The organism is Bacillus cereus group sp. MYBK220-1 (assembly GCF_051916445.1).
Lineage (GTDB): Bacteria > Bacillota > Bacilli > Bacillales > Bacillaceae_G > Bacillus_A > Bacillus_A cereus.
In genome coordinates this window covers 288,358-346,028 of record NZ_JBQAGQ010000001.1, presented here as the reverse complement: position 1 = coordinate 346,028, position 57,671 = coordinate 288,358, and the positions used below count along the sequence as shown (strand labels likewise).

Here is a 57,671-nt window from a genome sequence, read left to right as displayed (position 1 = left end):
AAAACATATCATTATCTAAAGAACACTTTAATTATAAATGGTTATGCTTTGAGGAAGCAGTAACGCTTTTGAAATGGGATAGCAACAAAACAGCATTGTGGGAATTAAACAAAAGACTATTAAAACAATAAAAGTTTTTGCTAACAAAAATAGTTGTGGAAGAAGAATTGAACCATTAACAAACCCTTGCTACACTTCTAAACAATGTTTTATAGATTTGGCATGGGTAATGAACGAACAGAACTTGTACTAAGAAAAGCCCTATACACTTGCCTCTGAAAAAATGAAAATAGTTAGAAATATTTTTATATCGTACGGTTTTTGGCTATGAATAACGGAATAAATATTAAGTATTCAACAGTTCAAATAAAACGAGTTAGCTTTTTATTTTAGGAAGAAAGATGACTCGTTTTATGCTAAAATTCGCTTAGTGTATATTTTCGTTAAAATGTGGGTGGGCCCCCTTTTAGCAAAACCGGAGTGGGAATGATGAGTATAAATAGTTTTGTGGGATTGATAAATAACGAATTATTAAAAGAGGTAAGTATCAGAAGTGAGGATGAATTCGAGCCTGTAGTAGTTAAAGATATTCCTAGACTTTGGAAGTGTTTAGGAACAGGTAATTATGCCGCAGTATTCATGCACAAAGAATACAAAGATTGGGTAGTGAAAGTTTACGTGCGAGAAGGAGAAGGAATTGAAAAAGAGTCAGAAGTATACCGAAGAATCGGAAATCATCCTTCTTATTCAAAGCTTATATATAAAGGAGAAAATTTCATAGTATTGAAACGTTTAAAAGAAATTACCTTATACGATGCTATTCATAAGGGGATTAAAATTCCTAAGCAGGTAATACTTGATATCAATAAGGCTTTAGAGTATGCGAGGGAACAGGGATTAACTCCTTGTGATGTTCACGGGAAAAATGTGATGATGGAAAAAGGAAGGGGATATGTAGTCGATGTATCTGATTTCTTAAAAACAAAAGAAGATAGTAAGTGGAGAGACCTAGAAAAGGCATATTTCACCTTTTATTTTCCTTTCATATATAAATTGCCTTTCCCTATTAAAGTACCGTATTTTATGTTAAACATTGTTAGACGTTCGTATAGAAAATATAAGAAGCTTAAAAAGAAATTCAAATTGTAAAAGGATCACATATGTTCCTGAAAACGAGTTAAATTCACATAAATAACTTTAGAAAAATTTCAAATTTTGTTTAGGGGCTACTCCAAGACCTTAGCTTGCTGGGCATGTGGTGTTACCTCAAAAAATAAAAAGATTAGGAGTGAATCCTAATCTTTTTATTTATACATATTTTTGTTAGTTATATCACTATCAATTCCAAAACGGGATATTTTGAATAAATGAAACCGTCAAAATAAGTGTTGATGCGGAACCAGCAGTTACTAAAGTTACTATTTTTCGTCCATTCTGTTCTTTTGAAGGTTTTATAAGTTCTGTAATTAACACAATCCATATTATGATAGATACTATTGAAATAATATTTATAGACATATGTAACACATCTCTTCGTGTTTTTACATAAATATTTCTTCTTTTATAAAATAAAAGCAATTTAACAAGAAAATATGTAACGCATTAAAAATCAATATTTTCCTGTTAAACCACTTTTTTTAAATAGAAATACGACTGATAAAACGATAACAACAGCCTTCAAACTGCCCCAATATGGATAAATAGCATGATCTGTTAGACTAGCATATTGAAAGATATTCTCTAAACCGAAAATTCCTATCATGACTGCTAAAATGAATGAAGCTGATCCATACATCCCTTTACGATAGAGGGTAAATAAATAGACTGCGAAAATTAGTGGTAAGATGATTTGTAGTACGATTATCATAGTTCGTCCCCCAGATTATTTATAATTATATTATATACAAAATTGTAATAAAAAGGAATACGACTTATTTGATACTAACAGAACTACTCTAATCATATTCTTCTATAAAAAGAAGAAAAAGGGGTGTACAGTTAATTGACAAAAGTTAAAGTTAGTTTACGACCCATTGTTCATAATATAAATTTACCAACCGTATTGAAAACAACAATACTTCCAGGTGAATCGACCGAAAGACTATTTATCGCAACTCAATTAGGGGAGATTTTTTACATAGGGGACGGAGTTATAAAGACATTTTTAGATATTCGTCACCTAATTATTAAATTAGGTACATTTGAAGAAGGTGTTTCTAGTAGCGGTTATGATGAACGAGGATTGCTTGGACTTGCGTTCCATCCACAATTTTATCAAAACGGTTTATTTTATCTTCATTATTCCGTCGCTGGAACTCAAGGGCCAGGTGCACTTTCTGAACAATTTAAACCGAATCCTTGTGACCCGAAAACTTTAAATTTAAAATGGCTAAATAGAGATACGCAATATGATCATATCGATACAATTGAAGAATGGATTTTACAATCAAACGGGCACCCTCAAAAACGTAGAACATTACTTAATATAAAACGCCCATTTTTTAATCATAATGGAGTAAATACTTTAAACTTTTCTCCAGAGACGGGGAAACTTGTTTTTACAAATGGAGATGGTGGCTCGGGTTATGATCCGTTCAATTTAAGCCAAGATGATTTAGAAATAGCAGGTAAAATTATTGAAATCGATGTAAGTAAAAATACATTCATAAATAATCCTCCATTCGTTACACGCTTTAATGAACTTCCTCTATCTATACAAGAAACACTTACAGTAATTGCGAAAGGTGTTCGTAATATAACCGGTATTTCATTTCAAAGGTTTTATAATCAATATATCAAATACGCCGGAAATGTCGGACAAGATATTGTAGAGTCTATTTTTTCATTTATTCAATATAAACCTATACCGGTTACAGAACTTGTTCAAATGCATTTTATGAGGTTAACTCCCAATCAAGATGGGGTTATCAATTTTGGGTGGCGAGGATGGGAAGGGGATTTACCTACTTCTTTTATACGACATTGTTCTGAGAATCAGACTTTGGATGAGAGAACAATGGTTTATTATGATGAAACAATACAAACTTCAGTCAAGCGTATTCTGCCTCTACTTAGTTATTTTCATAAAGATTCTAGAACAGATAAGTTTGGAGGAACTTCACTTACAGGAGTTCAGCCATATATGGGAAATGCAATTCCAAATTTAACAGGTAGCGTTGTTTTTACTGATCTTGCCAAGAAAGGAGAATCTCAGTCTCCAATTAAGGGTGTTTTAACCTATACTAGAGCAGGTACAGATGGTAAACATGCTGACTTTCATGCTATTGAAACCAATTATGATTTTGGTACGCAACCAGCTTATTATATGAGTTTAGGAACAAATTCAGATCAAACTAAATTATATTTAGGAGTTTACAGTTCTATGAAAGTAACTGATTTTAACAAAGGTACCATTTTTGAAATTATTCCCTGATACGATACACACTCGTAGTTTAATAATCCAAGGAATTTATTTTGTTTCAAAACGCACAATTTATCCCCCTAAAAGTCTTTTATTATATAGTAATTCATAACAAGTAGAAAGCAGCTCATAAACCACTAGTGTATGAATAATATAGAAAGTAATGAATGAGGCATCTTTAGGGGGAGATATTGATGAATTGGTTTGTACGTTATTGGTATCAACTGATGATAGAACATGATACGAGCTTTGTTCATAAAAGAAAATTGTCCCTTGCGAATGAGTTAGTACTTACAGCTTTGATGAGTGCATTGGCCACCATGTTTCAAGCAGCTGGGAACTTAGTTCCTGGTATAGGTTTGCTCATTAGTCCATTTTCGACATTACCGATTTTTTTTGCTATTTTCTATTCTATTCGTGAGGGAATACTTTCTTATATTCTTACTATTTTTCTATTATTTATTATTGAGCCCAGTGAACTAATTGTCTTTCCTTTTACTACAGGCTTATTAGGTCTAGCCTTAGGAGTATCTTTTTTAAAATTAAAGAGGAGAATTTGGATTGTTTCCTTTTCAGCAACTTGTCTACTTATTGGTATTATGATCGTTCTCGATGTTTTCCGTTTTCCGGTACTTGGTCCTGCTGTTCATACAACTATGGATATAAAAATTATTTTATCAATATTTATAATGAGCTTTCTATACTGTTGGATTTATGCAGGTTTTTGCAGAATAATGATGAATAGATTATATAAAGTGTTGTATTGACAATGGCATAATGAGGATTGGAGATTGAATTCATGACTAACGTTGCAGTTAGAAGACCGAATTTGAATGATATAGATGAACTATATTTATTTTTCCGTATAGTTATTACGAATACATACAAAAATGAAGGATTGTCACAATTATTAGATGACATAGAAAATGAAATTAACTCAAAAAAGCAGTATTTGAAAAGTGATTTTGATAGTAACGGAGAAAGTCGTTACTTTTTATTAGCAATTGATACAAGTAACGATAAAATCATTGGAACAATCGAAATCGGTCCAGCAAGTACATTGATTAATAGTTGTACAGGTGGTGTACTTAAAAATTTGTATGAAATAGGAACTGTATTCATACTTCCGGAGTATCAGAGAAAGGGAATAGGGAGTTTATTACTACATACAATGTTTCTTACATTACTTAGCAGAGGGATAACAGAATATTGTTTAGATAGTGGATATAAAAATGCGCAAAGTATATGGATAAAAAAGTTTGGAAAACCTAGCTATGTATTGAAAGATTACTGGGGAGAATCCAGTGATCATATGATTTGGAAGAAAAGTTTACATGATACACCTATAATATTTGAATTATAAAATGAAATATGCCTCTGAACATAGCTTTTCTTACTTATGTATGCTATTATTTATCTTTATAATAAAAGAGGACGTGAATGAACTTGATTAAAATTAATATTCCTGAAGCTGATGTTTCAATTACTGAACGTAAACAAGTTATTAAAGGAGACGAGCCAATCATTACTCCAATTAATGGATTTATCGATTTCCACTTGTTCCCTAGAGATAAAGGCGGCATTTTTATGTTTTACAATATTAATGACGAACTTCTTTTCGTAGGTAAAGCTCGTAAAATTAGACAACGTATTAAGAAGCATTTTGAAGATAATGTTTCACCAATTAAAAATCACCGTGATGAAGTATACCGCATTGATGCATGTATCGTAGAAGATCCAACAGAAAGAGAAATTTACGAAACATATATCATTAATGAATACAAAGCGAAATATAACGTTGATAAAGTATTCTACAAATAATCAACATTAATAAAAAGCAATCCTAGCTAATATGCCAGGATTGTTTTTTATTTAGATTTATTCTTCATATCTTTCTCCTTTTTTCAAATGATTAGCAGCAACAAAACAGATTACACCTATAAATATAAGTACAATACCAACCGTTTTATGTTTTCCCTCAAAGAAAGGAATATCTGAAATAACATTTGTCATACATAGTCCTAAAAATACAAGGATAGGGCCCACCCAAAGTAATACATTACCGAATTTTGTGTGCTTCCACATAATAACCCTCCTTAACCCTCTTTACATATATATCCATAAATGAAAAGTAAATTCATAGAGAAATATAGTTTTTTTCATATCGAAAATTTAACCCTCATATATTGGTACAAGCAAAAGAGAAAGGAGACCATCATGAATTGGTTAGAAGCTTTCATGCTAGGTATAATTCAAGGTTTAACAGAATTTTTACCAATCAGTAGTACCGGACATCTTTATTTAGGAAGGCATTTGTTCCGATTAGATGAGGCTGGCTTATTTTTAGATACGATGCTGCATATTGGGACTTTACTTGCGGTTTTTATTTATTACAAAAAAGAATTTATATATTTAATTAAAAACCCATTTTCAAAGCTCATGTTATTACTTATCGTTGGGACAATACCCGCAGTTGTAATTGGTTTATTGTTTAAAGATTTCTTTGAAGATATTTCAAAAACAGGAATCACGATCGGTTGGGAGTTTTTAGTGACCGGATTCTTTCTCTACACGGCAGATAAACAAAAGAATGGTCGTAAAAAAATGGATGACATAACATATAAAGACGCATTAATTATCGGTTCATTTCAAGCTGCTGCTATTTTTCCAGCCATTTCCCGTTCTGGAATGACAATTGTCGCTGCATTATGGAGAAAATTAGACCGTGAAACTGCTGCTTACTTTTCTTTTTTACTATCGACACCAGCCATTGTTGGAGCTATCATTTTGCAATTTATAGACGTTTTTCAAGGGAAAGCAGAATCTATTTCTAGTACATCTTTAATTGTCGGAACGTTATCAGCAGCGTTTTTTGGATACATAGCTGTTTCATGGATGATTCAATATTTAAAACGTCACTCCTTAAAAGTATTCGCGTATTACGTATGGGGATTAGGTATTTTAATTTTAATGTTGCAATTTACTGATGTATTTTAAGTATAATGATAAAGAAGTTAATTAGTTTAAGATCCTGTTTCATTCATACAAGGCAGGATCTCTTTTTATTAAGGGGGAAAATATGTTTAATAAGGCTATCGTTATTGGTGGAAGTATGGCAGGAAAGTTTGCAGCAAAAGCATTATCAACTTCTTTTAAAGAAGTAATCATTATAGAAGCTGGTGAAAGATGGGATGGAAAGTCTTCGAGAAAAAGAGTTCCACAAAGTAATCATCCTCACGTGTTATTAAAAGGTGGAGAAAACGCAATTGAAGAATTGTTTCCTAATATTACGAACGAATTAATAGAAGCGGGTAGTATTATAAACAACTTTACGCGTGATTTGAAATGGCATCAATTCGGTCTATGGAAACAGCCATTCATAGGGGAAGTACATATGATTCAACAAAGTCGTCCTTTGCTAGAATGGCATATTCAAAAACGAATACATCAAATTTCAAATATTACTATTAAATATGAAACATTGGTTAAAGGGTTATTGGTAGATGCAAAGCTTAACAAAGTGTGTGGAGTAAAAGTTAAATATCTAGAGACAAACACACAAGAAGAAGTTCATGCGGATCTTGTAGTTGATGCGAGTGGATTTGGCTCAAAAAGTATAGAGTGGCTACGAGAATACGAAATTGAAGTACAAGAAGAGAAAGTTCGTATTGATTTATTTTACGCAACGAAAATGTTCAAACTTAAAGAAAATGAGAAATTAGACTGTTGCAATGTGCTAATGTCTCCGAGTTTCCCTGATAACCCTTATGGCGTTCTTATTCAAACGATAGAAGATAATCGTTATTTTGTTACTTTCAGTGGATACGCAAACGAGAAAGCACCACAAACAGATGATGAGTTTTATGATTTTGCTGAAAACCTATCAATTTCTAATGTTACAGATTTCTTAAACAAGGCCGAGGGAATTACTGATATAAAGACATACAAAATTCCTTATCAAGTACGCCGGCGATTTGATTTAGTGAATAATGTACCAGAAGGATTATTAGTTGTTGGAGATGCGCAATGTCGTTTTGATCCCGTTTTCGGCCAAGGCGTATCAGTTGCTGCTATGGAGGCTCACCAATTGCAATTACTTTTGCAAGATAGAAAACAACTTGATAAAACATTTACACAACAATTTTATAAAAAGGCAGCTACTATAATAGAAACCCCTTGGGATATGACAACAACAGAAATATCACGTCACCCGCAACTAAAGAGAGAATTAACTACAAAACAAAAATTTCAGCTATGGTATACGAAACAAATATATCGACTATCTGCAAGTAATTCTGATGTTTATATTCGGTTAGTACGAGTGATGAACTTAATTCGTAATCCATTTCATCTTTTTCATCCGAAAGTGTTACTATCTATATTACTTAATCGAAAGAAATAGCAGGAATATAATTGATTAAAAAAGAATGTATAACAGTTAGTAAATCAAGAAGGAGAATACGGGATGGAAATATACATAGAGCAACTAAAGGAACAAGATGCTAAGGATTTATTTATGTTTGAACTTACGAATAAATCTTTTTTTGAAACAATGGTACCAAATCGTGGCTCAAAATATTTTGAATTTGAATATTTCCAAAAACTACTAGACGATTTATTAATAGAACAAGCGGATGGAGATTCTTATTTTTATTTAATTCGTAATGAAGAAAAAGAAATTGTAGGGCGAATTAATTTAGTAGATATAGATACGGAAACTCGAATTAGTTCCCTCGGGTATCGGGTCGGAGAAAAATTTACTAAAAAAGGAGTTGCAACAGCAGCCGTAAAATTAATTTTAGATGTAGCGAAAAATAATGAAATTACTGAAGTTCATGCTAAAACAACGACTAATAATCTCGCATCACAAATTGTACTAGAAAAAAGCGGATTTTCTTCTTATCAAAATGAATCAGATATAACATCTGTAGAATTACATGGAGAACATGTGAAGTTTGTACACTATATTTGGAGAAATACTTCGCGCTTATAATAAGGAGGACTTATTCATGAATGATTTACGTTATCCAATTGGCCAATTTACATACAAACGTCCTATAACTGAAGAAATGATTGATACATGGATTCAAGAAATTGAAGATTTACCTAATGAACTAACAAAGGCAATTAAAGATTTAGATCAGAAGCAGTTAGATACACCATATCGCGTTGGAGGGTGGACTGTCCGTCAAGTTGTTCATCACGTTGTTGATAGCCATATGAATAGCTACATACGCTTCAAATTAGCACTTACAGAAAAGAATCCAACTATTAAACCGTATAAAGAAGAGAAGTGGGCAGAGTTACCCGATTCAAAATTACCGGTAGATGTTTCACTAGTAATGCTAGATTCATTACATAAAAGATGGGTTAACCTTTTATATTCTCTAGAAATTGAAGATTTAGAAAAGACATTTAACCATCCTGAAACTGGTGAAACAGAACTTGCTGTTGCAATAGGACTATATGCATGGCATGGTCGTCACCATACCGCTCATATTACCTCGTTAAGAAAGCGACTTAATTGGTAACATGGAGATTACATTAGAGAAGGCGACAGAAAGTGATGCAACAGATTTATTTCAAATGCAAATAGACTCATTTAGCCCTTTATTACATAAATATAAAGACTACGAAACAAACCCAGCAAATGAAACTATCGAAAAAACTATTTGTAGAATAAATCATGTAGACGGTGGCTTCTATAAAATAATAGTGGCAATGAATCTTGTTGGAGCGATATGCATTTCACAAAAAGAAACACCCTGTAAATTTTGGATCAGTCCAATGTTTATTCACCCGAGTTATCAAGGAAAAGGAATTGCCCAAAAGGTACTTACATTAATTGAGGAAATGTTTCCTGAAGCAACGAGCTGGGAACTTGCTACTATTTTAGAAGAAGAGAAAAATTGTTTTTTGTATGAAAAGATGGAGTATAAAAGAACAGAAGTTATAAAGAAATTAAATGATGAAACTACACTTATTTATTACAAAAAAGAAAGGTAAAGCATATAAAATACGCTTTACCTTTTTATGTCATTTCTGATTAAATATACAAAAATAATGTATGTTCTTCCAGAATAATCGGGTTATTAATTTTAAAAATGAATAAAAATACAAAAACCACTACTTTGTCGTAAAGGTTACTAGCGCTTTTTGAATGCTTAAAATACTATCGTCACCTTTAAATTCTTTCGTAATTGGATCCTCCATACTAGACACCCAAATTTTAAGTTCTGCATCTAAATCAAAATGCCCAGCCGTTTCGATGCTATATTGTGTAATACTTTTATAAGGAATAGAATGGTATTCTGTTTTTTTGCCAGTTACTCCTTGTTTATCTACTAAAATAAGACGACGATTTGTAAATACGATTAGATCACGAATTAATTTATAAGCATGCTCTACTTTTTCATCGTCTAGCATAATCTTCTCTAAATCACGTTCTACACTTTCAGAACTTGTATTTGATGCATTTCCTAAAATACCGCTAAATAAACCCATATTAAATTCCTCCTTTAATATTAATATATGTGGAATGAATTACTTATATTGTAACATGTTACTCACAAAGATATTATGACATTACTTTAGTAGTTTCTGGTTATTGTTGTAATTAGTTTATATAACCTCATCTTAAAATCTTATGCTAATATGAAATTAAGAAAAAAGAAGCAGAGGGATATAGCATGAAGAATATTGGTTTAGTATTAGAGGGCGGAGGAATGAAAGGTTTATATACTGCAGGTGTACTCGAATATTTCATGGAAAAGAACTTATTCTTTCCATATGTAGTCGGCGTATCAGCTGGAGCCTGTATGGGAGCAACCTATTTGTCACGTCAAAAAGGTAGAAATAAGAAAGTAAATACAGAGCTAGTATCAGATTACAGGTATATATCTTATCGAAACTTAATTCGAAAACGTGAATTATTCGGAATGGATTTTTTATTTGATGAAGTACCTAATAAAATTGTACCATTTGATTTTCAAACTTTCTTAAACTGTAATGAACAGTTTGTTATAGGGACAACTGATTGCGAATCAGGACAAGCCATTTATTATAATAAAGCAGAACACGGAAATGATATTTTAAAAATCATTCGCGCCTCAAGCTCTGTACCGTTTATAGCACCTGCTGTAGAATATAATAATCGAAAATTATTAGATGGAGGGATTATAGACCCTATACCAGTTTTGAAAGCCCAAAAGGATGGTTATGAAAAGAACGTTGTCATTATGACAAAGCCAGAAGGATATGAGAAGCAGCGAAATAAATTTTCAGGCCTGGCTAAAATTTTATATAGAAAATATCCGAAAATCGCAGAGAATTTAGTAGACCATTATCGTTTTTATAATGAGACGATATCTTATATGAATCGAGAAGAACAAAAAGATAATTTTTATGTAATTCAACCAAGTGTACAGCTTCCTATAAGCGGAATAGAAAGAAATAAGGAAAAGCTCGTTAATCTATATAATCTTGGGTATATAGATGCTCAATATCATTATGAAAACTTATTAAATTGGATAGGGAAATAAAGGGGTGGAAAGTTGAAGTTAGGAAAACGAATTATTTTTAAGGAATTGCAGAAAATGCATAGTCCACTTCATAAACCGTTTCCTTATCGTGCTACAGCAAAATTGCAGCGAGATTTAAAAAGTAAATTTACCGAAGATGACTGTATAAACGCTGATTTTAATCATTATTGGATGCATACAGCAGCTACTTTAAATTCTGTACTAAATGGAAACGAACAGAACATTACGTTTCAACAAATAAAGTGGTTAAGAAAATCGTTTTTCGAGTGGTTTCCGCAATATCGTTTTCTAGAAACAGAAATTGTGAATTATCCGATTTTGTATAGAGATTTCATAAGTTATGAGAAGACCAGAAAGCTATTACTTTATTACCTTACTGAATAAAAGCGAAAACGTACAGGTTACATTACTTGTACGTTTTTTTGTTCATAAAACATTCAATATTAACAACTAGTTTATATAGGAATTCTAATGAGAAGAAAGAAGTACATATAATAGAATGATACAGGGGAGGAGAGAGGAATAGCTGTTTTACTTTAAGTTATTGTCCAACTCGAATACAGTTAGTTATTTATGTTAAAATATTTCGAGTGAAATCAAGCTTTTAAGGATTTCATTAAACATTAAACAAAACAAGTTAGCAACATAGAAGGGATAACATTAACATGAAAAACGTATCAAATATAGATAAAGTAGAATCAATAAAATCTTTACAGTCAACAATTAGTAAACTTGAAAATGCCTTATCACAGATGACTCAAAAAGGATCAAATACTACTTTAGTGAAAAAAAGACTCAAAGCAGCTAGTATCGGCTTAGCTATGTTAGAAAGTGTTTGGAAGCAAGAAACTCATCATTATACTCAGGAAGATTTAGCAGAAGCTCGTAATGTTCTAATTGGTTTGCTTCCATCAATTGAAAAGATTTACGTTAAGTCAAAGCTTGGGAGTCCTCAAAGAACGCTTTTAGAAAGAAGAATAAAATCATTAGAACTTTCTATTCAGGCAATTGATTATTTTTCTAATAAATAACTTCGCTAAACAAATAACTTACGACTACTTTTATATAGGGATTCTAATGAAAAAAACTACATATAGAATAAATACTACAAAGGAGAAAGAGAGGTGACTACAATAATCAGTCCTAAGTTAGAGAAGCTTAAAAATCAATTAAAGAATGGAAACAAAAAAGCTCTTTATACTTTTTTGCATGAAATCAAGTCAAATCACACGCCACTAATAGAACAATGCCCTGCAGATAATCAGTATAAACTTATAACGTATATATGGTTAGGCGATCAAAATACTGAAAATGTTTATGTATTCGGTAGTTTTCCTGGTTGGGATCTGTCTGTAAATCAATTACAACGATTGTTACAGACAGATATTTGGTATGTAACGTTTAGGACAGATAAGAGTTTTATTTCAACGTACTATTTTTCAGTAAACGATGTTTTCGAAAATGATTGGATAAAGCGTAGTGAACAGTACGAAATAGACCAATTTAATCGAAATACATTTGGAGAAGGTACCAATAAAGCGTCTGTGTTAAACATAGGAATGGAGGTGCAATATAGCAGTCGTTTTCCTTCAAATGATTATCCATCCGGAAAGATTGAAACATATTCTTTTTATAGTTCGATTTTAAATAACACACGCAAAATTCATATTTATACGCCTCATGATTATTCTCACACTTCACATATTCAAGAACTTCTCATTGTATTTGATGGGAATTCATTCATTAATGACCTTTCAATCACAAAAACACTTAATTATTTAATTTACGAAAAAGAAATCCCATCGTGTATTACTGTTACTATAGATCCTGTTGATCGATTAGAAGAGCTAACTTATAACGATAAAATGAATACATTTTTAACAAAGGAATTACTTCCGTGGATTCAATCTAAGTATCACGTTTATCAAGAAAGGAATCATACAACAATTGCTGGTTTCAGTCTTGGTGGCTTAGCAGCTTTTTATGCAGCACTTCAAAATCCACATATTTTCGGAAATGTGTTGTCAATGTCTGGATCCGTACATTGGAAAAAGGACGATTATGAAAATGCAATTCCTTGGATTGAAAATCAAATTTCATTAATAGATTCTAATGCAACTCACCTCAATACTTACATAGCAGTAGGTGAACTTGAAAACGAACCTCTTTTAACGGCTAATAGACGACTATATAAAGCTTTAGAAGAAATGAAACACCAAAACCACTTACGAAGAGTTTCAAGGCGGACATGATAGCGTATGGTGGCGAGAAAAGCTATTCGATGGGTTAAGGGCATTAGAAAATAAAAAGGAGAGAGAATCTATGAATCAAGAAGAACTAGATAAAAAACTAAAAAAGCAAGAGATTTTAGTAAAAGATGAGAAAGTTTGGTCCTATACGTATGAAGATCATATTAGTTCTATCGTTAAAGAAGCAGAAAAGAAAGGGTCTTTTGATCATTTACCTGGTAAAGGGAAACCTCTTAATCTTGATAAAGATCTTTCGTACAATCCTGAAAAGCAACTTTATAGAACTTTAGCAAATAATCATGTTTTACCTAGGTGGATTGAGCTTTCAAAAGAAATTGACGATTTAAAAGAAAAGCTAAAAGAAAATACAAATACTGCAGAAACAGCGGATTTAATTCGAACTATTAATAAAAAGGTATTAGAACATAATCTACTTTGTCCACCAAGCGCGCAAAAAATGAGGGTGAAAATGGATTTTTAACGATTTTCAATTGAGCTATCGCTTACTATATAATTAAGTTAGGCATTTTCAATTCATTACTAAAGGGAGGCAAATGTAGTGAAGAATACGTATCAACTTCAAATTCCGAAAGAACTAGAACAGTATCGTAGTATTTTAGAAGAAAGTGTGAAACCGTATGTTAAAGTGTCTGGAACGCAAGCAGAGACAACGCTTTTTGAAAGTAAGTTTGGTGGATATCCGTATTTACCTATAGATCAAGAGCATCCTAAAGACTCAAACGGACAACCTATGATGCTACTTGCGCAGTTAAACCTTGAAGAAATACCAAATATTGAACATATGCCTCAACATGGAATGTTACAGTTTTTCATAAGTGCTGAAGAAGATCTTTTTGGAGCAGATTTTGATCATCCAACAGTCCAAAAAGACTTTCGAATTATTTATCATTCTACAATTATAGAAGATTTAAATAAGGTTATTACTGATTTTAGTTATTTAAACACTTTAGATTTAGAGAATTTTATCATACCCGAAGCAGCAAAACTAAAGTTTGAGTTGGCATATCAACCAGTAACACCAAGAGATTATCGATTTGAAATGATTTTTAGTGATAACATTGATTGGGAAGAAATTGTTGATGAAGAAAATAATACAGAATTAGGCGAACTGTATGATGATTTATGTAAGGATCAAGGACATAAAATTGGTGGTTATCCATTTTTCACACAGACAGATCCAAGGGAATGGGAAGAAAAATACCAGCAACATGACATATTATTGCTGCAAATCGATACAGACGATTCATTAAATATTATGTGGGGCGATTCTGGGGTTGCTAATTTCTTTATACGTAAGGAAGATTTGTTAAATCTAGATTTTTCCAATGTCATTTACAATTGGGATTGTTACTAGAAGATATAAATAAAATAATAGCAAACAAAAAATCTTCCTGAAGGTGAGGAGGATTTTTTTATGTTAAAAATAAGCGTTATGTTAACTAGGATAAAAAACAATGAGTGTAATGAAAGTCAAGTCTAAATAACAGAAATAACAACAAATAATGTAAAGTTGTAAAACATGTGCAAATAGCAATAAATTCATTAAGTAAAACATAAAATAAAATTACTAATTTATATTTTGTATAGAAATAATTTTTCTGTATAAAAATTTCTTGCCAATCAAAAATGTTTTTAATTCGTTAAATCTTAAGCGATTATTGATTAAGATTTGCTGTGATGAATTTATAACAAATAAAAACGATAAAAACTGAAGAAATTTGTTTAGATAAGATTTCATGTGAATCTCACTAAAAATCTCTGTTTCGTCTCATTAAGTATAGTTTACTTGGTTTTTGATATCTGATATTACTTTGTTTCTATAACTGCCTATAATATATATTATGTCTACTAGAAAAAAGTAATAAACTTATTATAGGTTAGTTTCATTTGGTATACTTCCCTTTTCTTTATTTATTAGTGAATAGTTCGTTGATGCAGGATTAGCGTAAATAATCATTAATAAAACATAATAAAAAGCAACTTGTTTAATTATTAAATTTAAACAAGTTGCTTTGAATTTGACTAAACTATATTTATAATTTGTTTGCTTTAGCAATTACTTTGATTTCAATTAATAATTCATCGTGAATTTTAATTTTATAATTGAACTTGTTTGTGAATTATTCGATTATCATTACAATTATTCTTTTTCTTGAAAAATATTGTATTTACGCTTTAAATGTAAACCTTTATCTTTATAAATCCACCGTGAAAATTTATTAACATTATTTTTACCACTTAGGTAAATACGATATTGTTTTTCTTTGTCAACAAAACTTAATTGGAATTTATTATTCTCAAGGATATCTTTAAAAGAATTCATAAAATTATATGATCCACCAACAAAACTAACAAAGTATTTGTGAGAGTTAACATGACCATCCCCATCAAAATACCCACGAACAAAATGATGCAAATATTCTTCTGGTACAAAAGGAAATTCGATGTTAAATGATTTACATGGCATAATTCCGTGTATGTTCATAAGGTCGTCTTTTATTGTTTTGCTATTAATATTTAGCATATATACGCCTGTTTTTTTGTTTTGATAAAGTGGCTGGTTTGTTTTTAGTTCTTTTTTTATATCTTCTAAAATATAACTTTCTTTTTGAGATATACTGACACATTGATTTTCTTTCTGTATAACACCATCTGCTGCTATAAACCCTAAAATATAAGCCATATTGTTTGACCACGTTTTAAAATAATCTTCTGTTATGTCATACTTTCTCTTCCAACTCCCTATAGCGCGTCTTGGTACGTTATTGTCTGATAAAACCATACGAATATACCTTGCAGACACATTAGCGAGCATGGCGATTTCTGAGGTGCTCTTCCCTTCAGTATACAAATGCATGATTTCAGATTTTGATAGTTTACATTTTGATTTCTTTTTTCGCTCTATGTGCACTTACATCCTCTCCTTCCTTTCTTTTATTAGAGACATATTTTCTTCTATAACATACAACAAAACGTATGTTCTTTGTTGCGTATAAGAAGGAATTTACTAAATAAAAACAATTTACATGTACTTAATATTTGTTTTAGCTGCCACTGTGCAATTTGTACTTTATAGATACAAATAATGAATTTGACGAATTTATGAAATACAAGGCAATTTAGATGAAAGGTAAAATAATATAGTTTAAACTACAAATAGCCACAATAACAACATACGTAAATTGTTAATCGTAAAAAGGAGAACGAATGAATAAGAAATATACAAATCAAATTCATACTGATATGAGTTTTAAACCGAAAGATATTATAAGTTTAATGACGGATTACTTTAAAATAAAATCAAAGCTGCGTCCTATAAAGGGTTTGCCTATCGTTTTATCAAATAAAGATAATGAATCGTTAGAGAGTGTTACATGGTTTGGCCATTCTGCTTCTCTTTTGAAAATAGAAGGTAAAAAACTATTAGTAGACCCTATGTTTGGAGATGCCTCTTCCCCATTTCCTTTGTTTAATAGTAAACGCTATAGTGGTACTTTTTCTTTAGAACGTGATGACCTTCAAGAAATTGATGCGATTATCATTTCTCATAATCACTATGATCATTTGAATTACAAAAGTATTATGCAGTTAAAAGATCGCGCAAAGCACTTTTATGTTCCAACTGGAGTTGCACAATATCTTATTAAATGGGGTGTTTCGCCTAGTAAAATTAGTGAACATAATTGGTGGGACGAAATTACATTTGATAATATTAAGTTAGTTTGTGCTCCTGCAAGGCATTTCTCTGGACGAAGTATGACAGATAGAGATTGTTCATTATGGTGTTCATGGCTTATCCTTGGTCAAAAGACTAAAATTTTCTTTAGTGGCGATAGCGGTTATGCCCCTCACTTTAAGGAAATTGGTGATAAATATGGTCCATTCGATCTTACATTGATGGAATGCGGACAATATGATCCGAGGTGGTCTGCGATTCATATGTTGCCTGAAGAAACTGTACAAGCTCATATTGATGTACAAGGAGAATTACTTCTTCCGATTCATTGGGGTGCTTTTACATTAGCATTACACGAATGGAGTGACCCGATAGAACGTGTTACGAAAGAAGCTAACCGTTTAGGAGTTAAAATTACAACGCCTCAAATTGGTGAATCTATTACGTTAAAATCTACAAATTATCCTTCATCCGCTTGGTGGAAGGAAATTTAATTTTAAAATATAAAAAGAGCGAATCCTCTTATAAAGAATTCGCTCTTTTTTCTGTATTTAAACTTATTTCACAATATTGGATTTCCCACTATCTAAAACTCTATTTGCTGGTACACTGGACATTTCAACCACTGTATTCATACTCTTATCAGTCAGTTCAATGAGTTCGTTTTCATGTTTTATTTTATTTAAATCCCACACCATCCCATGAAATTCATTATGTTGACCACTTACCTGTATAATGCTTTTTGTTTTATTTGAAGGCTGTATTTGAAGGTTTGTAAATTGATTCCCACTAATTTCATTTGGCGTAGTTACTTGACTATCCATATAAATCATATTTACACAGTCTTCTAAAGAAAAGTTCATAAAACGATTGGCATTTATCCAAGCTTGTCCGGTGCTCGGTTTTTTCGCTACTAATTTCAGTCCAGTTTCCATTCCTACAACTTTAATATTTTCGAAGTTAACAAACGAAATTTCATTTTCTTTTCCAGCAGAGTATAAAGAAATTCCGGTACCTTTATTCGTTTCCGTCCAATTGATAATATTTATATCTTTTATTTGTGTTTTGTTCCAAGTGTTATAATATTTATTTTTACCGTCTAAATAAATAACTTCAGAGTTAAATTTAGGATCGTCAATAGTTATATACGCTCCTTCAATGGATGCGTTTTTCTCTAGTTCTAAAACTCTAAAGTTTCCCTCAACTACAAATTGGGATCCGTAACCAAATAATAATTTCACACCTTTTTTAACAATGATTGGTGACGTGATTTTATACTTTTTATCATCAAGCAATACAGTTTTAATTTTACTAGACTCTGCTTTATTAATAGCAGATTGTATTTTTATTGAATCATTTTCCCCTTTAAAGTTTTCTACATACAAGTTAGTACTTTTAGCTGCATAGTCTTTTTTGTTGTATTGATAAAAAGCAAAAATAATTAAAACTATACCAATGAGTAAAACAATTATTTTCTTCATCGTACTCACCCCATATCGATTAATCTATGGCTTTTATATTCAGGTTATTATTATTTTGCTTTGTATTTCAGATTACCATTGCTGCTTTGTCTATTAATCCCTTCCTCTATCCTTAATAAGCTCTTACTGGCGATATAAGATGTACTGCTGCAGATTGCTCTCCTGCTTCAATCAATATCGGTCGCATAGAACCTCCAAAACTTAAAGTAATCGTTTCTTCTTTTATTGCTCTTAAAGCATCAACCATAAAACGCCCATCGAAAGATATATTTAATTGTTTTTCACCTTGAATCGCATCTATTTGTTGCGTTTCAGATATTTTCCCAATTTGAGAAGCGTTTGAAGAAATTTTAATTGTGGATTCGTTTATGATTTCTAAGTTAACATTGTTATTAGCCCATTCACTTGCTAATAAACTTGATCGGTCTACACCTTGTAATATCTTTTTTCTATCTACGTTAATAATCGTTTTAAAATCATTTGGAATAAGGTTAGAAATATTAGGATATTTCCCTTCAATTAGTCTTGAATATAATGTAGTTGTTCCGAGCGTAAATATAATATGACTCTCTGAAAGGTAGATATATACGAATTCCGAATTGCTGTTCATTAATTTTAGAAGTTCACTAATGGTTGCGCTTGGTACAATACAATTTGCTTTTACATCTGAGGAAAGTAATGTTTCGCGTATCGCTAGTCTATGTGAGTCAGTTGCAGCGCAAATTAACTTATTATTAGATAACTCTATATGCACCCCAGTAAGAACAGGTCTAGATTCATTTTTTGCTACCGCAAAGACTGTTTGTTTAAATACTTCAATCAATTGCTCTGTCTCTACCTTGATTTCTGCATGATTGTCTATAAGCGGTACATTCGGAAACTCATCTGCAGGAAATCCATTTAAACTTAATGTGATTTCTTCTGATTGTATCTTAATAGTTTGCTCATTCTTACTTTTTATTGCGATATCACTTGGCATTTTCTTTATTATTTCAATGAAATACTTTGCAGGTACAACAATAGTTCCTACCTTTAAAATAGTTGCAATCTTTTCGTCTTCAATTGAAACAGGAATGAATTTTTCAATAAAAATATTTGAGTTACTTGCAATTAAAGTAATTCCAGATTGATCTGCAGTTATTTTTATACCAGATAATATAGGAATTAAAGATTTTGTTGATATTGCTTTGTTGACTTCTGAAAGTGCTTGAGTAAATTGTTTGTGATTAACGATAAACTCCATGTTTCCCCCGCCTTACATGAGATAATATTTTTATGAAGATTGATGAACGATTGTTCCGTTAAAAAAATAAGGTACTGTTTCTTTCTTTTGTAATAAATATAGTAAATGTTCTGGTATGCGTAAATACGGTGCTGCTATATGTAATTCCATCCAAGTAATCTCTTCGATTTCTTTTGGCCTTGATATATATGTCTCCCCGCCGATTATTTCGCCTAGAAAATTAAAGAAAATTGCATGATGATCTCTTTCCTCGAAAAAGGCTTCACTGATAGAACAAATCCCGTTTACGTTTATATGTAACCCTGTTTCTTCTTTTACTTCTCGAATTACTGCTTCTTCTAATGTTTCTCCTAGTTTAACTGCGCCACCTGGTAATGTATAATAAGAACCATTTTCCCCTTTGTTTTTTACCATTAAGATCTTTTCATTTGTTTTATCGTACAAAATCGCGTATGTAACATTAACTTTTTTCATATGTACCTCCTCTATTTTAAATAAAAGGAATTTTCTGCCTTCTATTCATTCTACCATTAACTCCTTTTAATATATATAAGTTAGTTAAGTCTTGCCTTTACCGCTATTGTTGGAGTTAATAAGAATAGGCTACTGATATAAAAAAAGAACGTACCTTAGGAAGATTATCCAAAGTACGTTCTTGCAGTTTTAGTATAAAAATTGATTCAATTAATACTGAAATTAATAATAACCTTGCCCTTATTGCATTTGTATTTCAAATACTAACGTTAACAAATTCTATATACTTTTTAACCGTTTTTCTAAATAATAATGATTATGTCCTTTCGGATGATCTTCACTTACTCCAATTACTTTATATCCATGTTTCTTATAAAAATCAGGTGCTTGGAAACTAAAAGTATCTAAATTAATTAACCTACACCCTTTTTCAATTGCAAATTCTTCAATAAGCTTTATTAACTTGCTTCCGTAACCTTCATGCCTATATTCTTCAGAAACCCATAGAAAGTCAACGTGTACATGGTGCCAAAAAGTTATTGCTGTTACCCCACCTACTATTTCTTCTTTTTCATTTCTTACTATGAAACTAACCTTTTCTGAAGGTGTTTTTTCTTCATCTGCAAGATATTTTTGATTGTATTCAATTACTTTCTCTCTTATGTAATCACTATCTTCTTGTACCCACTGCTGTACTATTTTCATTTTAAGTGTCACGCTCCTTTTTACTTATCTATTCAATTTTATAATGAAATTGTCCTGTCTTTAATAAGTTCGTAAAGAAGCAAAGTTAATGGAATAAAAAAGAGCCCTAACATGAGGACTCTTTTTAAAATTAAGCTACTTTCCGATGTAAATGTTTTAGTTCCTTTTTCTTTTCTACATTTGGTGGACGGATTAATATTGAAATAATGAAGGAAATAACACTTAAAATACCGATTATAATGAAAGTTGGTTGAAATCCCCCAAGTATCGCTCCAATAAATGATCCTGCAAGCGCACCAAATCCAAAACCTTGGTAGACAATCCCGTAATTTGTACTATGGTTTTTTAATCCAAAAAAATCTCCGACAATAGCTGGGAATATAGTTATATTACCGCCGAAGCAAAAGGCGACACTTGCTACACAAGCAAAATAGATTCCGTAATTTAGCGGAATAAAACTTAAAGTAAAGACTGACAAACCTATAATAATAAACGTTGCAGAGACAATTTTCATTCGGCCGATTTTATCTGATAACGTCCCAAGAATGATTCTACCTACTGTATTAAAGATCGCAATCATAGCAACGGCGTTTGCAGCGGTTGCTGCGCTAAGTCCAACAAGTTGTACGCCGATATCTTTTACCATACTGATTAAATACAAACCACCCATACACGAGGTGAATAACATAAAAAATAGCAGATATACTTGTTTCGTTCGCATCATTTCACGCGGAGTATAGTCATTGTGTAATGTTTCAGTTACAGCATTACTTACAATTGCCTCACGTAAGAAGAACGATCCGATTAACACTAAAAGTAACACGATAATACCCCAATATAAAAATGCTTGTGATACACCAAGGTTATCGATAAGATTTCCGTTTATATATCTAAAGATTAAGCTGCCCATTCCATACGCTGATACAGATATACCTGAAATAAGCCCTTTCCGATTTGGAAACCATTTAATTAAATTAGATAGTGATGTAATATAAGCTGTTCCATCCGCATAACCAACAACGACACCAGCTAATAAATATAATAGTGGTAAAGAAGAAACTTGTGAACTAAGTATTAAGCCGAGTCCTAAAACAATTCCTGCAGTAGCAATAAGTTTTCGAAGTCCTAATTTTTTCTGCAACTTGGCTGCAAATAAAGTTGAGAATGATAAAGAAAAACTTGTTATGGAGAAAGTTATCGCTACTGAATTAAGATTCCATCCAAACTTACTTACAAGGGGTTGATTAAATAAACTCCATGTATAAATTGTTCCAAGGCCAATTTGAACAATGATTGTACCTAGAACAATTAGTAACGGATTTATAGAAGTTTGTTTCATATTAACTGTCCCCTTCTTTTATCTTGACATGAATTTTCACAGTTAGTATATCCATCATAAATTGCAAGATACTGTACGGAAAATGGTAATTAAGTTCATATACACAAAAAGACACTTCATAAAGAAGTGCCTTTTGCAGGTTATATCAGATGTTTCTAAAGAAAGCTTTGTTAAGATAAGCCATTTTCAAATGCTTATGTATATATGTTATCAAATAATTTCTTATATGTGATGAGACTTAAGACGTATTTTTCATTCATCATATAGTCGGATGAAAAATTAATATTCGATTTCATCAAAATCTTTCGGCTGCGGTACAGTTTGCATATTAGCTGCATCTTTAGGATCGCTATAAATCGCATTTTGCTCTGTATTTACATCTTTTATATTTTGTTTTTTATTTTTGTTCACTTTATCTTTCACTTTCAATCACTCCTTTTTGTTATAGGAGTAATTATGCCCTATTACCGTTACTAAATGTATCAGCGACTAAATTACTAAATTCACGTAAATAATATAAGTAATTATCACCGCCGTAGTTATATCTTTTGTTATACATTTTTGCAACAACTACATTATATTCAGGTATTACTAAAATGGTCGGTCCAGTAATCCCTAATATTTGATACGACCCTTTTGGAACACGTTCACCAAGTTCGCTTAATTGCGCAGGCTCATTTTGGATGAACCAAAACAATCCATTTTGTGGTAGCTCTTTGTTTATATATGTTGGACTCTGCAAACTCGTAGCGATTTTTATAACTTCTTTTGGAACAATTTGTTTACCATCTATCCCACCTTGATTTAAATGAAGATTGCCCCACTGCGCAAATTCTCTAGCTGAGACAAACAAATTTTTTTCAGTACCGTCATCTACCGTACCAATTTCACTAATTGCGTCTTCATTTGGATTATTAACAACGTCAACTAAATTTTCATCTCGCTGAACTCTCCAACCTGTTTCTTGAAAATTAGCAGGTTTAAACACACGCTCCTTTAACAATTCAGGAAAACTTTTGTTATATAGCTGATAAATAAGACGTGTCATCATTCTTACATTAATATCTCTATACGCCCATGATTGTCCCGGTGCAAATTCACGAAAAATTGTCCTGTCATTCGTTTCTTCTAATCCGTGCGAATGTGTTACTAAATGTCTTATCGTCGTTTTACTAAGCAATGCAGGATCAAAGTCTTTAAAATATTTTATCGCTTCATCATCAATAGAGTTTATTTTCCCCTCATAAAGCGCATACGCTATCATTAATCCTAAATAACTTTTTCTAGCAGAAGCAACGTTAAATTGTGAAGATGCTGTTACTCTCTTGGTTGTAGATGTATTTGAGTGATAACCACTATAATGCTCTAGTACGATTTTATTATCTTTTATAATACAAAGTGCTGTAGCAGAACTATGATTTTTTTCTTTTATATCCTCTACCCAAGAAATCAACTTATCATATGTATACAAATAAATCCCCCTTAATACACATCAAAATTACAGCATGAAAGAAAAGTGCAAAATAGTTTTTACACCTTTCTTTCATATAAAATAACTTGGATTTTCTATACTTAAATAATCCACCAGTTCCAGCAATTAAAGCAACTGAAACATCCTGCGCATCCTATACATCCGCCGCAACGACCTGCACAACCACCACATCTACCGCCACATCCACCGCAACGTCCACCACAACCGCCACATCCGCCGCAACGACGTGCATCGTCTTGAATGTAATAGTATGGATATTGACTTTGTTGTTGATCCCAATACACAACATTGCCAGTTTGATAATCATTAAGGTTTAATGATTGTAGTTCTTGTTGAAACTGATTCATTATGAAACCCTCCATTTATAAATGTAAATTCCGTCCAAATATTAAAGTTAATAAATTCTTTTAAACAAAGTAGAAACAAGACTATAGACTAAATGCGTACATCAACAAAATATGAACTTACACTAGGTGATGTACCTTGTTTTTCAGCCTATTTTCTTTATATTCATTCGATGGACGTATTTACTATAAATAAAGTGATTTAAAAATTACTAATCCAACAATTTAGGAGTTCATCATTTAACTTACTTTCTAGTAATTCCTTTACTAAAGGCATTGGCATGATTTCATAATGATTTAAGGCTTCTTTATTATAAGCTATCCAGTGAAATGCTAAATGAGACTCGCTAGATTTCGGTGTTAAGTCCGTATGTAAATCTTGTGACTCTACTTCAAAAATGTGGTTAATTTCATGATGAAGAACTTCTTTATCTTGCCATTGATTTTCCATGACACCTAAAAATTGTTGTATACTACAGTTTACTCCAAGTTCTTCTCTTAACTCTCTTTTTAATGCATTCTCTGCTGATTCTCCAATTTCAACATGGCCACCAGGTAAAAAATAATGATGGCCGATATATTCAGCAACTAATAATTTTTCATCTTTTATCATGACTGCTCGTACAATATGATGAAATTTACTTTTCAATTGATATTCCTCCTAGTTATTTAATGTATAGTTTCTCAAAATAGTCATTTAGTATTGGTATAATATAAATCATAGGTGTTTCATACGGATGAATATCATTAATAACTTCAAGAGCATCTTTTACAAGTTCTCGTTTACACTTTATTTCAACTTTACATTCTTGTCCTTCGCATATTTGACCAATTTCTCCATTAAAAGGAGATGCCTCTTCTAAAGGTCTCCAATATCCTTTCACTGAACTATAGGAAAGACAATGGTCATATTCGCCAGTTTTACATGCTCCAATTTTATTTAATTCATCCCTTAATGTTTCAATATATTCTTCAGGAATGAACACTTCAATTTTCACTTCAGTAAATTGCATATTTCATTTCACACCTTTACTTCTTAATAGTTAAACAAATAAACGGTATACTTGCTCACCATCATACTCCTGTCCTAATGATATGAAACCATATCGTTCATATAATTTCTTTGCAGAGAGATTATCTTTATGTACGGTTAATCTTATTTCTTTACACGATTTAAAAGTATTTTTTATTATATCAATACTTTCTTGTAATGCTGCTTTTCCATAACCATTACCTTGTTGCGATTGATCAATAATAAATCCGTTAATCCAATACATATCCGATGTCTCTATTACAACAGCATGCATAACAAAACCAACCATAAGGTCACCATCGTATATAGCGAATGGTATGTACTCTACATTGTCACCATCTGGTTTTATATATACTTTAGCAAGTGAAACTGCTACAGCGGGGACAAATTTTCTTTGATCTTCTTTAACTTGTAGCTTTAATGCTTCTTCCCAATTTTCTCTCGTAACAACCTTTAACTGGACATTCAATATTGTAAGCTCCCTTATATAGAGGATGTATGTTTATATTCAACGTAGTGAAATAATTCCCTTTTTCGACAACAACTTATAACATGATTTTTATAAAATCTTGAATGAATTTTTGTTCATCTATTTCTAGTGCTATACGGGCTCCTTCAGATATAGAGCTATGGCGAAAATCAGCAAATGTTTGTCCTTTCGTATCTCCGTATGTCTCTACATTTACTGTACGATGCACAAATTCAAAAAAACTTGGATTTACTAATCCACTTATTGCAACCACATCATGTAGCAAAGGTCCTTCCATAGATGGATTAAGTTTTTGGTATGCGGATAGATAGTAGTCATACATTGGTTTCATTATCATATGAAATGGATTCTTTGCATTAGCTTGAATATAGTTAAATACATTTGGTGTTAACACAGCTTTGTTTGTTACATTTAAAGGGAATATGAATAAATTTTTTGCTTGATGGAAAACAATTTTACTTGCTATAGGATCTCCATACACGTTTGCCTCCGCTAATGGTGTTACATTTCCTACTTCTAAAAAGACGCCACCCATGAAATAGATTCCTTTTACATTTAGCATTAAGTCACTCCATAAATTAAAAGCAATTGCTAACGAGGTAGATCTTCCTACATCAACAATCGTTAAATCTTTTCCGTACTTTACAAGAATCGCAGCGATACTACCAAAATTGTATATTGGAATAGATAATACGCTTTCTGGAACATGGATGGGCCCTAATCCTTCTGCTCCGTGAATTTCAGGATAGTACGTAGTGATTTCTTCTGTCAGTGGTTTTGTTGCACCACTAATGACAGGAATGTCTTGTCTATTTGCTAACTGTAAAATATACGCTGCATTATGTGCAGCATGTATATGCTCAACATTTCTGTATCCGGTTACAATACCGACAATTTCAATTTCGGGATGCAGTAAACCATACATAATGGCAAATGAGTCATCAATACCTGGGTCTCCGAAAAATAATACTTTTTCCAAGAAATACTCTCCCTTCATAAAAACATAGAGTCATCAATAACTATGTATATGAAAAAAGCAAGTATATCTATGCGAATTTTAGAATGGATAATGTTTTACAAAACATTAAAAAGGAACTAGCGAATGCTAATTCCTTTCTTCAGTAACCATTCTCAAATTTAATTAATTATCGTATCCTTCATAAATTGCATCATTTATTAGATTTTGTGTTTTTTTATCATCAGGTACAGGCTTCCACCAATTTCCTGTAATAAATAACATAGTTAATAAATTATAACTATCACTAAAATAACTTTCTCTCTTATTCTTCATCCAATCCCAACCACTATTTACCCACTTTTGATTATTGCTACTCGTTATACTTGCAGCAATAAACGGTGAAACAAATACAGCAGTTGGATAACTACCAATATTGGATCCATTTAATTGATAACCATCCACAATTTTAGAAGGATTTCCATTCGTTTTATTTTGAATCCATGAAGAGACTTTATCAGAAATGACTTTACTTCGCTTCTCGCCGTACATCGCATAGTCCATTACAATTCTTAAAGGTACTCGACTAGCATTATAATAATATGCATTTGTATATTCTGACTCATCTAAGAAGTCTTTAGGTGCGGGTTGTGGTGGGTTTTTTACAACGAAATCTGAAATAAGTCCTGTATTTGGAGAGTACTTATTACTAAATTGCGTATAAACATCGTACAAATTATTAATAACAGTAAGCCAAGTTTTATCACCTGTAAATTCATAAAATGCTCTAAGGTGTGACATCATCCAATCAGATGGTCTCGTATCAAGTGAACTTTTAGAATCCCAATCTCCTAAATTTAGTCGGTTATTATTTGTAACATTACTAGCTTTAATACCTTTTGTAATCATGTCTTGTGCTTCTTTCAAATAATTAACTGTTCCATTAGATCCCCACTGCTTATGAGCAAGAAGAAGAGAATACGCAATATCTAAATCTCCATCAGTAGCAGAATCAAAATGACCTTGTGCTTTTTTACTATCTGCGACAACCCATCCCATTAAATTAGGATTTTGAGAACTTTTAAAAGTTCTTGCTGTTTTAAATAAACCGTCATAGATTTTTTGAGCATTCGAATCATAACCAGCCATTAATACTGTAATTATCATCCCATACCCTTGACCTTCTGAAGTTCCAAGTGGCTTAAACCCATCAGCATCACCTGTAATCTCTCCTTTTACATAATAACCACCAGGTAAAGAAGATAAATCATTTTTCAAATATTTCTTTTTCCAATTATCGTAGTAACTTCTTACAGAAGCATTTAAACTTTCCTGTGTAACATGATTCGGTTTTATAACACCTGCATAATTAACTTGCTGGGGAAATGGTTTCATCTCCTTTGCAGCAGCTACTTGTTGATTAACTACGGGAATAGAATTTTGTATTGAATTGTCCGTTACACTTGCTGCGAAACTAGAATTAGAAAAACTAGCTAGTCCGATTCCTACAATAGAAATACATGTGAAAATTTTTCTTTTTCCATTCATTATGTTGTCAGCTCCTTTTAAAATGCTTACTACATAAAATGTAACATACAATATTTAACTGAAATACAAAATATTATATTTATCAACATAAGAAAGAAACTATATAAAAAAGTATCATAAAATTATTATTGAATTACATTATACGGATTGATTATTTGCTAAATTCCTATGTTTTTCTTTTCTTAATACCGGTATATGAGCAATCACAATTCCAAGTATAGTAATCCCTCCGCCAATTATCGAAACTAAAGTTGGCACTTCTCCTAACCATATCCAAGCAATGAAACACGCAGTTATTGGCGTTAAATATAGAGAACTTGTTGCTTCAGAAGCACCAGCACGAGATATAATATAGGCCAATGCAATATACGGGAGTACTGTTGGAAAGACACCTAAATATATAACGCTCAAGTTAACTTCAAGAGGAGCTGCTAGTATTTCTTGATAAACTCCGGGTAAGAAAATAAGCATACATACAGTACTAGACAAAATTGTATATATGGTAAATGGTAAGAAGCCGTATTTTTTTAAGTAAGATGTTTGGAAAACGAAAAATAGACTTTCTGAAATCGCCGCTAATAATATAAATAATCCCCCGCTATTCAATTGAATAGCATCGCCCTGGCTAAATGAAATTAAGGCAATTCCTGTAAAACTAATTACACCACCAAGCCAACCATTTAATTTCATTTTGTCATTCAAAAAAACAGAAGCAAGAATTGCCGTCACTATTGGGGTGACTGAAATAATTAAACTTGCAGATCCAGCATTTACTGTTTTTTCGCCGTAATTTAATGCGATGTGATAAATAGTAAACCCTAAAGCACCAAATATAAAAATTGCTGGGATATCCTTTAAATCCGGTAGTCGTAGTTTGTATATAAATGAAAATAACAAAAGTATAAATGAAGCGATTAATAAGCGTAGTAAAGTAAGGTGTTCAGGCGTATAAGATTCAAGCCCCATACGAATTGCTGGAAAAGCAGTTCCCCATATAAGAATTGTAAAAGCGTGAGCACATATAATGCGTAAATCCCATTTTTTATTATGCATATTTTCTCTCCTTCCCTAAAAAACCAACCATTTTTAAATTACCAATTATTTCTTTTCATCATATTTAATAGTTGATACAATGTCTTCAACCAGTTATTTATCGGAAAAACCAACCACTTTGAATCTTTTAAATAAACGAAGGAGTTTTTTATATGACAACCGATAAAAAAGTGCCCAAATATCGGCAGATAATAGACTATATGAAAGAAAAAATTGAAAACGGAGAATGGCCAATTGGAAGTAAAATCCCTAGTCAGCGGCAGTTAGCAAAATTATTTCATGTAAATCGAAGTACTGTAATAAATGCGCTAGATGAACTTATGGCAGATGGTTTAATTCAAGGACAAATCGGAGCAGGAACAATTGTAACAAATAATACATGGTCATTATTAGCAACTAATCCCCCGCCCGATTGGAGTGAATATGTAAAGGCCGGTATTCATAAACCAAGTAAGTTAATGGTGCGAGAAATAAATGAAGCAGAAGCAAATAAAACGCTTATCCATCTTAGTAAAGGTGAACTTGCACCTCACCTTTTCCCGCTCGAAACTATGCAATCTATAATTAAAAACGTCAGTGAGGAATTAGATTATTTCGGATACGAAGAACAAAAAGGTTTTTATCCGTTACGGGAAGCAATAAGCAAATACGTAAAATCATTTGGAATACATGCATCACCGGGTTCTATATTAATAGTCTCTGGTGCACTCCAAGCATTACAATTAATATCAATTGGTCTTTTACATAGAAAATCAACTGTTTTACTTGAACAACCTTCTTACTTATATTCACTTCATGTTTTTCAATCAGCAAATATAAATTTATCCGGTATATCAATGGATCATCACGGTATTTTACCTAACGACTTATTAAAACGAATTAAATATAGTCAAAAGAATAATATTTTATATTCAATCCCTTGTTTTCAAAATCCAACGGGGATATTGATGTCCAAAGAGCGAAGAAAAGAAATATTAAAAATATGTGAAAAAGAGCAATTGCCTATCATCGAGGATGATATTTACCGAGAGTTATGGCTTGATGAATCACCTCCAGCTCCTTTAAAGTCGATGGATAAACATGGACATGTATTATATATTGGTAGTCTCTCTAAAACACTTAGCCCAGGACTTAGAATTGGATGGATAATTGGACCAGAACCTGTTATTGATAGATTGTCAGATATAAAAATGCAAACAGACTATGGATCCAGCTCTTTATCTCAAAGAGTAGCTGCTGAATGGATAAATGAAGGTTTTTATGAAGCACATGTAGCAAACGTAAGAATGCACCTGAAAGAACGAAGACAAATAATGATACGAGCTTTAAATAAATATTGTGCAGATATTGCATCATGGGATATTCCTAGTGGTGGATTTTTTATATGGCTAAAGGTTATACATAACATTCCGATGAAAAAACTATTTTCAGAGGCACTATCAAAAGGAATTCTTTTAAATCCGGGACGTATTTATGAAGAAGAATCAGATCAGTACATTCGTTTATCATATGGATATGCTACTCCAGAACAAATGACTAACGGAATTAAATTGCTCAGTGAATTAATTCGGAAGTTACCGGCATAAAAAAAATCCTCTTTTGTTTTTGGAGGATTTTTTTATGTATCTTATTTACCACAATTTCATTTCCTGCCCTAATAAAATAAGCTCTTCATAAGGATCTCCGTCAATATTTAATACTTGAGCAAAAGCAGGTTCTGTTTTTAAACCTTGTTCCTTTAAGCGAATAACTTCTTCCCTTATATGGGGATGCTGCATTAATAGCATGTGTTCCACTATCATGTGTCTATATGCATTTTGATTACGCACTGGCTTCGGTTGAGCAAATAATTCAAATTCAAAACCTTCGAATTCAAAATTCACCTTTATCGATTCAGTACCTTTAATTTTTTTCTTTTTTATGTTGAACCCTCCATAAGAACCATATAAAGATCTCATTTCCTGCTCAAAAACATCAAAGTTATATACTTCCATTACAATATCTAAGTCAGATTGAGGAGTATCAATTCTTATAGGGATTGTCCCGCAAAGAACGGGATTATATAAAGCTAAATCCTCCATTATGTTTAGGCTATTCAAAACATCATATATTTTTTGTTGTTTCTCATTGCCCGATTGTAAATATGTAATAGATGTAAACATAGAAGTCTCTCCTTCATTTAACATAATAATCAGCTCACTAAATTTGAGAAAATAGTTCAATCATTGGATTTTGTTCTAGGAGTACCTTTATTTCAATATATTAAGCCGAACTAACTATATTTTTCAACTTTTCTCCTATACTGCAATACTATAAAAATAAAAAAGGAGGAATTATTATGAGCATTTTTAACATTCTTTTAACCGTACACATCCTATTTGGAACAATATGCTTAATCACTGGTATTGTAGCGATGGTTGCCCAAAAGAAGAAAGGAAAACATACCGAATGGGGCGAAATATATCATGCATCCTATGTTGTCATTACCCTTACGGCAATACTATTATCCATTATCAACTGGGATAAAATTGCATATTTATTTTATGTAGCAATCTTCTCTTATTCATTTGCGATTTATGGATACCTTGCACGAAAAAAACGTTGGAAAAATTGGCTCCATCACCACATTAGAGGTATGTTAGGTTCTTATATAGGGGCAGTCACCGCACTTTTAGTAAATGTCGGCATCCATATTCCTATTATAAATTTACTTCCGCCAATATGGTTTTGGTTTTTACCCACCTTAATTGGTATCCCCCTCGTAGCCAGTGTATCAAAAAAATATAAAAAGCGTAGTTGAAATTAATTACATTTTGATTACTTTCTGATTATTAGAATGAAAAATTATACTCTATGTATCACGAATGATATCATGAGTGCTCGCCCTATGAATATTTAAAATAAAATGCCGCCCAACAGGACGGCTCTTATTTTTACTTTACAAACGTAACATATTCACCAGAAACCCATTGATTTCCACCAACATTATACCAACCATCTTTATATCCAAATGATTGATATTTTTCACCTTGATACACGTTTTTCACAATGCCGTAATTTGTTCCTGGGCCGGTACGAACACGCAATACATCAGCGATTATAGTAACTACACCTACACCCTCGTTTGATGATTGTGAAGGTGTTGGTACATTTCCTCCCGTATAACGAATATATGATGGATCGTTATAAATCCACTGATCGCCACCGAGATTTAACCAGCCATTTGATTGTCCAAATACTTTGTAGGACTCTCCTTTCCCTAATTGACGAATAACGCCATATCCAGTACCAGGTCCTTTTCGTAAATTTACATTACTACCGTTAATATAAGCAATCCCTACACTATCATTCGACGGGGGAGGAGTCACTACGTTTTGAGCACCTTTTCCAAAAGTATCCGTTCCATATCCTTTGTAGTTATATTGCAAATGCGGGCTATCCACAAATCCTTTCCAGTCACCGCCCCATTCAAAGCCAATTTGTTTAGCATAACGAATTGCTGATGCCCACGGTTCTTTATTATAGCCATTCCAATCTTCTGTACCATTCGACTGAATTGGAACAAAATCTAATGCCTGTCCTACTAAGTGATATGAGCGCATCGTTTGTGATGCTCCTTTACGAACATATTCACGTTGTTGCTCGACCGTACGGATTGTTTCATAAATTAATACTTCAATTCCATTGTCGATACAGTACTGATACCACTTAAAAGCTGCAGCTTTCGTATTATCCGCTAATTTATTCAGATTACTTACATTTCTATTGTGGTATTTCAATATGCAACATCTCCTTTTCTATTATCCTATGCAAAACTCGTCTCATGGGTTGTACATATACCTAGAACGATCCGAAGTACAAATACATAAGAAGCCAATTCATCTAAATAGATTTACATTTCTAGCTTCAAACTTTGTAAACTGAAATCGAAGCAATAAAAAAACCGCAACCCAGGTCTTCTAGTTGCGGTTTTTGGTATTTTCTTTTTATATGCAACATGCCACCTTGCATTATTAATCCTAATATATAGGTTGTGTAAATTTTCCCTTTATGAATAACACTTCTTATTCATGACTTTTCAAATCCAATATTGAATGTAAACGATCCGGATAATTAGTAAACATCCCGTCGACTCCCCATGAAAGTAACTTTTTCATATCTTTTTCATTATCTACTGTAAATGGATGAACTTCTAATCCGTTTTTCTTTATTTTATTTACATAATCTGAATCAATATATTTGTAATTCATACCAAGACCTATGCAGTACGTTTTATACTTTTCTATCTCTAATTCTGTTAATTGAACTGCTTTTTTATAAGGTAATAATTGTACTAAAGATATATTACTATTTAAGCTATGAATCTTTTGCAGACTTTCTTCACTAAACGATTGAATAATAACTTTATCCTGTATTTCATAGTGATTAATAATCTCTAATAATTTTTCTTCCATTCCTGGATATTCATTAGGTGATTTTGTTTCAATATAATAGTTTGCGTTATGCCCAAACGTTTCAATAATTTCTGTTAATGTTGGGACTTTAGCATTTTCAAATTCTTTCTTTGCTAAGTTCGGATATTTTTCGTTGAAAAAAGAATCTGCATTTAGTTGCTTTATTTCTTCTAATGTATGCTCTTTCACTAGCCCAGTACCATTTGTTGTACGGTTTAAGGTTTCGTCATGCATTGCCACTAAATGCCCATCTTTTGTCATTTGGAGATCAATTTCTATATAATCTCCATTCATTTTTTGTCCTAATTTATATGCTGCTATTGTATGTTCAGGCGCATATGCAGAAGCACCTCTATGTGCGATATTTTTTATATGATTTGATTGATTAATAGCTTTAGTATACTTATGTTCATTTATTTTCTGAAAAACAAAGATACTTATTACTATAAATGCACAAATTATTGTAACGAGATATATCTTTTTCATAACGATTTATAAGCTCCTATATAAAGACGATTTAACTTGAATGATTTACTCAATTAAATGTCGATTTTCCAATACAGTCATTTTGCCGATATCTTGAAATCCCAATTTTTTATAAATATTGATTCCATCGGGTGAAGCTTGTAATACACAATACGTATTTTTAAATTTATGTGCTTCTTGCAGCAGGAAATTGAACATAGCAGATCCGAACCCTCGTCCTCTCATTCCTTCTTTCGTTGCGATGTCATAAATACCAATACTATCTTTTGAACATATCAATGAACCAACAGTTACGACTTCACCTTCATATAACCCTAAAAATAATTTCAGATTCTCACTGTTACATATATCAAGATTAGAAATTTGATTATAGAATGCTTGTACATGTATACCTTCTTCTGATGTACCGAATAGATCAGCTAACGTTTCTCCAAATTTATTTATTTGTCCAGGTGAAGATGCTTGTTGAATAGTAAAACTTACTGGCATGTTTATTGTTGGGGAAATTGTTTTTAAGTCTGCTACCATCGCAATATTCTGTTCCACTTCTTTTAAACCGATTTTAATTAACTCACTTTTTATATCCCGCTCTTGCTCCTCATCCCATAACCAAACACTCATTGGAAAATTTCTTTGATAATAGTATTCTACCTCTTTATATAATTTCTCGATCCCTTCCGTTAAATTATTGTTTAGTAGAGTGATGATATTAAATGTATCGGCAGGTAATCCACAATCAACAGCAATATAATCTTTCGTTTTTTTTATACTCATTCCGGGCACAAATTGTGCAACATATGAAGTTTTAAATGCAAAGTTTTCTAGTAGTAGTTGTTTATAATTCATCAATAGTTCTCCTTTTCATAAAAAGTAATACTCGAATCTCTCTATATTAAATATAACATATTAGAAATTTACCTTTTTTTATAAAAAGTACCTCTTTAAATTGTGCTCTATAGTTTAAAATAATTAAAAATGATATAACGTTGTCGGAATGAAAAAAGTGGTATATAATAAATATTAACATTACTAGTAATTATTTTAGGTATTCCTAGAATAAAGGAGCGATACATATGAAAATTACTATTTATTTCGGAAGTCATGAAGATCAAGATGTTCGTACTATGGACTGTCATTTAGATGTAGAAGATACAGAAGAGATTGTTTCTGTATCATAATATAAATAGTTAGGGTAAACCCTATCCCTTACAGCGTTTAAGGCACCTTTTATAAGGTGTCTTTTTTGTTATATTTTCATCAAAAACCCTTTACTTTATAGCGTTTTAATAGTAAAATGTAAATATACGAACAAACGTTCTTTTTATTTTAAACGTACATGAAGGGATGATTTTAACAATGGCTCCATTAAAGCGCAGAGGAAGAAAAAAGCAAGCACCTATTATTTCAAATACAGGCTTTATCGGCTCTGTCTTTATTGATACATTGGAGTTACAAAAGAAATCCTATTATTTCGCTCGTAAAAAACTTCAAATTGTTCATCACGTACTAGATGGTCTCTCTGGAGCAACAAGTGCTTTATTTAAAGAACATAACATTTCAGCATACATGTCATGTGTGTATTTACATAAACAAAAGAAAATTGGTTTTGTTCTTTCAACGAAACCATTTGAACAAAGTGATGGCGTTGCTTATTTTGTAAATTATTTAATCGAAAAGAATTTTTACGGCGGCCATGACGAAGATGTAGAATATCAAGAAGTATTTAATACAGGTTTTATCGGTGTAGTATTCGCTGATTTATCTAGTATAGATCGCTTTAATTTCGAGTTTGAAATGGGTATGCTAACGAAATTAATGAAAGATATGATTATTCCGGTTAAAGAACTCTTTTTACGCCATAATGTACCGGCTTACATCTCCACTTCTCACTTAGAAGAACAAAACAAATTAGGTTTCGTTCTCTCTGTAAAGCCATATGACGAACGCGCTGAAGCAGATTTATATTTTGAAGCATATTTAAAAGAGCGCGGGTTATTTATTGGTGATGAAGAAGATGATATTGATAAGATTGTTATTAGAAAAACAGCTGAATTACGATAGAAAAGCGCAGGATGCTAATCCTGCGCTTTTTCGATATTATTTAATTACGTTCAACACGTAGGATTAGTGTAGAAGGTTACATAGGGGGAGCGTCAGGAAAATGCCGATTTACAATGATAAGGGAATTCCAAATTAAAAAGCGCAATTTCTCTGCAAATCAAAACAGAGAAATTGCGCTTTTTAATTATTTCATTTTTTTATTGAATTCATTAACTGGAAGAAGTATTCAGGTTTATGAGTCTTATTTAGGTTATACCATGAATGTAATGCATCTGGTGTAAATACATCTATTTTTTTCAGTACCTCCCTTGCAAATTCCAGAGGAGCTATTCCTGATGCAGTAACTAAATTCGCATCAGATACCGCAGATCCCAACTCATAAAACTTTTCTCCTTTATAGTTAGGACATACCATTTTAGTATATTCTAAGTTATTACTTGTATGCTTTCTAGTATCCAAGTATCCCATATTCGCTAGGGCATCAGTTGCACCACAAATTGCAGCAACAATAGTGCCAATCTTTAGAGCTTGGCCAATTCTTTCCAAGATAGGTTGATGAATTTCTTCGCTCCAAGTAGTCCCTCCTGGTAAAATTAAAAGATCTTTACTCTCAAGAGTACATTCATCAAGGGAAATATCTGGTTTTATGCTCAGTCCTCCCATAGTAGTAATCATTTCTTTATTAGCTCCTACTGTAATTACTTTTAAAGGTGCTAAATCTTTTTTGAAATATCTTCCTGAGTTTAGTTCAGCAATTAAATATCCATATTCCCAGTCCGACATTGTATTAAATACATATAGAAAAACTTTTTTTGTTTGCATCCAATAACACTCCAATCACAATTTATATAGCTATTATAATATAACTTCCCTGACAGTTAACGTCAGGGAAGTTATCATACTTGATGAAATTTTATTAATTCCGACAGAACTTCAATAAGTCTTTTCTTAAGACTTATTGGCTCAATAACTTTAATAGATTTATTGTACGGTAAAAGTAAATAAGGTACATAGGTATGTATCATATCTTTTTCAAGAAGAAAAACAGCTTGATTTGAAGTCCGTTCTTGTAAATAATGTCCTAAAAACCAATGTTGGCAAATATCAGCTAATACATTTTTATCCCCATTAATAACCAAAGAAATAATATCTTTCTTATCTTCTATAGTTGGAAGAAGACTTTTTATAAAAAAGTCCCGTGCCGAAAAATTTTCTGGCCGGTTAAACTTATTTTCCGTTAACATTAAACTTTCAATTCGATCTACTCTAAAACTACGGATATCATTCCTAAGATGACAAAATCCAATCACATACCATTTATTATTCCAATAGATAATTCTGTATGGATCGACCAATCTATAATTTAATTTCTTTTCCCCATTTTTATGGTAAAGAATTTTTACTGAGTACCCGTCAGCTACGGCCTGCTCCAACTCCTTCAAAAAAGTTTCTATAGAGAGCGGACTTAATCGACTTATTACTTCAAGACTAGTTAAATGTTGATTTATCTTTGTTTCCTGCTCTTGATTTGAGTATTTACTTAGTTTTGAAATGGCCCTATTTAATGCTTCACCTCCATAATACCCGGCTTCTTCTGCAAAAACAGCAGCATGAAATAGTGAAGTTTGCTCCTCAAAATCAAAAAAAAGAGGGGCTTCAATAAAATTGTTCAATAAAGTGTATCCGCCGTTATGTCCTGGTTCTGAAATTATAGGTACTCCACTAGTTGAAATTGTATCAATATAACGATACACAGTCCTTATATTCATCTCTAACTTTTCTGAAATTTTTTTCGCAGTAATTTTTTCACCTGAACGAAGCATCCAAAGAATTGCTAACATATTGTCAATTTTAGGCATATAATTTCACCTCTATATGAAACTTATTTTCTATTATAAATTTCCGATTTTCGGTATAACTCATCAATTGTTCCTTAAACTTTTTCTTCAAAAATAATATCCATTCTGATTTCGTTCAGTTGCTGAAATTGCCTTGAAGAATTCTGGTTAATTGAACTGACACGTATAATAGCATAAATGGTACTGCAAGCGTAACTAGTTTCCTTACTTTTATATTAACCTTTCCCCTTGAAACTAAAGATATATCTTTTATATACTATTGGTTAAATTTGGATGGATGAATATTATTTTATATTGAAAAAATAAATACGTCAAAATTATTTTACGGAAATTATAAAAATCATATTATATATAGATTAGTAAACTACTGAAATAATGCCCCCTAAAAGCGAAAAACGTGTTTCTATCTGTGAGTTTATAAGAAAGGATGACGTTTTTATTTCTATTTGTATGTGTGATAAATTACACCTATTTCCTTGAGAATTTTAAAAATCCTCATCCCCAATACCATACGAGTTGTTGCTACGGGTCTTGGTTTTGTACAAAAAATCGATAGAAACCAAGAAAATGATTTTATATCTTTTTATGTTTAGAGGAATTAAAAAATCACTACCCCCCCTTCATATACGTGTAATATACAGGGATTTATAACTTGATATAGAACATAAAAAGGAGATGTTTATATTATAAATAAAATGATATATATAAGTGGAGGGTTAGAAAATGAAAATTGCAATAGTCTGCTTCGATAACTTTACTGATATAGATGTTTTTCTACCATGGGATTTATTAAATCGTGTACGTTTAGTCGGTGGTCTTTCTGATTGGGATGTACAGCTTTTAGGAACGGAAGAAACTCATATATCTATGTCTGGCTTGCGTATTCCCATGACAGGAAGCATATCTGATATCCCTTTTGCCGACGCTGTAATATTTGCAAGTGGTAAAGGTGTAAAGGATTTATATAAAAACCAACAATATATTAATAGCATTCATGTAGATCCTCAAAGACAATTAATAGGATCTATGTGCTCTGGTTCACTACTATTAGGAGCTAAAAAATTACTAACTGGTAAAAAAGCTACAACATATCCATCCGCAGTAGAACAGCTAAAACAATTTGATGTAGACGTTATTGAGCAAAGTTTCGTAAACGAAGGAAATATCTCGACTGCCGCGGGTTGTTTTGCTGCTCAAGAACTCTCAGCCTGGATTATAAGGACCCTACTTAATGAAGAAATGGTTGATATTGTACTAGAAACTGTTCAGCCAGTAGGAAAAGGTTTATATTTTTAATCTCAAATCAAGTCAAGGAATTGTGGTTGCTCCCCAAAACGATAAAATAAGATTTTTGTTTCAAGTTAACACAAATTTCGTTCTAGAGTGCTATAAAAATTCAACTTGATGATGGCGTGCACCATTTATAAATAAAAAACCCGTGAATAGTTCACGGGTTTTACTTTAATAACTAATTGCAATTGTACCTTCACCTGCATGAACCGCAAATGAAATTGGTAATGGATATAATTTGAAATCCATTTCAGGGAATGCTTGTCTAATATCTGCAATCCATTCTTCAGCTCCAGCTTTATCGTTAGCATGGAACATGTGAAGTACTTTTGGTAATTCTTTTTCAAGTTCATTTTTAATATATTCTCGACATTTTTGGATTTTACGAACTTTCTTTTCAAGTAAAAGCTCTCCACCTTTTACTTCTAATATTAAGTTGACACTTAATAAACTTCCAAGTAAAAATTGAACTCCCTTTACACGCCCACTTGCATAAAGGCCTTTTAAACTTTTCGGGAATACGTGGAAAGGTCTTCTTTTTTCCTCTACTAATGTTTTGTGTATATCTTGTAAAGTCATACCATCATTGTATAACGATTTCGCTTTTCTAATTAGTTCATCCATTGGATAACTTGTTGTTTCACTGTCTAATACCGTTAATGGAAAACCTGCCATTTCTGCAGCTAACTTCATATTTTGATAGGTTCCACTTACTTTTCCGCTAATAGCAACTGCAAATCCTTCTTCATATTCTTCTTTGCATTTCGAAAATAACTCTACCATTTCCCCTATGTTAGGCTGTGATGTAGTGACAGTTTTACCTTCGTTCAAAGCATTATAAACGCGCTCACGCACACCTTCTTCACAATCTTTGTACGACACACCATCAATAATAACTTCAATTGGGATAACAAAGTTATCTCCTTCTGTTTTAAAACTCGCAGTTGTACTATCAGTAATCCAAGCAACACGATTCATGTTGTTCCTCCCTTAATTCAATTCCTCTTTTCTAATTTTTCTATATATTTATGTTATGAAAAGAGAATATCCCTGTAATAGTAACAGGACTTTATTGTTTTGGCTATAGTAGATGCATATTAAATGTGACTATTTCTTGTCTATTTCACAAATAAAAAAGAAAATCAAGGAATTTGCTCGATTTTCTTCTTATCATATACTATTTAAAAGTTTCATTATCTAAAATTACTACATAATCATTCGTTAATCGTCCAGCTTCTTTTGTATAACTAACAAGCCTTTGTATATTATCACAGCAAATTTTTGCTCCCCATACGAGTAACGGTACGCCAATAAAATCAATATGGAACCTTCTAGAAAACAGCCCACCGAAAGTCATCGGTAAAGGCACTGTTGGTGATGTATTAGAAAATATAATCTTTTCATGGCTTTGATAATGTTTTTGCAAGATTTCTCCTAAATGCTTCATCGCAGGTACAACAACTTTTGATGCGCCGCATCCAATCGTATATACAGGATGACCATGTTCATCGATTCCATGAAAAATAATTTTTCCCATATCTTCTGTTTTCAATTTATTAAAGTAATCTACATTCAAAATTTCTTCTTTCGTTAACTTACGATCCGTTGGTAGTTTATTTAAATGATACGCTGCAGCTAGTGAGGTAGTATGTGTTCCACCAAAATCTGTGTAAATGTATATCATATTATCATCCCTTGTTGTAAAAGTTCAATGTTAATTAGTATTACCGTTCTTAGCAATGTTAAACAAGGGGTGTTACTTGTCCCATATGAATAATGGACTGGATTGTTACAAACCACAACAAAGCCGAAATGAGCCAAATACGGTTTATTTTCACTTTTCGTTCTTTACTTTGCATCAAAACAATAATAAGAACAACAAGTAAAATATCCATTTAGAATCCTCCTATAAACTTGTTTATCTTTAAAGCTTATATTCTCCCCTTCTCATCAGCCTTAAGCATTATTTATAAAAATAAAAAGACGTACTTTTTACTCGTACGCCTTTAATAACTCGTTTAAACTCCTATTTATCAACTAATTCCATACCTTTAGAATTAGTTTTACCCAACACTCGAATGTTAAATTTATTAATGGCTTTTAAAAAGATATTATAAATACAATATCCAAAAATAGAACCTAGAACATTACAGATCACATCATCAATATCAGTAATACGTCCCACTCCACTAAATAACGACTCAATTAATTGTAGCAATTCAATACTAGCTGATATAGAAAATCCTAATAAAATTGTATTTTTGAATTTCTTATATTTATCCCATAGGATAGGTGCTAAAAATCCTAAAGGCATTAATAATAAAATATTCCCGCCTACATTTCTTACAATTAGACCAATCATAAATAGGGCATCTCCATCATAAGCACTACCAATTTGATTGATGTCTTTAATAATTGATGCAAATGGTATTATATTGACCGAGCGATTCAGATTTTCAATATTAGAAGGAAAACCGATTGGTAAAGGGAATAAAGTTACTGCAACAACCATACAAATGTAGACCACGAATAAAAAACTTACTAGTTCTTTCCACCAAATCACATATTTTTTATTTTTGGTACCAATTAATATTCCACGTACAATTAAATAACAAATAACCCCTAAAATAATAAACAAACTACCGTTGATCATATACAAATTGTTAACACATCCTTTCATATGAAGTAATAATTAAAATTTACAACTATATAGTAATGTTTTTTTATTTAAAAATCCATATATTTATATATAATTGTGCGGAATTACAAAAAACCCTTATTAAATGAATATAGGGTTCCTCGTTAACTAAAATATTTTTCAAAACAGAAACAAGCATGAACCCGTTTAAATTATTTTCGCATCTCTTCTTTTATATCCATATAATTAAAAAGCTCTTTCTATTTCTGTCATTAATTTTTCGGGTCCTGCCCCTTTATTCGATGGAATAACTAAAGTGATTCCTAATTCTGGATATATGGCCGAGCGAAAACTGACGCCTGGATCATATCCCATTACATGATATTTGAATACCTTGTTTTCTCGTGTTTCAATCCATATTCCATATCCGTAAGACTGTTTATCATTTACATGAATGTGGGGAGTTAAAAGTAACTTTGTATATTCCTTTCCTAAAATTTCATTATTAAATAGTGCCGCCCAAAATTTCAACATGTCTGGTGCAGTAACATATGCACCTCCATCAGCTCCTCCTTTTATTGGTATAGAGTAGACGTTTGTTCTCCAATTTTGGTTGGTTTCGTCCTTTATATATCCTAGAGCTGTATGTCTTGGTAATCTATCTAACGAAAAATAGCCAGAATCATTCATACCAATCGAATTAAAAATGTTTGTTTCTATATACTCCGTGAATTTAAGTCCCGTCTGTTCTTCTATTATTAATCCAAGTATAATAAAACCTGCGTTGTTGTAGTGAAACTTATTTCCAGGTGCAAACATCATATTATTGTTTTGAAATAATGGTAAAAAGTCTTTTACGCTCTTTAATAGATACATAGGTGTTTGTTTCCAAAGGTCTTCGAAGTTATCCATAATACTTTCATCAAAATAATCTGGTATACCAGCACTATGCGTTAGTAGTTGATGTATTGTAATATCTTCATCGAAGTTTGGAAATTTTATCTCTAGACAATCTTTTAATTTTGTATGAAAAGAAATAACACCTTTTTCAACAAGTTGACAGATGCCAATTGCAGTGAAGATTTTACATCCTGAGGCAATGCCAAATCTTGTTTGTATCGTATTGTTTATACATTCACTTTGGTTTGCGTAACCCAATGCTGTTTCATAGACTAAATCTTTTTCTTTTTTTACTAAAACTACTCCAGAGAAATCTATTTTCTTTTGTATTTCTTTTACAATTTTATCAATTTCATCTTTTGTTTTTATCACGACAACCACCCTTATCTTTCGGTATTGTTCTTTCCTCTTATTAATTTTTCCATATAAAGAGGAAAGAACCCTCTTATTAAATACGATAAATTGTTAATGAGAACACAAAGTTCATTTCGAAGTTATCCCGCTATTTATGAGCAGTAAGACCCCCATCTCAAAATTCAGTAGAAGCAAAGAAATGAGGTGGGGGCCCTGCTGCCCGTAAAAGCCCGATTGGTGAGGGCTAATAATCAGCGGAGGATGCCCCCCTGATTAAAGTTTCACTTTATTGATTCAGTAGAATACAACTTAGATTGTGATGGGAATAAAGTAAACACACACAAGACGATAGTAATAAATAACATGATCAATGAACCTACAATAACTACAAGTTGTATAGAAATGAACTGAGTCGCAACACCAGATAATATTGTAATAAAGATTGTTACTAACGCAATAACAAGTCCATATATACTCCCGATCCGTCCCATTATATGAACGGGAACGTTATTTTGGTAAAATGTATAAAATCCTGTATTTGCATATGCCATAGAGAAAGATAAAATAAAGAATCCAATAGCAGCTATTAAAAATACATTTGAAAAAGCATAAATTAAATAACCAATTGCGATGAATAGTGATCCTATTCCAATTAGAAATGAAGGTGCTAATTTCTTTGATAAAATTGTATTTGTTATGGCACCTAAAATAAATCCTGCACCAGCTATACTAACTAGAAAACCGTATTCACTATCTGTTAGTAGTAATACCTCTTTCGCAAACGATAGTTCAAGTGAATCAGTAGCAGTTGCTAATACGAACATACTTTGAAATAAGAAATACACACATACGACATACACATGTTTTCTACTAAAATTTATAACAGTGTTCCAATCTTTTTTTAATACTGTAAGTGATAATGTATTACTAGTTGTATCCGAATCTTCTTTCTTATCAAGATTCGGTAAAAGTAATGTAATGAATCCTGATAAGAGAAATGCTATAGCATTCATATATATAGCAAACTCTGGTGTACCTGCAATTAATAATCCCCCCGCTACTGCTGGTCCAATTAATGATGCACCAGATCCTATTAAAGTACGTAATGAGTTGAAACGTTGTCTTTGCTCTACTGGAATTAATTTCGTCATATACGTCATAGCAGTTGGCTCATAAATTGCACTGGCCATACTTATAAAGAATACGAATACATAAACAATCCAAAGTGACGGAAGTAAAGGTAAAATAGCGATAAATAACGCACGATATATATCGAGGTGAATCATTAATTTCCGTTTATTTAAACGATCAATCATACTCCCAGACCAAGCGTTTGTAAATAAAGTGGCTAATGGTTTTATTACATATAAAGTAGCAACAGCTAAGGCTGAGCCACCCATATTATAGACAAGTACATTCAGTGCTATTAAGTAAATCCATGCCCCTAAATTCGCAATACCAACTCCGGACAATAGTAATAAAGGATATTTCCAATCTTTAAGTAAATTTTTCATTTTTGGCCCCCGCTTTCAAAATTGTTTTACAACAATAAAAAAATCCCACCCCCAAGACTTTTAATCTTAGGGACGAGATTTATCATCGCGGTGCCACCCTAGTTTGTTAATATGTCACCATACTAACCTTATCAGGTACTGCATTCTAATTCATGCTTATACCATAGCTCTATAACGGGAGCTCCCGTCACACCATCCCCTAATAATAGGTTCCGATGTGCTGCTCAGAGGCTTGGTTCAATAAAGAATTTTTACTCCTTTTCAGCTACATGGAGCTCTCTGTGAAAAATTCATTTTATTTACTCTTCTCTTCACTGCATTTATTTTTTCCATATTATCACATATAAATTTAACTGTAAATAAACAATAATCAGATATTTAATAACGTGTCACTGTTAGTTCTTTTATTTATTATTTTTTCTAAAAATTACGGTGCGTGAAATTACTCGCAACTCTAAAGAAAGAGCTATTTGCATATAGCTCTTTCCAAATGCCTGGATTAATTCGTATTCGCCTCTGTTAACGGTTGTAACGGCGGTTCTAATTCTAGTTCTAGTGTATCTCCTTCTTGTAAATCTTGTCCTTTTTCAATACTTTGACTCGTTACATAACCCGTACCAGAAGTTTTCAAATCTAATTTCAAAAGTTTAGAGAAATGCATAACATCACGCATGGACCACCCTTTTACATTTGGCATTTGTGCGTTATTCCCTAGTAAAAATATACGATCACCTTCACTCATTACCTCGCCAGACTGTGGATATTGTTTTATTATTTTTCCTTCTCCTAAAATTACCGGCTGTAGCTTCTCTTTTTCTACACTTTTCTCTATTGTATCCATCGATTGATTTACATAATTTTGTACTTTTAATTCAGATTGTTTCGCTGCATCAGCTATTTGTTTTTCTGTATACGGTTTCACCTTTAAATATTCAAGGCTGTTTTTTATAACAGGTTTAAATATTTCAGCAAGAGGCTGAGCTCCATACTCATCTCCTTTTAACTTTGGCTGCTTAATAGCTAAGTATACGATTAACTCCGGATCGTCAATTGGAGCCATTCCTAAAAAGGAGAAAATGTAATTCTCTTTCCCTTCCATATATCGGCCATTTTCAGGATTCGGGATTTGTGCTGTTCCTGTCTTACCTCCAATTGGATAACCATCCACTTTATACATTGTACCAGTTCCTTTTGAAGATGTTATAACACGCTCCATTAAGCTTCTAACCTTGTCCGCTGTTTCTTTTTTTATCGGATTCCCAATTTCTTTCGGTTGATTTTCCATAATAACTTCTTTGTTTGTTGGATTTACAACTTTATCAACGATATATGGTTGCATCATTTTCCCGTCATTTGCTATAGCAGTAGCCGCTTGGATTAATTGAATCGGAGTTACTGTAGAACCTTGACCGAAAGAAGTTGTAACCTGTTGAATTTGTGTATTTAATAATAAAGTATTTTTCCTTTCTCCAGGTAAATCTATCCCTGTTTTTTGATTGAATCCAAATTTATTCATATATTGCTTAAATTTATTTGGTTTCAGTAACTGATCTTCTAAAATAGAAAAAGCTACGTTTGATGACCTTTCAAATCCTTCATCAAATGTAATTGATCCCCATCCAAATCCACCATTATGGTCTTTTATATCAGATGAACCAACGGAATATTTTCCAGATTGAAAATATTCTTTTCCGTTATATACACCTTCATTAATGGCAGCTGCTAATGTAAAAACTTTCATTGTTGAACCTGGTTCATATGCATTTGCAATCGGGTCATTTAAAAAGTATTCGATATCACCTACATTAGGATTGTAACTAGGTTTACTAGACATCGCTAAAACCTTTCCTGTTTTTGGATCAGCAATAATGCCAATTAACATAGAAGGATCATAATGTTCTTGCGCTTTGTTCATCGCTTCTTCTAAAAAACTATTAATTTGTTTATCAAGCGTTAAATATACGTTATTCCCATTTTTAGCTGGTTCTACTTTACCTATATCATTTGTAAGCGGAATTCCCCTTCGTGTACCCACATATTCTATATTTCCGTTTGTAGAGTGCAAATATTTATCCAAACTCTTTTCAAGCCCAAACTTCCCTTCCGTATTCCCTTTATCATCTGGTCTAGCAAAACCAAGTATATAGGATGCAAAGTCTTCATTCGGATACACTCTTGCTTTTTCCGACATAAAAGATACACCTGGTATTTTTAAATCATTAATTTTTTCCTTCTTTTCCCTAGATAAGTTCCGACCAATTTTCCCAATTTCAACTTGCGTACGCCCTTCATGAAAGTTTTTTAATACTTCTTCTTTATCAATTTCAAGCGCATCGGCTAATTGTTGTGCGGTTTCATCTTTATTTTTCACTTTATCTTTTCCTTTTAAATTCACAACAACTCGATACGTTGTAGAATCTTGTACTAACACCTTTCCGGTTTGATCATAGATAGTGCCACGATTCGCTTCTAAAACACCTTTTTTATTATGTTGTTCATTCGCGAGATCCTTTACATTCACATTATGCACGACTCCTACTGCCTGAATATAGAATATACGCAAAATCATAATAAGAAACAAAACAATAAAAGCAATCATCATATATCGAGCGCCTTTATTCGTTTGGAGTTTTTGCATACTTATCTCCTCTCTTTTGGAATGGATTCGTACGAAGATCCGTTTTAAAATTTGTAGTTTTTGTTTACGATACTATATGTTTCGAAGTTTTCTTTTTAATTCCTTTAAAACAATGCAAAACTAACTGTTGTTATTTTGTGTTATTATTTTATATATTTAAAATACGGTGCGTGAAATTTCAGAATATTAACTTCACCAAAACTTGATTGCATAGCACTCTAAACTCTTTTCTTATTTACTATAAAAAGTTCCCCTCTGGATTTCCAAAGGGGAACTTTTTATAAGAAAATTATGCAATATGGTTATATTTTGCTAAGAAAGGAATTCGTCTCGCTACTAATGCATACATTTTGAATACGAATTTCGCTATTGGTTCAAACATACGTGTACTTTGCATTACTAAAGCACTCGTAATAAGTGTTAAGAATGCTGCACCAAGTATATCTAAAGGATAATGAACACCTACATACATACGTGATATACCGACTAACACTGCCCATAATAGCGCGATATATTTCAGTTTTTCTCCTCTAAGAATAAATACGAAGGCGATTGAAAATACAAGTACAGAATGATCACTAACAAATGATGAATCTGCTGCATGTGGTACTAATTGATGTACATCATGTGATACGAACGGACGCGGATGGTAATATACCGCATGTATAAGAACATTTACTACTAATGCAATAATAACCGAAAGCGTCGTATATAAAACTGTATATTGTTTTCTAATTGCATTCTCTTTCTTTCCATTATTAAACCATAAGATAAGCATAAATAAAATGGCTACGTATGCAGCGCTATTTGTAATTGCAACCATTATCGTATCTAATAGTTTGGATGAATCAGCAAAATTATTAAACCACTGAAATACTGTGTAATTCATAATACTCTCTCCCTACTTACAAGTGTTCTTGATTTACACAGTATACAATACCATTATGAAAATGGGCTTAAACTTTTCTCATCTAATTCTCATTTTACTATTACTCATGTGACAATTATAAAACAAATTTTATACGCTATTTATGTATAAAGTTCGTAAACCTTTATAATAAGGCGATTCGTATTTTTTTCATGTTTGGAATACATAACATGTTCATTTAAATATACTAATTGTAAAATCATATTTTTTAATTCATTTGAAGTACAATATTTCCAAATTGTTCTCCATGTTCCATACGGCTTAGTGCTCGAATTGCTTCTTCTAACGAGTAAACTTTATCAATAATTGGTTTAATTTGATGTTTTTCTATAAACTTTATCATCTCATTAAATTCCTCACGGCTACCCATGGATGTTCCCATAATATCAATTTGATTGTAAAATAGCGCGCGTAATGGTAATTCAATTTTATCTCCTGAGCTTGCACCAAAATTCACGATTCTTCCGTTTGGTTTTAATACATCAAAATATTTCAAAAAAGTTGCTGGACCTATACTATCTATTATTAAATCTACTTTTTCACCTTGTAAGCTCTCTTCCCAATTTCCGGCACTATGAAAAGAAATATCTGCACCATATTTTGCAGCAAGTTCCATTTTATTCTCTACCCTTGAAGTAACACTCACTTTTGCGCCAATTGCTTTCGCGAATAACATGGCAAATGTAGCAACACCACCGCCTATTCCCGGAATTAAAACGTGTTCGCCGCGCTTCAATCTACCTTTAGTAAAAAGCGCTCTATATGCAGTTAATGCGGATAAAGATAAAACACCTGATTCTTCCCAAGTAAGATATGACGGCTTTTCTACAACATTTTCAACTGGTACAATTACATATTCAGCAAATGTTCCATCTTTCGGCCCACCTAGCACTTCCGGTAACTCCGGTACTTCAGTAGCATGTTCCCATCCAATACTAGGATTAATAATAACTTCTGTATGTAGTGTAATATTTGAAACTCCTTCTCCTATTTCTGTAACAATTCCTGAGCCATCTGAACCTATTACTAATGGTAGATCCATTTCTTTTCTATTGTTTATAATAAATAAATCCCTATGATTTAACCCTGCAGCTTTTAACTTTATTTTTACTTCACCTGCATTAGGACTTATCTCAGGTAAAAATTTATATTCTAACCCCTCTAATCCTTTTTCATATTGATGTACAATAGCTTTCATTGCTTAATTCCCCCTTAATATTTCCAATGTACTAGAAATATCAAAATAAATAAAATAGTTTGCCTCCAATAATTAGAAATTATATATTTTGTTATGAAAAAAATCCCCTCCCTATAAAAAGTATAGGAAGAGGTTTCAAAACTAGTTAGATCAGAATCTATAAATTCATTGAGTTCTAGCCAATTCTAATATTTTTCGAATAAACGGCGCTTTTGCCTTTGTATATGAAACACGATCAAAAGCATATGTAATAGCAAGCCTCTCCTTTAATTCTCTATATTCTTTACGTGCCCATTCATGGCTTATTAGAAAGTCACGAAATAAAATATTGTTTCTCCACTCATCACTGTTATAAATATAAATATGCAAATGATGAGTACCCGCTCTCCATTTTCCCTTTCTAAAAAAACGCCAATTGGTTGCGTCTTTTGTAACATACTCATATCCAATTTCCGATAGAACTTCAATCCACTTTTCAGTTATTTGCAATTCTGTTACGCCAATCATCATATCAATAAGAGGTTTAGCTCCTAATCCTTCTACTGCTGTGCTCCCTATATGTTCAACAGCGATTATTTCTTGTCCTAACAAGGAACAGAATTTCTCTTCTTCTTTTATATACTCTTCAACCCAGTCTTTTTGATACGGTTTAATAACAATTTGTTGGTCCATTGTACTCACCTCTCTATAAGTATTTATCATTATATTTATAAAATTTTATGTTGTTAGCATAGGATTCCCATAAAATATGTCGAATAGTGGAATGTACAACTTAATTATATTAAATGTGAGGTAATCTATGAAAGATAATTCAGTCGAAATTCAGTTAAATAACGTAACATTCCAATTAAAAGAATATCATAATTTTGATTGGCTTATTAAATTAGGGACCGTATTTGCAGTTTTTGACCAGCAAGATTCAGGGAATATAAGTTTTGGTGTAGAAAAAGATGGGCATAAGAAATTTATCAAATACGCAGGAGCACAAACAATTACATATGAAGGAACAACGGGTGATGCTATTAAAAGGCTAAAAAATTCAGTTACTATCTATGAAGATTTAAAGCATGAATCGCTCATAAGACTAATTAATCATTTTCCAGTCCAATCTGGATATGTATTAATTTTCGATTGGTTTGATGGTGAATGTCTTCATTCGCATTGGAGTTTCCCACCTCCTGAAAAATATAAAAATCCAAACTCACCATTTTATAAATTTAGGCATTTATCTGCTATAGAACGAATTCATTCCTTACATTCCATTTTTTCTTTCCATAGTTATGTAGAAAAGAAAAACTATGTAGCAATAGATTTTTATGACGGTAGTATTTTATATAATTTTAATACAAACGAAACAAAAATTTGTGATATAGATTTATACAGTAAGAAACCTTACATAAATAGAATGGGCCGGCTATGGGGTTCCTCCCGTTTTATGTCACCAGAGGAATTTGAACTAAACGCAACAATTGATGAAAGAACAAATGTATTTAATATGGGAGCAATGGCTTTCTCACTTTTAGGCGGTGAAAAAGATCGTTCTTTTATAAAATGGGAAGCAAGTAAGGAATTATATGAGGTAGCGTATCGCGCTGTAAATGCCAATCGAGCAGAACGGTATGCATCAGTTATAGAATTCTATGAAGCGTGGTTAAAAGCGGCTAATGCGGAAAGGATATAACCCTAAATTATTAAAAGAAATATAGAGTTTATACTATTATCATGTATATCAAGAATGATTGTATGAGCATTTCATATTAGTATGTTCTAATTGATTATGGCTATTATTAAGGAAGACATATCAGCGATAATTTATGTCTATTTTGTATGAGTGTTAGCAAGTTCGTTTGCAAACTTGTTAGCACTTTTTTGTTTAGATGATTCACACATTCCTTCTTAATAAACTGTTTATAAATGAATTCAATGTTAAGGATATAAAGAGGTATTCAAAACAGCAGACGCTATGGATGAAGCTTTAGACCGTATGGAGAATATAAAAGTACCTGATAAGTACAAGGACATTAACAAACTTGTGTTAGAAGGCGTAACAGATGCAAGAAAAGGAACAAAGATAATACTAGACGCTAATAAAGAAGATGGAAAAGAGATGGAATTAGCTATACTTAAAAGCAATCCACATATGTCAGGTGTAGAAGGTGAACAGTGGGATAAGGCAATTTATGAATTAAATCAGGAAACTAAAGATGCTTATGCTAAAGCACTTGATAAGAAAATGGAAGAACATGCAAAGTGATAGAGTAACTTATAACGATACATACTTGATATATTATTTGATTTAGGGGGCATCTTCATGAAAGTTGTGCGCTCTATATTTAAAGCTTTTCGTTTAATAGGTTTATTTGTAAAACCCGTACTGCTGATAACGATCTTCCTATTCTTTAAGTTTATATCACATCACTTGCAACTCATTTTATATTGATATATTTTCATTTGCTATATCACACCACTTACCCATATCTTATATTGTGTGTAACTGAGTCTATCAATGAATCCCTTGCTATCAGTAATTTCATTTAACTTTTTCCTTTGAGTTACACAGTACGAAATTTATGAGTAACTGTATAGGGATACCAACACATACCTATCAAGCTAAGATTTTGAGACATCCCCATTACGAGAAATTTACCTTTTTACAGTTATTTATGAGAATTCAACTCATTTTTTCGTTTTGGAGGAAAATCAATTTTTTAAGTTGATGGCGATGGGGTAGCACCACATCGTTATCAACTTAAAAAAAGTAAATGCCCCCAAAACGAAAATTTTATTGTTTTACAGCTATATATGAGGAGTTAGATCGATTTTTTCGTTTTGAGGAACAACAAATTTCTTAACTTGATGGGCATACAGCGAACCCCATCAGATATATAAATCTAACTATAATAAGACCTCTGGAAAAAATCTGAAGATGACAGCTTTTTATTGCTTATATTGAGGCTCATCTTGTTGAACCTCCTGAACACGTGGTTCTAAAGAATCAATAATTGTCTGCGCTTGCTGAGCAGCATTTTGATACAGTTGTTTTGCTTGCTGATTGTCAGTATCAAGAGCAAATCCTTCTAAACATGCTTGAGCACTTTTTAATCCAGAAATAGTTTGCTTAAGCTTAGTAATTACTGTCATAATCAAATCCCTCCTTATAATTATGAATTTCCTACTTAGAATAGCTATTTTCTACTAGAAATATGATTTCTAAATTCTGGTTATCTTTATAGAAGGGGGATTGCCCCCATTAATTATTATGAACAGCTGGAATTTGTGTGATTTTTGATATTCTCAAGCAATGTAATGATGCTTACATATTTTAAGTGCTAATTAAGATAATATAATGTGTGTAATTTAGCATTAGAAGATTTAGGAATCATTCATTTATGAAAAGGAGGAGACAAAATGACTATTTTTACATTAGGTAAAAAGGTTCCAAACTTTACACTCCCTGAAATAACTGGACAGGAATTTTCTTTAGAAACCTATCTTAAAGAATCTAAGGGTTGGAAATTAATTATTTTTTTTAGAGGAGCTTGGTGCCCAGTTTGCGTCCATGATCTGAAGGATCTTGAAGAGAGTAAAGGTTTCTTTGAAGGGAAAAATGTACATCTTATTACTGTGTCTACTGACAAGTTAGAAAATTTAAAGAAGATGGCATTGGAGAACAACTTATCGTTCCCAATTTTATCAGATGAATCCCTGGTTGCTTTAAAAGCTTACGATGTTTTCTATCATGGTGATGATGCACCTTATGAAGACCACGGTACTCATGGAGAACCTGCGTACTTTCTTGTGGATGAAAATGGACAACTACTATATCAGCAGAGGCAAACCAGTCCATTTGGTCGTCCAACATCGACAGAGCTTAGAAAGATTGTTCAATATATAGGTAAAAATCTAAAGTCTAAATAATTCTATTTATAAGAAAAGAGCAAGCTGTATGCTTGCTCTTTTTAATGATTTTTTAATAACCAGTTAATTTTTAAGCTTAACTAACAACTAGTTTGAATTCAATAGAGGATAGGAAATTGCCTAATTCTGATTTTTGTAATTAGCATTACAGAATTGTTTTTTCACTCTGTTACGATAACAATGCAAACAAAAAAGGAGTGATATACGTGCAAATTTCGGTTAATAAAACAATTAAAATTGGAATTATAGGTGGCATCATTGGTGGGATTATTTTTGGAATAATCATGCAAATGATGGGTAAGATAGCCATGATTGCAGGGATAATGGGAAGCAGCAGCTTACTTAGTGGCTGGATTATTCATATGATGATAAGTATTATTTTTGGCATTACATTCGGATTGTTAACATCCGTTATTAAAAATCGTCTTGTTCTCACTTCTCACAATTGTTTTTGGGGTTGGAATTTGGATAGTGGGTCCTCTTGTAATCATGCCTATAATGATGGGGATGGGAACAAACCTTTTAAATGCTTTTGCTCTTCAGCAATTAATGACCTTAGGAACTCATTTGTTTTTCTCTATAATAGTTGCAATTGCGTTTAAAATCTGTTCAAAAAACAAACATCTTAAAAGGTAACTATTCAATATTTTGCAACGAAAATACACATGCTAGTTCTTATTACTGTGCTAATTTAAAATATAAACCATGTACTATAAGTACATGGTTTATATTTTAAATTAGAGTTGATAAAAATTGAAGTATCTTATTAGATAGCTTGTTGTTGAACGTGAGATTAATTAACGGACGATTAGCGATTCTTTTCCCATTATGCCAAACCATATATAAACGAAAATTTCGCTATAACTCGATTTATTTTTTATAGTAATTAATTATCCCTCAAAAATATGTATGTTTTTCATTTATTTGGATTATCCCTATTTTTTTACCCTTAAAATTTCACGTCCCTTTAAAATGAAGGTTCCATCTACAAATACGTTGGCATTAACTTCTCCTAGTAAACCCCTTATTTCTAATGCAGCATTTAGATCATTAAATAGTTTTTTTCTATAAAATAAATATTACTTTGAATTAGATGTTGTTTTGCTTTAAAACAGCTTAAGCACCCATCCATTGTATATAAAACTGGCTCCACAAAACCACCCCTACCTGGTACTATACTAATTAATTACTTTTATGCAGTAATTTAGATTACAGTAAAAATTACAAAGAACGGTATAATGAAAATAAAAATAGTGAAAGGAATGATTTCAAGTGGATAACTTATTACTTCTTTCACAAATTAGTCTATTAGAAGAATTACCAATGGACGATCTTAAGACCGTTGAAGAATTAAGTGAGATGAAACCTGTTAAAAAAGGAACGATTATATTATCTCCAGATAAGCCAATTGAAGCATTATTTTTTTTAAAGAAAGGTCAAGTACGCTTATTTCGTATGAATCATCATGGAAAACAGTTTACTGTTGATATTTTAACAAGTGGTAATATTTTTGGAGAAACATCTACCTTATCTTTAACAAATGACCAGGTTTATGCTGAAGCAATGACAGATACTTATTTATGTATAATTGCAAGGAATGATTTTGAGGGATTTATTGAAAGGAACCCCAAAATTGCATTGAAATTTATAAATATACTTTCAAACCGTTTAAAAGAAGTTTATAGCTTAAGCGAGAAAATTGCTCTTAGTGATGTTAAATACCGTCTAATATACTTATTATTGAAGTTAAGTGAAAAAACTGGCAGAAGAATAAACGAATGGCAAACCATCAATATGAAATTGACACATGCTGACATTGCAAACATGATTGGTTCTACACGAGAAACGACCAGTGCTATTCTGAGTCAGCTTAAAAAAGATGGTTTGATTAAAAAAGATTTAAACTGGTCTATTAATGCTGAAAAAATCGAGCAACTATTAGAAGAAATTTAAGCAACCTCATCAAAAATCCACTACAAGTGGGATTTTTAATTAGATAAACTTCCTAATATCATTTTGTTACAATATAGGGTAGAACCACTTGCCCATCAAGTTAAGGAGACAAAATTCCCCCAAAATGAAAAAATCGTTATTCTTTCAGTAAAATACTTGAAAGGATAACGATTTTTATGGTTCTCTCGCTTTCTGAATAAGCCCGTTGAATAACTGAGATATGTTTCTTTCTTAAAATTACTGAATTACTTTTGAGCTAGCACTAGGTCTAGCCAGGATTTCGCCTCATTGTACAAAGTTGGATTGTTTTGCGGCGTGTAGTAGGCAAGGATTGCAACTGCCTGTGATACGACCCATCCGCGGGCCCTTGCCAATGTAGCACCGTCCGTACGAGTAGCATCAAGGAACACATCGCGCGCCTCTGGCGAGTGCAACTTCCACGCGACCATTACATCACACGCAGGGTCACCTATTCCCATTGTCCCCCAATCAATCACACCACTAATACGCTTATCACGTACGAGCCAGTTACGTACATCTAGATCGCCGTGATGCCAAACAGGAGGACCGTTCCATGGAGGGGCAGAAAGAGCCGACTCCCATACAGCAGACACCGCGGGATCGCCATTAAATCGTGCTAGCCAATATCGGAAGTCCTTGTCCCGTTGGGCCAAAGGAATGCCGCGTCCTAACGGCCCTCCCGTTGGATCGACTTGTTGCAACGCTAGGACAAACTCTGCGAGATCGCGTGCTGCCTGAATCTCTTCAAGCGCCTCTATCGGCACCGTTTCACCCTTCAGCCACGAATGTATCTCCCAAAACCATGGGTATTCGTTATTTGGGCGCCCCTGAGCGATAGGTACAGGGATTTCAAGCGGGACTAATGGCGCGATTTTGGGTAGCCATAAGAACTCGCTTCCTCCTGGTGTCGTCGGTCCTTCCCTTCTCGCTAGCCGAATGGAATATTCGTCGCCAAGTCGGAAAACGGCATTTACCGTTCCAACTGGCTCCACCTTACGAAGGGGTAACTCTGCCCAGCGGGGGAACTGATCGACAAGCAAACGACGCACAAGTCGCTCTTCAATTTTCAATTCGTCAGCATGCATCTTCTCGGACATCGTATGATCTCTCCTTGGTAGCTCTGACATAAACTTTTATCGACGGAAAATAATAACAATTCTCCGTGCACCAAAAGTCAAAAAGCCACACTTTTTCATTATACAATGCAGTCACAACTAAAAAAAACTTATCTGAACTTATTAAATTGCAACACACTATAGGGGTCAATTTACATTACTATAAACCTTTGATGAATTTATACCTATAACTTATAGAAAGCATTATTCTTTTGTAAAAAATACAGAAAGTATGGCGTTTTGTATGAATCTATCGATTCAAGATAAGTTTCATTTGTTCGCTGAAGAACTACAGCAATATCTATCTCCACATATTCTTCAATAACTTGCACAAAATTCACCTTATAAAGGTTAATTTTGTATGCAGATTTTTAGATAACTGATATCAATCTTTTAGAAAACCGACAAATCTAGTTGAACGGAATTTTACTTAATCTTAGCTTGATGGCGATGTGGTGGGACCCTACATCCATCAACTTAAGAATTTAGAATTACTCTAGAATAAAGTTTTATTGCAAGTTAGCAAAAACTTCATTCTGGAAGTACTATAAAATTTTAAAATAACAATTTTATCCAATAAAAACAACAGCTTAAGCCCATTGTAATTATAGGTCAGAAAACAACTGGCAGATTAACAAGAGAACGAATTTTACTATGATTATAATTTAATTGATCCGGTTTGATTGCTAGGCGAAGGTTAGGAAGCCGCTGTAGCAAAGTACCTAATGCAATTTGTCCTTCTAAACGTGCTAATGGAGCCCCCAAACAGTGATGTATACCAGCCCCAAAGGCTAAATGATTATTCTCTTCTCGTGAAATATTCAATGTTTCCGGATAAGTAAATTTCTGTGGATCAATATTTGCAGCAGTTAGAGAGAGTAGAACTAAATCACCTTTGCGAATCCTTTTTCCATGTATTGTCATATCTTCACTAGCAAGACGGCTAATAAACATAACCGGGCCGGAATAGCGTAATAGTTCGTCAACAGTGGAAGAAATCAGGGAAGGATTTTCCCTTAGTAAATTCATTTGTTCGGGATGTTGAAGTAATGCCAGTACACCATTACTGATTAGATTAACTGTAGTTTCATGTCCAGCGATAATAAGCAGCCAAATTGTCGAGAGAAGCTCGTTATTACTCAACTTGTCTTCTTGCTCTTTTGTTTGAACGAGCTTGCTTATCAAATCAGCATCAGGATTTAGACGCTTTTCGTTAAGCAATACCTCGATGTATTGAATAAACTTTTCAAGTGTTGTTGTAACTGCAGTTCCTTGACTA

At 32.4% G+C, this 57,671-nt stretch carries 64 protein-coding genes, 1 pseudogene and 1 other annotated feature (2 of these 66 only partly in view); of the genes and pseudogenes, 27 read left to right on the top strand and 38 right to left on the bottom strand.

The annotated features are described in order from the left end of the window. Both ACTFRU_RS01745 and ACTFRU_RS01740 read left to right on the top strand, forming a co-directional pair. Window positions 1-131, top strand: the final stretch of a protein-coding gene (locus ACTFRU_RS01745) for an NUDIX hydrolase (protein ID WP_016122617.1). 310 nt of this gene lie to the left of the window's left edge; 131 of the gene's 441 nt are visible here — the last part of the coding sequence; the start codon falls outside the window, past its left edge; its stop codon occupies window positions 129-131. A gap of 355 nt (window positions 132-486) precedes the next feature. Then, entirely contained in the window at window positions 487-1,149 is a 663-nt protein-coding gene (locus ACTFRU_RS01740; protein ID WP_006929730.1) for a serine/threonine protein kinase, read from the top strand. Window positions 1,150-1,338: 189 nt separating this feature from the next. Here ACTFRU_RS01740 and ACTFRU_RS01735 read toward each other — a convergent pair whose 3' ends face one another. Continuing rightward, window positions 1,339-1,518 (bottom strand): hypothetical protein, encoded by a 180-nt coding sequence (locus ACTFRU_RS01735; RefSeq protein ID WP_000026325.1) that lies wholly within the window; start codon window positions 1,516-1,518, stop codon window positions 1,339-1,341. A 91-nt stretch (window positions 1,519-1,609) separates the two neighbouring features. After that, window positions 1,610-1,867 (bottom strand): hypothetical protein, encoded by a 258-nt coding sequence (locus tag ACTFRU_RS01730; RefSeq protein WP_440037423.1) that lies wholly within the window; start codon window positions 1,865-1,867, stop codon window positions 1,610-1,612. Window positions 1,868-2,002: 135 nt separating this feature from the next. On the opposite strand from ACTFRU_RS01730, the gene ACTFRU_RS01725 reads away from it, so the two are divergent. The 4 genes from ACTFRU_RS01725 (at window position 2,003) to ACTFRU_RS01710 (ending at window position 5,242) form a co-directional block, all read left to right on the top strand. Beyond that, a complete protein-coding gene (locus ACTFRU_RS01725; RefSeq protein ID WP_440037422.1) occupies window positions 2,003-3,433 on the top strand; it encodes a PQQ-dependent sugar dehydrogenase in 1,431 nt (476 codons plus the stop codon). 182 nt (window positions 3,434-3,615) lie between these two features. Beyond that, the gene (locus ACTFRU_RS01720) at window positions 3,616-4,188 is read left to right on the top strand and encodes a hypothetical protein (RefSeq protein WP_098376234.1); all 573 of its coding nucleotides are present in this window, start codon (window positions 3,616-3,618) and stop codon (window positions 4,186-4,188) included. Between the two features lie 32 nt (window positions 4,189-4,220). After that, window positions 4,221-4,784: a GNAT family N-acetyltransferase gene (locus ACTFRU_RS01715; RefSeq protein ID WP_000185957.1), complete on the top strand. Its 564-nt coding sequence runs from the start codon at window positions 4,221-4,223 to the stop codon at window positions 4,782-4,784. A 77-nt stretch (window positions 4,785-4,861) separates the two neighbouring features. Beyond that, window positions 4,862-5,242: a nucleotide excision repair endonuclease gene (locus ACTFRU_RS01710; RefSeq protein WP_001048941.1), complete on the top strand. Its 381-nt coding sequence runs from the start codon at window positions 4,862-4,864 to the stop codon at window positions 5,240-5,242. A gap of 57 nt (window positions 5,243-5,299) precedes the next feature. Here ACTFRU_RS01710 and ACTFRU_RS01705 read toward each other — a convergent pair whose 3' ends face one another. Continuing rightward, window positions 5,300-5,506 (bottom strand): hypothetical protein, encoded by a 207-nt coding sequence (locus ACTFRU_RS01705; RefSeq protein WP_000265477.1) that lies wholly within the window; start codon window positions 5,504-5,506, stop codon window positions 5,300-5,302. 132 nt (window positions 5,507-5,638) lie between these two features. On the opposite strand from ACTFRU_RS01705, the gene ACTFRU_RS01700 reads away from it, so the two are divergent. From ACTFRU_RS01700 to ACTFRU_RS01680, 5 genes are all read left to right on the top strand, one after another. Continuing rightward, window positions 5,639-6,418: an undecaprenyl-diphosphate phosphatase gene (locus tag ACTFRU_RS01700; RefSeq protein ID WP_440037421.1), complete on the top strand. Its 780-nt coding sequence runs from the start codon at window positions 5,639-5,641 to the stop codon at window positions 6,416-6,418. Window positions 6,419-6,500: 82 nt separating this feature from the next. Then, window positions 6,501-7,823: an FAD-dependent oxidoreductase gene (locus ACTFRU_RS01695; protein ID WP_088363069.1), complete on the top strand. Its 1,323-nt coding sequence runs from the start codon at window positions 6,501-6,503 to the stop codon at window positions 7,821-7,823. A 63-nt stretch (window positions 7,824-7,886) separates the two neighbouring features. Then, window positions 7,887-8,414: a GNAT family N-acetyltransferase gene (locus ACTFRU_RS01690; protein ID WP_016122611.1), complete on the top strand. Its 528-nt coding sequence runs from the start codon at window positions 7,887-7,889 to the stop codon at window positions 8,412-8,414. 16 nt (window positions 8,415-8,430) lie between these two features. Beyond that, window positions 8,431-8,952 (top strand): YfiT family bacillithiol transferase, encoded by a 522-nt coding sequence (locus ACTFRU_RS01685; RefSeq protein WP_006929720.1) that lies wholly within the window; start codon window positions 8,431-8,433, stop codon window positions 8,950-8,952. Window position 8,953: 1 nt separating this feature from the next. After that, window positions 8,954-9,427, top strand: coding sequence for a GNAT family N-acetyltransferase (locus tag ACTFRU_RS01680; RefSeq protein ID WP_290102509.1), 474 nt, complete (start codon window positions 8,954-8,956; stop codon window positions 9,425-9,427). 120 nt (window positions 9,428-9,547) lie between these two features. Here ACTFRU_RS01680 and ACTFRU_RS01675 read toward each other — a convergent pair whose 3' ends face one another. Beyond that, window positions 9,548-9,925, bottom strand: coding sequence for a PH domain-containing protein (locus tag ACTFRU_RS01675; protein ID WP_000522472.1), 378 nt, complete (start codon window positions 9,923-9,925; stop codon window positions 9,548-9,550). Between the two features lie 185 nt (window positions 9,926-10,110). On the opposite strand from ACTFRU_RS01675, the gene ACTFRU_RS01670 reads away from it, so the two are divergent. From ACTFRU_RS01670 to ACTFRU_RS01645, 6 genes are all read left to right on the top strand, one after another. Beyond that, window positions 10,111-10,962, top strand: coding sequence for a patatin-like phospholipase family protein (locus tag ACTFRU_RS01670; RefSeq protein WP_290102508.1), 852 nt, complete (start codon window positions 10,111-10,113; stop codon window positions 10,960-10,962). Window positions 10,963-10,974: 12 nt separating this feature from the next. Continuing rightward, window positions 10,975-11,346, top strand: coding sequence for a YxiJ-like family protein (locus tag ACTFRU_RS01665; protein ID WP_000765936.1), 372 nt, complete (start codon window positions 10,975-10,977; stop codon window positions 11,344-11,346). Window positions 11,347-11,627: 281 nt separating this feature from the next. Continuing rightward, complete coding sequence (locus ACTFRU_RS01660) at window positions 11,628-11,993, top strand: hypothetical protein (protein ID WP_000800305.1); 366 nt, start codon at window positions 11,628-11,630, stop codon at window positions 11,991-11,993. Between the two features lie 93 nt (window positions 11,994-12,086). After that, a complete protein-coding gene (locus ACTFRU_RS01655) occupies window positions 12,087-13,214 on the top strand; it encodes an alpha/beta hydrolase-fold protein (RefSeq protein WP_440037420.1) in 1,128 nt (375 codons plus the stop codon). Between the two features lie 70 nt (window positions 13,215-13,284). Then, window positions 13,285-13,692, top strand: coding sequence for a J-domain-containing protein (locus tag ACTFRU_RS01650; protein ID WP_006929710.1), 408 nt, complete (start codon window positions 13,285-13,287; stop codon window positions 13,690-13,692). 78 nt (window positions 13,693-13,770) lie between these two features. After that, complete coding sequence (locus tag ACTFRU_RS01645) at window positions 13,771-14,586, top strand: YwqG family protein (protein ID WP_006929708.1); 816 nt, start codon at window positions 13,771-13,773, stop codon at window positions 14,584-14,586. A 786-nt stretch (window positions 14,587-15,372) separates the two neighbouring features. Here ACTFRU_RS01645 and ACTFRU_RS01640 read toward each other — a convergent pair. Further along, entirely contained in the window at window positions 15,373-16,143 is a 771-nt protein-coding gene (locus tag ACTFRU_RS01640; protein ID WP_000546826.1) for an LAGLIDADG family homing endonuclease, read from the bottom strand. Between the two features lie 296 nt (window positions 16,144-16,439). Between ACTFRU_RS01640 and ACTFRU_RS01635 the strand changes: the two genes are divergently transcribed. Beyond that, window positions 16,440-17,402, top strand: coding sequence for an MBL fold metallo-hydrolase (locus tag ACTFRU_RS01635; protein WP_440037419.1), 963 nt, complete (start codon window positions 16,440-16,442; stop codon window positions 17,400-17,402). Between the two features lie 63 nt (window positions 17,403-17,465). Here the strand turns inward: ACTFRU_RS01635 and ACTFRU_RS01630 are convergent, their stop codons facing one another. The 14 genes from ACTFRU_RS01630 to ACTFRU_RS01565 all read right to left on the bottom strand — a co-directional run bounded on the left by ACTFRU_RS01630 (window position 17,466) and on the right by ACTFRU_RS01565 (window position 29,065). Next, window positions 17,466-18,389, bottom strand: a complete 924-nt coding sequence (locus tag ACTFRU_RS01630) for a hypothetical protein (RefSeq protein ID WP_044306484.1) — start codon at window positions 18,387-18,389, stop codon at window positions 17,466-17,468. 112 nt (window positions 18,390-18,501) lie between these two features. Further along, complete coding sequence (gene dnaN, locus ACTFRU_RS01625) at window positions 18,502-19,632, bottom strand: DNA polymerase III subunit beta (protein WP_000394482.1); 1,131 nt, start codon at window positions 19,630-19,632, stop codon at window positions 18,502-18,504. A 30-nt stretch (window positions 19,633-19,662) separates the two neighbouring features. Continuing rightward, window positions 19,663-20,106 (bottom strand): NUDIX hydrolase, encoded by a 444-nt coding sequence (locus tag ACTFRU_RS01620; RefSeq protein WP_000757608.1) that lies wholly within the window; start codon window positions 20,104-20,106, stop codon window positions 19,663-19,665. A 279-nt stretch (window positions 20,107-20,385) separates the two neighbouring features. Beyond that, window positions 20,386-20,811, bottom strand: coding sequence for a GNAT family N-acetyltransferase (locus ACTFRU_RS01615; protein WP_000706906.1), 426 nt, complete (start codon window positions 20,809-20,811; stop codon window positions 20,386-20,388). Window positions 20,812-20,941: 130 nt separating this feature from the next. After that, entirely contained in the window at window positions 20,942-22,150 is a 1,209-nt protein-coding gene (locus tag ACTFRU_RS01610) for an L-lactate MFS transporter (RefSeq protein ID WP_006929696.1), read from the bottom strand. A gap of 279 nt (window positions 22,151-22,429) precedes the next feature. Continuing rightward, on the bottom strand, window positions 22,430-22,573 hold the full coding sequence (locus ACTFRU_RS01605) for a hypothetical protein (RefSeq protein WP_000653680.1): 144 nt from the start codon (window positions 22,571-22,573) through the stop codon (window positions 22,430-22,432). 31 nt (window positions 22,574-22,604) lie between these two features. Beyond that, window positions 22,605-23,621, bottom strand: coding sequence for a serine hydrolase domain-containing protein (locus ACTFRU_RS01600; RefSeq protein ID WP_000288894.1), 1,017 nt, complete (start codon window positions 23,619-23,621; stop codon window positions 22,605-22,607). A gap of 101 nt (window positions 23,622-23,722) precedes the next feature. Further along, the gene (locus ACTFRU_RS01595) at window positions 23,723-23,989 is read right to left on the bottom strand and encodes a heterocycloanthracin/sonorensin family bacteriocin (protein ID WP_001071389.1); all 267 of its coding nucleotides are present in this window, start codon (window positions 23,987-23,989) and stop codon (window positions 23,723-23,725) included. A 199-nt stretch (window positions 23,990-24,188) separates the two neighbouring features. Next, on the bottom strand, window positions 24,189-24,635 hold the full coding sequence (locus ACTFRU_RS01590) for an NUDIX domain-containing protein (RefSeq protein ID WP_440037418.1): 447 nt from the start codon (window positions 24,633-24,635) through the stop codon (window positions 24,189-24,191). A gap of 16 nt (window positions 24,636-24,651) precedes the next feature. Then, window positions 24,652-24,999, bottom strand: a complete 348-nt coding sequence (gene cutA, locus ACTFRU_RS01585; RefSeq protein ID WP_001160791.1) for a divalent cation tolerance protein CutA — start codon at window positions 24,997-24,999, stop codon at window positions 24,652-24,654. 30 nt (window positions 25,000-25,029) lie between these two features. Continuing rightward, the gene (locus tag ACTFRU_RS01580; RefSeq protein ID WP_016122601.1) at window positions 25,030-25,488 is read right to left on the bottom strand and encodes a GNAT family N-acetyltransferase; all 459 of its coding nucleotides are present in this window, start codon (window positions 25,486-25,488) and stop codon (window positions 25,030-25,032) included. Window positions 25,489-25,564: 76 nt separating this feature from the next. Further along, on the bottom strand, window positions 25,565-26,488 hold the full coding sequence (locus tag ACTFRU_RS01575; RefSeq protein ID WP_440037417.1) for a nucleoside hydrolase: 924 nt from the start codon (window positions 26,486-26,488) through the stop codon (window positions 25,565-25,567). A gap of 162 nt (window positions 26,489-26,650) precedes the next feature. Then, window positions 26,651-28,012, bottom strand: a complete 1,362-nt coding sequence (locus ACTFRU_RS01570; protein ID WP_016122599.1) for a glycosyl hydrolase family 8 — start codon at window positions 28,010-28,012, stop codon at window positions 26,651-26,653. A 138-nt stretch (window positions 28,013-28,150) separates the two neighbouring features. Continuing rightward, on the bottom strand, window positions 28,151-29,065 hold the full coding sequence (locus ACTFRU_RS01565; protein WP_025709387.1) for a DMT family transporter: 915 nt from the start codon (window positions 29,063-29,065) through the stop codon (window positions 28,151-28,153). A gap of 152 nt (window positions 29,066-29,217) precedes the next feature. Between ACTFRU_RS01565 and norG the strand changes: the two genes are divergently transcribed. Then, on the top strand, window positions 29,218-30,651 hold the full coding sequence (gene norG / locus ACTFRU_RS01560; protein WP_440037416.1) for an efflux pump transcription regulator NorG: 1,434 nt from the start codon (window positions 29,218-29,220) through the stop codon (window positions 30,649-30,651). Between the two features lie 45 nt (window positions 30,652-30,696). Here norG and ACTFRU_RS01555 read toward each other — a convergent pair whose 3' ends face one another. Further along, window positions 30,697-31,227: a DUF4269 domain-containing protein gene (locus tag ACTFRU_RS01555; RefSeq protein ID WP_000495197.1), complete on the bottom strand. Its 531-nt coding sequence runs from the start codon at window positions 31,225-31,227 to the stop codon at window positions 30,697-30,699. Between the two features lie 176 nt (window positions 31,228-31,403). On the opposite strand from ACTFRU_RS01555, the gene ACTFRU_RS01550 reads away from it, so the two are divergent. Then, window positions 31,404-31,865, top strand: a complete 462-nt coding sequence (locus ACTFRU_RS01550) for a hypothetical protein (RefSeq protein ID WP_006929674.1) — start codon at window positions 31,404-31,406, stop codon at window positions 31,863-31,865. 133 nt (window positions 31,866-31,998) lie between these two features. Here the strand turns inward: ACTFRU_RS01550 and ACTFRU_RS01545 are convergent, their stop codons facing one another. The 3 genes from ACTFRU_RS01545 to ACTFRU_RS01535 all read right to left on the bottom strand — a co-directional run bounded on the left by ACTFRU_RS01545 (window position 31,999) and on the right by ACTFRU_RS01535 (window position 34,851). Further along, entirely contained in the window at window positions 31,999-32,844 is an 846-nt protein-coding gene (locus tag ACTFRU_RS01545; protein WP_000873736.1) for an SH3 domain-containing protein, read from the bottom strand. Between the two features lie 285 nt (window positions 32,845-33,129). After that, window positions 33,130-34,005, bottom strand: a complete 876-nt coding sequence (locus ACTFRU_RS01540; RefSeq protein ID WP_000725653.1) for a glycerophosphodiester phosphodiesterase — start codon at window positions 34,003-34,005, stop codon at window positions 33,130-33,132. A 45-nt stretch (window positions 34,006-34,050) separates the two neighbouring features. Further along, window positions 34,051-34,851 carry a GNAT family N-acetyltransferase gene (locus ACTFRU_RS01535; protein WP_001107096.1) on the bottom strand — a complete coding sequence of 267 codons (801 nt, stop codon included), beginning with the start codon at window positions 34,849-34,851 and terminating at the stop codon, window positions 34,051-34,053. A gap of 510 nt (window positions 34,852-35,361) precedes the next feature. On the opposite strand from ACTFRU_RS01535, the gene ACTFRU_RS01530 reads away from it, so the two are divergent. Then, window positions 35,362-36,066: a hypothetical protein gene (locus ACTFRU_RS01530; RefSeq protein ID WP_000035355.1), complete on the top strand. Its 705-nt coding sequence runs from the start codon at window positions 35,362-35,364 to the stop codon at window positions 36,064-36,066. A gap of 189 nt (window positions 36,067-36,255) precedes the next feature. On the opposite strand, the gene ACTFRU_RS01525 is transcribed toward ACTFRU_RS01530, so the two are convergent. Together ACTFRU_RS01525 and ACTFRU_RS01520 are read right to left on the bottom strand one after the other, a co-directional pair. Then, a complete protein-coding gene (locus tag ACTFRU_RS01525; RefSeq protein WP_001193598.1) occupies window positions 36,256-36,888 on the bottom strand; it encodes a type 1 glutamine amidotransferase family protein in 633 nt (210 codons plus the stop codon). Window positions 36,889-36,962: 74 nt separating this feature from the next. Then, entirely contained in the window at window positions 36,963-37,925 is a 963-nt protein-coding gene (locus tag ACTFRU_RS01520) for a helix-turn-helix transcriptional regulator (protein WP_197323763.1), read from the bottom strand. Window positions 37,926-38,648: 723 nt separating this feature from the next. Between ACTFRU_RS01520 and ACTFRU_RS01515 the strand changes: the two genes are divergently transcribed. After that, window positions 38,649-39,221 carry a DJ-1/PfpI family protein gene (locus tag ACTFRU_RS01515; RefSeq protein ID WP_000684456.1) on the top strand — a complete coding sequence of 191 codons (573 nt, stop codon included), beginning with the start codon at window positions 38,649-38,651 and terminating at the stop codon, window positions 39,219-39,221. Between the two features lie 165 nt (window positions 39,222-39,386). On the opposite strand, the gene ACTFRU_RS01510 is transcribed toward ACTFRU_RS01515, so the two are convergent. From ACTFRU_RS01510 to ACTFRU_RS01465, 10 genes are all read right to left on the bottom strand, one after another. Beyond that, on the bottom strand, window positions 39,387-40,193 hold the full coding sequence (locus tag ACTFRU_RS01510) for a DegV family protein (protein ID WP_001082413.1): 807 nt from the start codon (window positions 40,191-40,193) through the stop codon (window positions 39,387-39,389). 199 nt (window positions 40,194-40,392) lie between these two features. Continuing rightward, window positions 40,393-40,899: a DUF3189 family protein gene (locus tag ACTFRU_RS01505; protein WP_000639421.1), complete on the bottom strand. Its 507-nt coding sequence runs from the start codon at window positions 40,897-40,899 to the stop codon at window positions 40,393-40,395. 58 nt (window positions 40,900-40,957) lie between these two features. Beyond that, window positions 40,958-41,110, bottom strand: coding sequence for a hypothetical protein (locus tag ACTFRU_RS01500; protein ID WP_176327992.1), 153 nt, complete (start codon window positions 41,108-41,110; stop codon window positions 40,958-40,960). A gap of 131 nt (window positions 41,111-41,241) precedes the next feature. Beyond that, window positions 41,242-41,874: a VanZ family protein gene (locus ACTFRU_RS01495; RefSeq protein WP_000281844.1), complete on the bottom strand. Its 633-nt coding sequence runs from the start codon at window positions 41,872-41,874 to the stop codon at window positions 41,242-41,244. A gap of 225 nt (window positions 41,875-42,099) precedes the next feature. After that, window positions 42,100-43,125: a serine hydrolase domain-containing protein gene (locus tag ACTFRU_RS01490; RefSeq protein WP_006929662.1), complete on the bottom strand. Its 1,026-nt coding sequence runs from the start codon at window positions 43,123-43,125 to the stop codon at window positions 42,100-42,102. A gap of 263 nt (window positions 43,126-43,388) precedes the next feature. After that, window positions 43,389-44,621, bottom strand: coding sequence for an MFS transporter (locus ACTFRU_RS01485; protein WP_000793348.1), 1,233 nt, complete (start codon window positions 44,619-44,621; stop codon window positions 43,389-43,391). Between the two features lie 65 nt (window positions 44,622-44,686). Continuing rightward, window positions 44,687-44,945 (bottom strand) — a binding site (T-box leader). 175 nt (window positions 44,946-45,120) lie between these two features. Continuing rightward, window positions 45,121-47,259, bottom strand: coding sequence for a penicillin-binding protein (locus tag ACTFRU_RS01480; RefSeq protein WP_197323761.1), 2,139 nt, complete (start codon window positions 47,257-47,259; stop codon window positions 45,121-45,123). Between the two features lie 289 nt (window positions 47,260-47,548). After that, entirely contained in the window at window positions 47,549-48,148 is a 600-nt protein-coding gene (locus ACTFRU_RS01475) for an undecaprenyl-diphosphatase (RefSeq protein ID WP_001110119.1), read from the bottom strand. A gap of 247 nt (window positions 48,149-48,395) precedes the next feature. Further along, window positions 48,396-49,385 carry a zinc-binding dehydrogenase gene (locus tag ACTFRU_RS01470; RefSeq protein WP_000644507.1) on the bottom strand — a complete coding sequence of 330 codons (990 nt, stop codon included), beginning with the start codon at window positions 49,383-49,385 and terminating at the stop codon, window positions 48,396-48,398. A gap of 165 nt (window positions 49,386-49,550) precedes the next feature. Continuing rightward, window positions 49,551-50,057 (bottom strand): GrpB family protein, encoded by a 507-nt coding sequence (locus ACTFRU_RS01465; RefSeq protein WP_440037415.1) that lies wholly within the window; start codon window positions 50,055-50,057, stop codon window positions 49,551-49,553. Between the two features lie 127 nt (window positions 50,058-50,184). Here ACTFRU_RS01465 and ACTFRU_RS01460 point away from each other — a divergent pair, with 127 nt between their 5' ends. Beyond that, on the top strand, window positions 50,185-51,066 hold the full coding sequence (locus tag ACTFRU_RS01460; protein ID WP_016122589.1) for a protein kinase domain-containing protein: 882 nt from the start codon (window positions 50,185-50,187) through the stop codon (window positions 51,064-51,066). Between the two features lie 252 nt (window positions 51,067-51,318). After that, window positions 51,319-51,639 (top strand): annotated as a pseudogene (locus ACTFRU_RS01455) (hypothetical protein); the annotation flags it as partial. Window positions 51,640-52,322: 683 nt separating this feature from the next. On the opposite strand, the gene ACTFRU_RS01450 reads toward ACTFRU_RS01455, so the two are convergent. After that, window positions 52,323-52,526 carry a DUF1657 domain-containing protein gene (locus tag ACTFRU_RS01450; protein WP_006919911.1) on the bottom strand — a complete coding sequence of 68 codons (204 nt, stop codon included), beginning with the start codon at window positions 52,524-52,526 and terminating at the stop codon, window positions 52,323-52,325. 267 nt (window positions 52,527-52,793) lie between these two features. Here ACTFRU_RS01450 and ACTFRU_RS01445 point away from each other — a divergent pair, with 267 nt between their 5' ends. From ACTFRU_RS01445 to ACTFRU_RS01435, 3 genes are all read left to right on the top strand, one after another. After that, window positions 52,794-53,303: a peroxiredoxin family protein gene (locus ACTFRU_RS01445; RefSeq protein WP_006919912.1), complete on the top strand. Its 510-nt coding sequence runs from the start codon at window positions 52,794-52,796 to the stop codon at window positions 53,301-53,303. Window positions 53,304-53,509: 206 nt separating this feature from the next. Continuing rightward, window positions 53,510-53,905 (top strand): hypothetical protein, encoded by a 396-nt coding sequence (locus tag ACTFRU_RS01440; RefSeq protein WP_255478125.1) that lies wholly within the window; start codon window positions 53,510-53,512, stop codon window positions 53,903-53,905. 670 nt (window positions 53,906-54,575) lie between these two features. Continuing rightward, the gene (locus ACTFRU_RS01435; RefSeq protein ID WP_006919362.1) at window positions 54,576-55,256 is read left to right on the top strand and encodes a Crp/Fnr family transcriptional regulator; all 681 of its coding nucleotides are present in this window, start codon (window positions 54,576-54,578) and stop codon (window positions 55,254-55,256) included. Window positions 55,257-55,501: 245 nt separating this feature from the next. Here ACTFRU_RS01435 and ACTFRU_RS01430 read toward each other — a convergent pair whose 3' ends face one another. Further along, window positions 55,502-56,362: an aminoglycoside phosphotransferase family protein gene (locus tag ACTFRU_RS01430; RefSeq protein ID WP_284996809.1), complete on the bottom strand. Its 861-nt coding sequence runs from the start codon at window positions 56,360-56,362 to the stop codon at window positions 55,502-55,504. A 642-nt stretch (window positions 56,363-57,004) separates the two neighbouring features. Further along, window positions 57,005-57,671 carry the 3' portion of a cytochrome P450 family protein gene (locus ACTFRU_RS01425; RefSeq protein WP_440037414.1) on the bottom strand. The gene runs 566 nt beyond the window's last position, so the window shows 667 of its 1,233 coding nt (coding positions 567-1,233); its start codon lies beyond the right edge, outside the window — the gene reads right to left on this strand; it ends in the stop codon at window positions 57,005-57,007.

What these genes read in the sequence shown, in the direction of transcription:
- ACTFRU_RS01670 (WP_290102508.1), top strand. Translation starts at nt 10,111, where the DNA reads ATGAAGAATATTGGTTTAGTATTAGAGGGCGGAGGAATGAAAGGTTTA.
- ACTFRU_RS01500 (WP_176327992.1), bottom strand. Translation starts at nt 41,110, where the DNA reads ATGGATATTTTACTTGTTGTTCTTATTATTGTTTTGATGCAAAGTAAA.
- ACTFRU_RS01695 (WP_088363069.1), top strand. Translation starts at nt 6,501, where the DNA reads ATGTTTAATAAGGCTATCGTTATTGGTGGAAGTATGGCAGGAAAGTTT.
- ACTFRU_RS01550 (WP_006929674.1), top strand. Translation starts at nt 31,404, where the DNA reads ATGAGCATTTTTAACATTCTTTTAACCGTACACATCCTATTTGGAACA.
- ACTFRU_RS01595 (WP_001071389.1), bottom strand. Translation starts at nt 23,989, where the DNA reads ATGAATCAGTTTCAACAAGAACTACAATCATTAAACCTTAATGATTAT.
- ACTFRU_RS01735 (WP_000026325.1), bottom strand. Translation starts at nt 1,518, where the DNA reads ATGTCTATAAATATTATTTCAATAGTATCTATCATAATATGGATTGTG.
- ACTFRU_RS01730 (WP_440037423.1), bottom strand. Translation starts at nt 1,867, where the DNA reads ATGATAATCGTACTACAAATCATCTTACCACTAATTTTCGCAGTCTAT.
- ACTFRU_RS01445 (WP_006919912.1), top strand. Translation starts at nt 52,794, where the DNA reads ATGACTATTTTTACATTAGGTAAAAAGGTTCCAAACTTTACACTCCCT.
- ACTFRU_RS01555 (WP_000495197.1), bottom strand. Translation starts at nt 31,227, where the DNA reads ATGTTTACATCTATTACATATTTACAATCGGGCAATGAGAAACAACAA.
- ACTFRU_RS01450 (WP_006919911.1), bottom strand. Translation starts at nt 52,526, where the DNA reads ATGACAGTAATTACTAAGCTTAAGCAAACTATTTCTGGATTAAAAAGT.
- ACTFRU_RS01515 (WP_000684456.1), top strand. Translation starts at nt 38,649, where the DNA reads ATGAAAATTGCAATAGTCTGCTTCGATAACTTTACTGATATAGATGTT.
- ACTFRU_RS01680 (WP_290102509.1), top strand. Translation starts at nt 8,954, where the DNA reads ATGGAGATTACATTAGAGAAGGCGACAGAAAGTGATGCAACAGATTTA.
- ACTFRU_RS01540 (WP_000725653.1), bottom strand. Translation starts at nt 34,005, where the DNA reads ATGAAAAAGATATATCTCGTTACAATAATTTGTGCATTTATAGTAATA.
- ACTFRU_RS01620 (WP_000757608.1), bottom strand. Translation starts at nt 20,106, where the DNA reads ATGAAAAAAGTTAATGTTACATACGCGATTTTGTACGATAAAACAAAT.
- ACTFRU_RS01565 (WP_025709387.1), bottom strand. Translation starts at nt 29,065, where the DNA reads ATGCATAATAAAAAATGGGATTTACGCATTATATGTGCTCACGCTTTT.
- ACTFRU_RS01610 (WP_006929696.1), bottom strand. Translation starts at nt 22,150, where the DNA reads ATGAAACAAACTTCTATAAATCCGTTACTAATTGTTCTAGGTACAATC.
- cutA (WP_001160791.1), bottom strand. Translation starts at nt 24,999, where the DNA reads ATGCAATTTACTGAAGTGAAAATTGAAGTGTTCATTCCTGAAGAATAT.
- ACTFRU_RS01740 (WP_006929730.1), top strand. Translation starts at nt 487, where the DNA reads ATGATGAGTATAAATAGTTTTGTGGGATTGATAAATAACGAATTATTA.
- ACTFRU_RS01535 (WP_001107096.1), bottom strand. Translation starts at nt 34,851, where the DNA reads ATGAATTATAAACAACTACTACTAGAAAACTTTGCATTTAAAACTTCA.
- norG (WP_440037416.1), top strand. Translation starts at nt 29,218, where the DNA reads ATGACAACCGATAAAAAAGTGCCCAAATATCGGCAGATAATAGACTAT.
- ACTFRU_RS01720 (WP_098376234.1), top strand. Translation starts at nt 3,616, where the DNA reads ATGAATTGGTTTGTACGTTATTGGTATCAACTGATGATAGAACATGAT.
- ACTFRU_RS01430 (WP_284996809.1), bottom strand. Translation starts at nt 56,362, where the DNA reads ATGCATGCTGACGAATTGAAAATTGAAGAGCGACTTGTGCGTCGTTTG.
- ACTFRU_RS01615 (WP_000706906.1), bottom strand. Translation starts at nt 20,811, where the DNA reads ATGAAAATAGTACAGCAGTGGGTACAAGAAGATAGTGATTACATAAGA.
- ACTFRU_RS01690 (WP_016122611.1), top strand. Translation starts at nt 7,887, where the DNA reads ATGGAAATATACATAGAGCAACTAAAGGAACAAGATGCTAAGGATTTA.
- ACTFRU_RS01675 (WP_000522472.1), bottom strand. Translation starts at nt 9,925, where the DNA reads ATGGGTTTATTTAGCGGTATTTTAGGAAATGCATCAAATACAAGTTCT.
- ACTFRU_RS01700 (WP_440037421.1), top strand. Translation starts at nt 5,639, where the DNA reads ATGAATTGGTTAGAAGCTTTCATGCTAGGTATAATTCAAGGTTTAACA.
- ACTFRU_RS01460 (WP_016122589.1), top strand. Translation starts at nt 50,185, where the DNA reads ATGAAAGATAATTCAGTCGAAATTCAGTTAAATAACGTAACATTCCAA.
- ACTFRU_RS01520 (WP_197323763.1), bottom strand. Translation starts at nt 37,925, where the DNA reads ATGCCTAAAATTGACAATATGTTAGCAATTCTTTGGATGCTTCGTTCA.
- dnaN (WP_000394482.1), bottom strand. Translation starts at nt 19,632, where the DNA reads ATGGAGTTTATCGTTAATCACAAACAATTTACTCAAGCACTTTCAGAA.
- ACTFRU_RS01705 (WP_000265477.1), bottom strand. Translation starts at nt 5,506, where the DNA reads ATGTGGAAGCACACAAAATTCGGTAATGTATTACTTTGGGTGGGCCCT.
- ACTFRU_RS01470 (WP_000644507.1), bottom strand. Translation starts at nt 49,385, where the DNA reads ATGAAAGCTATTGTACATCAATATGAAAAAGGATTAGAGGGGTTAGAA.
- ACTFRU_RS01505 (WP_000639421.1), bottom strand. Translation starts at nt 40,899, where the DNA reads ATGATATACATTTACACAGATTTTGGTGGAACACATACTACCTCACTA.
- ACTFRU_RS01465 (WP_440037415.1), bottom strand. Translation starts at nt 50,057, where the DNA reads ATGGACCAACAAATTGTTATTAAACCGTATCAAAAAGACTGGGTTGAA.
- ACTFRU_RS01685 (WP_006929720.1), top strand. Translation starts at nt 8,431, where the DNA reads ATGAATGATTTACGTTATCCAATTGGCCAATTTACATACAAACGTCCT.
- ACTFRU_RS01530 (WP_000035355.1), top strand. Translation starts at nt 35,362, where the DNA reads ATGGCTCCATTAAAGCGCAGAGGAAGAAAAAAGCAAGCACCTATTATT.
- ACTFRU_RS01480 (WP_197323761.1), bottom strand. Translation starts at nt 47,259, where the DNA reads ATGCAAAAACTCCAAACGAATAAAGGCGCTCGATATATGATGATTGCT.
- ACTFRU_RS01650 (WP_006929710.1), top strand. Translation starts at nt 13,285, where the DNA reads ATGAATCAAGAAGAACTAGATAAAAAACTAAAAAAGCAAGAGATTTTA.
- ACTFRU_RS01660 (WP_000800305.1), top strand. Translation starts at nt 11,628, where the DNA reads ATGAAAAACGTATCAAATATAGATAAAGTAGAATCAATAAAATCTTTA.
- ACTFRU_RS01630 (WP_044306484.1), bottom strand. Translation starts at nt 18,389, where the DNA reads ATGAAGAAAATAATTGTTTTACTCATTGGTATAGTTTTAATTATTTTT.
- ACTFRU_RS01510 (WP_001082413.1), bottom strand. Translation starts at nt 40,193, where the DNA reads ATGAATCGTGTTGCTTGGATTACTGATAGTACAACTGCGAGTTTTAAA.
- ACTFRU_RS01710 (WP_001048941.1), top strand. Translation starts at nt 4,862, where the DNA reads ATGAACTTGATTAAAATTAATATTCCTGAAGCTGATGTTTCAATTACT.
- ACTFRU_RS01570 (WP_016122599.1), bottom strand. Translation starts at nt 28,012, where the DNA reads ATGAATGGAAAAAGAAAAATTTTCACATGTATTTCTATTGTAGGAATC.
- ACTFRU_RS01715 (WP_000185957.1), top strand. Translation starts at nt 4,221, where the DNA reads ATGACTAACGTTGCAGTTAGAAGACCGAATTTGAATGATATAGATGAA.
- ACTFRU_RS01485 (WP_000793348.1), bottom strand. Translation starts at nt 44,621, where the DNA reads ATGAAAAATTTACTTAAAGATTGGAAATATCCTTTATTACTATTGTCC.
- ACTFRU_RS01475 (WP_001110119.1), bottom strand. Translation starts at nt 48,148, where the DNA reads ATGAATTACACAGTATTTCAGTGGTTTAATAATTTTGCTGATTCATCC.
- ACTFRU_RS01525 (WP_001193598.1), bottom strand. Translation starts at nt 36,888, where the DNA reads ATGCAAACAAAAAAAGTTTTTCTATATGTATTTAATACAATGTCGGAC.
- ACTFRU_RS01635 (WP_440037419.1), top strand. Translation starts at nt 16,440, where the DNA reads ATGAATAAGAAATATACAAATCAAATTCATACTGATATGAGTTTTAAA.